Annotated in this window: 43 protein-coding genes and 4 pseudogenes (1 of these 47 running past the window's edge); 28 read left to right on the top strand and 19 right to left on the bottom strand. The window is 58.6% G+C overall.

Features of this window, described 5'->3' with window-relative positions; genetic code table 11:
• Positions 1–823: methylmalonyl-CoA mutase family protein (locus MTR72_RS34120; RefSeq protein ID WP_341511960.1), on the top strand; the 823-nt coding region annotated here is incomplete at its 5' end.
• A 480-nt stretch (positions 824–1,303) separates the two neighbouring features.
• Positions 1,304–1,702: pseudogene (locus tag MTR72_RS40585) on the top strand (NADPH-dependent FMN reductase); the annotation flags it as partial.
• A gap of 362 nt (positions 1,703–2,064) precedes the next feature.
• Here the strand turns inward: MTR72_RS40585 and MTR72_RS34115 are convergent.
• The gene (locus MTR72_RS34115) at positions 2,065–2,232 is read right to left on the bottom strand and encodes a hypothetical protein (RefSeq protein ID WP_280969086.1); all 168 of its coding nucleotides are present in this window, start codon (positions 2,230–2,232) and stop codon (positions 2,065–2,067) included.
• A gap of 835 nt (positions 2,233–3,067) precedes the next feature.
• On the opposite strand from MTR72_RS34115, the gene MTR72_RS34110 reads away from it, so the two are divergent.
• The 11 genes from MTR72_RS34110 to MTR72_RS34065 all read left to right on the top strand — a co-directional run bounded on the left by MTR72_RS34110 (position 3,068) and on the right by MTR72_RS34065 (position 13,027).
• Positions 3,068–3,271, top strand: coding sequence for a hypothetical protein (locus MTR72_RS34110; protein ID WP_280969087.1), 204 nt, complete (start codon positions 3,068–3,070; stop codon positions 3,269–3,271).
• 931 nt (positions 3,272–4,202) lie between these two features.
• The gene (locus MTR72_RS34105) at positions 4,203–5,072 is read left to right on the top strand and encodes a pirin family protein (RefSeq protein ID WP_341511959.1); all 870 of its coding nucleotides are present in this window, start codon (positions 4,203–4,205) and stop codon (positions 5,070–5,072) included.
• Between the two features lie 286 nt (positions 5,073–5,358).
• The gene (locus MTR72_RS40580; RefSeq protein WP_445819660.1) at positions 5,359–6,099 is read left to right on the top strand and encodes an NADPH-dependent FMN reductase; all 741 of its coding nucleotides are present in this window, start codon (positions 5,359–5,361) and stop codon (positions 6,097–6,099) included.
• A 61-nt stretch (positions 6,100–6,160) separates the two neighbouring features.
• Positions 6,161–6,598 carry a DoxX family protein gene (locus tag MTR72_RS34100; RefSeq protein WP_280969089.1) on the top strand — a complete coding sequence of 146 codons (438 nt, stop codon included), beginning with the start codon at positions 6,161–6,163 and terminating at the stop codon, positions 6,596–6,598.
• Positions 6,599–7,066: 468 nt separating this feature from the next.
• Positions 7,067–7,204 carry a hypothetical protein gene (locus tag MTR72_RS34095; protein WP_280969090.1) on the top strand — a complete coding sequence of 46 codons (138 nt, stop codon included), beginning with the start codon at positions 7,067–7,069 and terminating at the stop codon, positions 7,202–7,204.
• Positions 7,205–7,358: 154 nt separating this feature from the next.
• On the top strand, positions 7,359–8,291 hold the full coding sequence (locus MTR72_RS34090; protein WP_280969091.1) for an NADP-dependent oxidoreductase: 933 nt from the start codon (positions 7,359–7,361) through the stop codon (positions 8,289–8,291).
• Positions 8,292–9,289: 998 nt separating this feature from the next.
• Positions 9,290–9,931: a hydrolase gene (locus MTR72_RS34085; protein WP_280970896.1), complete on the top strand. Its 642-nt coding sequence runs from the start codon at positions 9,290–9,292 to the stop codon at positions 9,929–9,931.
• A 72-nt stretch (positions 9,932–10,003) separates the two neighbouring features.
• Positions 10,004–10,300 (top strand): putative quinol monooxygenase, encoded by a 297-nt coding sequence (locus MTR72_RS34080; RefSeq protein ID WP_341511958.1) that lies wholly within the window; start codon positions 10,004–10,006, stop codon positions 10,298–10,300.
• A gap of 169 nt (positions 10,301–10,469) precedes the next feature.
• Complete coding sequence (locus tag MTR72_RS34075; protein WP_341511957.1) at positions 10,470–10,895, top strand: hypothetical protein; 426 nt, start codon at positions 10,470–10,472, stop codon at positions 10,893–10,895.
• A 160-nt stretch (positions 10,896–11,055) separates the two neighbouring features.
• The gene (locus MTR72_RS34070; RefSeq protein ID WP_280969094.1) at positions 11,056–11,982 is read left to right on the top strand and encodes a pirin family protein; all 927 of its coding nucleotides are present in this window, start codon (positions 11,056–11,058) and stop codon (positions 11,980–11,982) included.
• Positions 11,983–12,079: 97 nt separating this feature from the next.
• Positions 12,080–13,027, top strand: coding sequence for a LysR family transcriptional regulator (locus MTR72_RS34065; RefSeq protein WP_280969095.1), 948 nt, complete (start codon positions 12,080–12,082; stop codon positions 13,025–13,027).
• A 39-nt stretch (positions 13,028–13,066) separates the two neighbouring features.
• Here the strand turns inward: MTR72_RS34065 and MTR72_RS34060 are convergent, their stop codons facing one another.
• From MTR72_RS34060 to MTR72_RS40575, 6 genes and pseudogenes are all read right to left on the bottom strand, one after another.
• Positions 13,067–14,572 carry an MFS transporter gene (locus tag MTR72_RS34060; RefSeq protein WP_280969096.1) on the bottom strand — a complete coding sequence of 502 codons (1,506 nt, stop codon included), beginning with the start codon at positions 14,570–14,572 and terminating at the stop codon, positions 13,067–13,069.
• Between the two features lie 101 nt (positions 14,573–14,673).
• Complete coding sequence (locus MTR72_RS34055; RefSeq protein WP_445819661.1) at positions 14,674–15,879, bottom strand: HlyD family secretion protein; 1,206 nt, start codon at positions 15,877–15,879, stop codon at positions 14,674–14,676.
• Positions 15,880–15,973: 94 nt separating this feature from the next.
• On the bottom strand, positions 15,974–16,108 hold the full coding sequence (locus MTR72_RS34050; protein WP_280969098.1) for a hypothetical protein: 135 nt from the start codon (positions 16,106–16,108) through the stop codon (positions 15,974–15,976).
• Positions 16,098–17,087, bottom strand: a complete 990-nt coding sequence (gene cydB, locus MTR72_RS34045) for a cytochrome d ubiquinol oxidase subunit II (RefSeq protein WP_280969099.1) — start codon at positions 17,085–17,087, stop codon at positions 16,098–16,100. Before cydB ends, MTR72_RS34050 begins: the two co-directional genes overlap by 11 nt.
• Positions 17,084–18,490, bottom strand: coding sequence for a cytochrome ubiquinol oxidase subunit I (locus MTR72_RS34040; RefSeq protein ID WP_341511955.1), 1,407 nt, complete (start codon positions 18,488–18,490; stop codon positions 17,084–17,086). Before MTR72_RS34040 ends, cydB begins: the two co-directional genes overlap by 4 nt.
• A gap of 482 nt (positions 18,491–18,972) precedes the next feature.
• Positions 18,973–19,147 (bottom strand): annotated as a pseudogene (locus MTR72_RS40575) (transposase zinc-binding domain-containing protein); the annotation flags it as partial.
• A 586-nt stretch (positions 19,148–19,733) separates the two neighbouring features.
• On the opposite strand from MTR72_RS40575, the gene MTR72_RS34030 reads away from it, so the two are divergent.
• From MTR72_RS34030 to MTR72_RS34010, 5 genes and pseudogenes are all read left to right on the top strand, one after another.
• Positions 19,734–20,882, top strand: a complete 1,149-nt coding sequence (locus MTR72_RS34030) for a PAS domain S-box protein (protein WP_341511954.1) — start codon at positions 19,734–19,736, stop codon at positions 20,880–20,882.
• A gap of 179 nt (positions 20,883–21,061) precedes the next feature.
• Positions 21,062–21,515: pseudogene (locus tag MTR72_RS34025) on the top strand (IS630 family transposase); the annotation flags it as partial.
• A 117-nt stretch (positions 21,516–21,632) separates the two neighbouring features.
• The gene (locus tag MTR72_RS34020; RefSeq protein WP_341511963.1) at positions 21,633–22,913 is read left to right on the top strand and encodes a PAS domain S-box protein; all 1,281 of its coding nucleotides are present in this window, start codon (positions 21,633–21,635) and stop codon (positions 22,911–22,913) included.
• 117 nt (positions 22,914–23,030) lie between these two features.
• A complete protein-coding gene (locus MTR72_RS34015; protein ID WP_280969103.1) occupies positions 23,031–24,152 on the top strand; it encodes a PAS domain S-box protein in 1,122 nt (373 codons plus the stop codon).
• Between the two features lie 297 nt (positions 24,153–24,449).
• On the top strand, positions 24,450–24,647 hold the full coding sequence (locus tag MTR72_RS34010) for a hypothetical protein (RefSeq protein ID WP_280969104.1): 198 nt from the start codon (positions 24,450–24,452) through the stop codon (positions 24,645–24,647).
• Here MTR72_RS34010 and MTR72_RS34005 read toward each other — a convergent pair.
• Positions 24,644–24,919 (bottom strand): hypothetical protein, encoded by a 276-nt coding sequence (locus MTR72_RS34005; protein WP_280969105.1) that lies wholly within the window; start codon positions 24,917–24,919, stop codon positions 24,644–24,646. The genes MTR72_RS34010 and MTR72_RS34005 overlap by 4 nt on opposite strands.
• A 212-nt stretch (positions 24,920–25,131) precedes the next feature.
• Between MTR72_RS34005 and MTR72_RS34000 the strand changes: the two genes are divergently transcribed.
• From MTR72_RS34000 to MTR72_RS33975, 6 genes are all read left to right on the top strand, one after another.
• Entirely contained in the window at positions 25,132–25,545 is a 414-nt protein-coding gene (locus MTR72_RS34000) for a hypothetical protein (RefSeq protein ID WP_280969106.1), read from the top strand.
• 7 nt (positions 25,546–25,552) lie between these two features.
• On the top strand, positions 25,553–26,380 hold the full coding sequence (locus tag MTR72_RS33995; protein ID WP_280969107.1) for a hypothetical protein: 828 nt from the start codon (positions 25,553–25,555) through the stop codon (positions 26,378–26,380).
• A 370-nt stretch (positions 26,381–26,750) separates the two neighbouring features.
• Positions 26,751–27,593, top strand: a complete 843-nt coding sequence (locus MTR72_RS33990; RefSeq protein ID WP_280969108.1) for an electron transfer flavoprotein subunit beta/FixA family protein — start codon at positions 26,751–26,753, stop codon at positions 27,591–27,593.
• An 848-nt stretch (positions 27,594–28,441) separates the two neighbouring features.
• Positions 28,442–28,726, top strand: a complete 285-nt coding sequence (locus tag MTR72_RS33985; protein WP_280969109.1) for a hypothetical protein — start codon at positions 28,442–28,444, stop codon at positions 28,724–28,726.
• Positions 28,723–29,928, top strand: coding sequence for a GFA family protein (locus MTR72_RS33980; protein ID WP_341511953.1), 1,206 nt, complete (start codon positions 28,723–28,725; stop codon positions 29,926–29,928). Before MTR72_RS33985 ends, MTR72_RS33980 begins: the two co-directional genes overlap by 4 nt.
• A gap of 6 nt (positions 29,929–29,934) precedes the next feature.
• On the top strand, positions 29,935–30,612 hold the full coding sequence (locus MTR72_RS33975; RefSeq protein ID WP_280969111.1) for a 2OG-Fe(II) oxygenase: 678 nt from the start codon (positions 29,935–29,937) through the stop codon (positions 30,610–30,612).
• An 808-nt stretch (positions 30,613–31,420) separates the two neighbouring features.
• On the opposite strand, the gene MTR72_RS33970 is transcribed toward MTR72_RS33975, so the two are convergent.
• From MTR72_RS33970 to MTR72_RS33940, 7 genes are all read right to left on the bottom strand, one after another.
• A complete protein-coding gene (locus tag MTR72_RS33970; protein ID WP_341511952.1) occupies positions 31,421–32,737 on the bottom strand; it encodes a preATP grasp domain-containing protein in 1,317 nt (438 codons plus the stop codon).
• A gap of 512 nt (positions 32,738–33,249) precedes the next feature.
• Complete coding sequence (locus MTR72_RS33965) at positions 33,250–33,513, bottom strand: hypothetical protein (RefSeq protein ID WP_341511951.1); 264 nt, start codon at positions 33,511–33,513, stop codon at positions 33,250–33,252.
• A 987-nt stretch (positions 33,514–34,500) separates the two neighbouring features.
• Entirely contained in the window at positions 34,501–35,625 is a 1,125-nt protein-coding gene (locus tag MTR72_RS33960) for a M20 family metallopeptidase (RefSeq protein ID WP_280969114.1), read from the bottom strand.
• 545 nt (positions 35,626–36,170) lie between these two features.
• Positions 36,171–36,692 (bottom strand): flavin reductase family protein, encoded by a 522-nt coding sequence (locus tag MTR72_RS33955; RefSeq protein WP_341511950.1) that lies wholly within the window; start codon positions 36,690–36,692, stop codon positions 36,171–36,173.
• 445 nt (positions 36,693–37,137) lie between these two features.
• Positions 37,138–37,323, bottom strand: a complete 186-nt coding sequence (locus tag MTR72_RS33950) for a hypothetical protein (protein ID WP_341511949.1) — start codon at positions 37,321–37,323, stop codon at positions 37,138–37,140.
• A gap of 258 nt (positions 37,324–37,581) precedes the next feature.
• On the bottom strand, positions 37,582–38,595 hold the full coding sequence (trpD, locus tag MTR72_RS33945) for an anthranilate phosphoribosyltransferase (protein WP_341511948.1): 1,014 nt from the start codon (positions 38,593–38,595) through the stop codon (positions 37,582–37,584).
• Between the two features lie 1,504 nt (positions 38,596–40,099).
• A complete protein-coding gene (locus MTR72_RS33940) occupies positions 40,100–40,387 on the bottom strand; it encodes a hypothetical protein (protein ID WP_341511947.1) in 288 nt (95 codons plus the stop codon).
• A gap of 1,954 nt (positions 40,388–42,341) precedes the next feature.
• Between MTR72_RS33940 and MTR72_RS40570 the strand changes: the two genes are divergently transcribed.
• The 3 genes from MTR72_RS40570 (at position 42,342) to MTR72_RS33930 (ending at position 49,015) form a co-directional block, all read left to right on the top strand.
• Entirely contained in the window at positions 42,342–42,761 is a 420-nt protein-coding gene (locus tag MTR72_RS40570; RefSeq protein WP_445819659.1) for a DUF7694 domain-containing protein, read from the top strand.
• Positions 42,762–43,432: 671 nt separating this feature from the next.
• On the top strand, positions 43,433–44,266 hold the full coding sequence (locus MTR72_RS33935; RefSeq protein WP_341511946.1) for a YopT-type cysteine protease domain-containing protein: 834 nt from the start codon (positions 43,433–43,435) through the stop codon (positions 44,264–44,266).
• A gap of 1,995 nt (positions 44,267–46,261) precedes the next feature.
• Positions 46,262–49,015 carry a Ulp1 family isopeptidase gene (locus MTR72_RS33930; RefSeq protein WP_341511945.1) on the top strand — a complete coding sequence of 918 codons (2,754 nt, stop codon included), beginning with the start codon at positions 46,262–46,264 and terminating at the stop codon, positions 49,013–49,015.
• Between the two features lie 174 nt (positions 49,016–49,189).
• Here MTR72_RS33930 and MTR72_RS33925 read toward each other — a convergent pair.
• The 3 genes and pseudogenes from MTR72_RS33925 to arfA all read right to left on the bottom strand — a co-directional run.
• A pseudogene (locus MTR72_RS33925) lies at positions 49,190–49,689 on the bottom strand (IS66 family transposase); the annotation flags it as partial.
• Between the two features lie 129 nt (positions 49,690–49,818).
• Complete coding sequence (locus MTR72_RS33920) at positions 49,819–51,282, bottom strand: acyl-CoA dehydrogenase family protein (RefSeq protein ID WP_341511944.1); 1,464 nt, start codon at positions 51,280–51,282, stop codon at positions 49,819–49,821.
• A 1,411-nt stretch (positions 51,283–52,693) separates the two neighbouring features.
• Positions 52,694–54,235: an arabinosylfuranosidase ArfA gene (gene arfA, locus MTR72_RS33915; protein WP_341511962.1), complete on the bottom strand. Its 1,542-nt coding sequence runs from the start codon at positions 54,233–54,235 to the stop codon at positions 52,694–52,696.
• Positions 54,236–54,335: 100 nt separating this feature from the next.
• Between arfA and MTR72_RS33910 the strand changes: the two genes are divergently transcribed.
• Positions 54,336–54,488 (top strand): hypothetical protein, encoded by a 153-nt coding sequence (locus tag MTR72_RS33910; RefSeq protein WP_280969130.1) that lies wholly within the window; start codon positions 54,336–54,338, stop codon positions 54,486–54,488.
• Between the two features lie 305 nt (positions 54,489–54,793).
• On the opposite strand, the gene groL is transcribed toward MTR72_RS33910, so the two are convergent.
• A protein-coding gene (groL, locus tag MTR72_RS33905; protein WP_341511943.1) for a chaperonin GroEL crosses the window boundary here: on the bottom strand, positions 54,794–55,948 show its 3' portion. 486 nt of this gene lie beyond the right edge of the window; the window shows 1,155 of its 1,641 coding nt (coding positions 487–1,641); its start codon lies beyond the right edge, outside the window; the stop codon is at positions 54,794–54,796.

Raw genomic sequence — 55,948 nt, 5'->3', positions numbered from 1 at the left:
GCGGATCGACGCCGGCAAGCAGGCGGTGATCGGCGTCAACAAGTACAAGCCGACCGACGAGGTCCCGATCGAGATCCTGAAGGTCGACAACACCAATGTCCGTCGCCTTCAGATCGACAAGCTGAGGCGGCTGAGGGCCGAGCGCAACCAGAAGGACGTCGATGCCGCGCTCGCTGCGCTGACGCGGTCGGCCAGCGAAGGCAACGGCAATCTGCTCGGGCTCGCGATCGACGCAGCTCGCGCGAAGGCGACCGTCGGCGAGATTTCCGACGCGATGGAAAAGGTGTTCGGCCGACACCGCGCCGAGATCAAATCCATCACCGGCGTCTACAAGCGGGAGGCGTCCAGCATGGGCAACCAGGTCGAGAAGGTTCAGGCGCTGATCGATGCGTTCGAGGAAGCCGAGGGCCGCCGACCACGCATCCTGGTCGCGAAGATTGGCCAGGACGGGCACGACCGGGGCCAGAAGGTGATTGCATCGGCCTTCGCCGATATCGGTTTCGACGTCGACATCGGACCGCTCTTTGCCACCGCCGACGAGGCCGCACGGCAGGCGGTCGAGAACGACGTCCACATCCTCGGCGTCTCCTCGCTCGCGGCTGCCCACCTCACCGCCGTGCCGGAATTGAAGGCCGCGCTGAAGCAGCAGGGCCGCGACGACATCATGATCATCGTCGGCGGGGTAGTGCCGCCGCAGGATTACGATGCGCTCTACGCGGCCGGCGCCGAGGCCATCTTCCCACCCGGCACGGTGATCGCGGACGCGGCCGAGGAGCTGATCCACAAGCTGAATGCTCGGCTCGGCCATAGCGAGGCAGCATAGATGTCGAGCCCATCTAAGGCACACGCAGTGCAATCGAAGGCCACCATGACGACCATCGATCGACTTCGTCACGAGATAGGTCAGATGCGCCTTCAGCTTGGACGGCACCGAAGGGAGACCTCTCGCCTCCGATGTGCGGGATTAGATGTAGCCGCCACGGAAGCGCTCATAGGTAGGATACAGACTAGAATTAGGGAGTTGTGCGCTCAACGCGATGAATTGAGAAAGGTCGAACCCAGCCCTACGAAGGGTAAAGTCGGTCCACGAAAGTGGTAAGACGTCTCGAGCGCGTACTCGAATAGCCGGAAGTGGTCCAGTACGTGCGCGCCGAGGGACTTCGCGGGCGGCTCTGGTCACCTCGAGAGCCCCAAAACGCGTTTCCAGTGAACAAGTGGGATGCGATGATAGGCCAGGTGGCGGAACCGATGTCGTCAGGGGGCACCCTCGGCATCGCGTCCATCGCCGACATCCCCCCTCTATGACGCCGACCTTGAAGCGCGCGATTGGATTCCCGAATCTGTTGAACCGCTCAAAGACGCGATCGCCCAAGCTGATGGGCTCCTGTTAGCGCCCCCGGAATACAACAACGATATTTCGAGCCTGCTCAAGAATGCTCGACGGGGGCTTCATGTCCAGCCTACGAGATGCCTTCCGCGGAAAGCCCGTCGCCCCGATAGGGCCTCGCCGGGAAGATTCGGAACTGTACTTGCCCAGGATGGCTGGCCTCCGCTCCTGCGCACGCTTTGCGTGACTCCCTGGTTCGCCGGCCGGCTCCTGGTACCAAACGCGCGTGTTCTGTTCGATGCACAACGGAATCTAGTCGATGATGCGATGCGGAACGTCTTCGGACCTTTTTTACCGGATTTGTTCAGTTCGTGAAAAGTCGGACAAGGGAAACGAAATAAACGCGCAATATGCGTTGCGGAAGGGCGCGCCTACTCGACCACGCGAAGTTGAGATGGCTCAAAGCGAACCGCGTTCGGAGGCGTTGAGTTGGCTTCGTACCAAGCGGCATGCGCTCGCGCCGGTGCTCTTACGGTTGCGGAGACCCGGAGTCCTAGGCACTCCGCCCACAGTTGCGACCGCAGACATGGTGTCGGCTCCGAGAGCGACCCGCGGGTACGTTCGAGGAACGAAACCCGGCACTGCGGGTTGGCTGAGCTACCACAGCATTTGGACCGTTTGAGCGCACGATCGGCCCCGGCAACAATACGGCTGCCGGGGCCGATCTGCATTCCAACCTATTCTTCGTTCGGCGCGGCGGCATCGCCGGGCTCGAGCAGGCTGAGCGCGGTCGCTATCTGCGCCAGCAGCCGTTCGATTTCCTCACTTTCGTTCGGTCCAGGATCCCTCTCTAGCCGCTCCATGAGAACCCGCTTGCGCGCAAGCGGCTTTGCCACCATCGACATCGCACCTCCCAGCGTTTGGAACCTACAAACGATTTGGTCCGCCGCCGAGCAACTTGCCAGCCCCGGGTGGGCGTGAGCGGACAAACTGGATCAGGCGGAGCGCTCACCGCGATCGGCCTGGCGGCTGCTTCGCTCTCGGAGCAGCTTGCCGGTCGTGCCGTTCACGAAGTGGAATGCCATGCAGGCCGGCAATGGAAGAATCTCTGTTCGATCGATGATCCAGAACGTCGGCTTGTGGGGAGTGTCCTATTTGGCGGGGGGGGGCCCCCGTAGCGGGCTCTCTGCCCATTTGCGAGCCGAAGGGTCCTGCAGCGGGTCGGCATCGCAGGTGCGACAGACAAGATGTTCGACCACGTCGCGCACCACCGTCATCGGCTTGCCGCACGTCGGGCACAGCTTCCCCTCGAAAACAGCCCACCCATCGGATTACCCTGCCGGCTGCAGCGTAGCTCCATCGGAGCAGCCGGTGCAACAGTGTCGCGGAAAATGGTCCGCGATCGCCGTCGCAGCGGGAGACCTCTGCGAGAGACATCACCACGGCTCGACTTGGACCTCGAACTGATGCCGCTCGGGACGCTGATCGAGCTCGGACCCACGGCGATCATCCAGTTAACCGGCCTCCGGATACGCCCTGTGTTCCTGATCGATCGCTTCCGAGCTGGCCTGAAACTGCACGTGCTCTCGTCGGCGGAAACGGGCCCTACGTTCAAGTGCAGGGTCCGGGGCGTGGTTCGGTTCGGAGGGAGGTCCTCGCCGACGATACCCCGCGGGTGCGCCTCCCGTCCACCTCGTTTGAGGTCTTGCAGGCGATTCGAGCTTCGAAGGCGACCGGTAGATGCTCCTTCTCAGGCTAATGTCAGTCATCATGCGCCGGCTCTCGCTTCTCGACGCTCGAGACCGCGATGGCGCTGCAATCGCGGAAAAGTCGGCGGCCATCACCAGCTTTCAAAACGAAATTGTAGCGAATGAGATCACCGGAGAACAAAACGCGGTGTTCGGATCAGACGAACATTGCGAGCGAAAATTCTCTGGTGGCTGAACCTTCCGGGGTCTAGATGAATCAACGTGCTACTCGTGGTTATCATCGACGAAATTGCTGTGAAGAGCGCCTACGTCACCGATGCGATCCACGACGATCGAAATTAGTTCGGCGCCGGCGGTCACATATGGCCAGCCGACCGTTCATTCAACAGTGAACGTGAGTGACGGGCCTGAACAAGCGCCCATCCCGCGGTTACAGAAGGCGTTGAAGGAAATCCCGACCGTCGACCGCATTAGCATCAATTCTGGGAAGATGTCGAATTCCGCAAGGCGGTCGAGAAAGACGGGCCAAGAAGCTGATCGCATGCCGAACTCTAGACTGAAGCATACCCAAGGTTTCCTGGGATCGATGCGCTCGGCGAGAAGGACCAAAACCGAGCGGCCGCTACCGACGTATCACATGATGGGAGCACATCACTTGCAGCAACCAAACAGAGCAATCCACAGGCCGTCTGTGCGGGCTCCATTGTTACTTTCAAGTGTGGCGGTTCTTGCCGCCGGACTGAGCATTGCCACTGTCCCGCCGGCGTCAGCCCGATCGATCTATGACGGCTCTTGGGATCTAGTATTCGTCACGCAAGCAGGCGCATGCGATCCCACTTACAACTTCACCGTCAATATAAACAACGGCATCGTTACGCATCCCAATCTCGTGAAGTTTAGAGGCTACGTGTCGGGTTCAGGAGCCGTTCGTGCTTCGGTGACCGTCCACGACAAGCACGCATCAGGCACGGGTAGGCTCGTGGGAACGTACGGCCGGGGAAGTTGGAGAGGCTATGCGGGGCGGGAACGATGTTCAGGCTATTGGACCGCACAAAAGAATTAGAGGAGAGCGGCGGCGCTGAAAATATCGTGAGGTCGGCCCACGTTTCAACCCAAAGGCCCTTGGAGTTCGTATGGCATAGGTCCGATCAGAAAGGAGAGATGAGATGGACAAGAAAATCCTCGGGCGCTATGGCAATAATCACGGCCACTGGGTGGGCGACGGCTTTCCGGTTCGCTCGCTCTTTTCCTATGACTCGCTCGGGCAACATATCAGTCCATTCCTGCTGCTCGACTATGCCGGGCCACACCATTTTGAGCCGACCACGCGGCGCCGCGGCGTTGGTCAGCACCCCCACAGGGGATTCGAAACCGTTACGGTCGTTTATGATGGTGAAGTCGAACATCGTGACTCGACCGGGAGCGGCGGAATCATCGGACCAGGTGACGTCCAATGGATGACGGCGGCCAGCGGTATCCTCCATGAGGAATACCACTCGCCTGGATATGCCAAGACCGGCGGCCCATTCCGGATGGTCCAACTCTGGGTCAATCTTCCTGCCAAAGATAAGATGGTGCCGGGCGGTTATCAGGCGATCCTGAATGCCGACATTCCGGTTGTCGAGCTGCCCGATGGCGCAGGTCACGGGCGCGTCATCGCGGGCCAGTTTCTAGGCGTGAAAGGACCAGCGCAAACGTTCACTCCCATCAATCTGTGGGATCTGCATTTGAAGCGTGATGCCGACCTAAAGCTCGCCTTGCCCGAAGGCCACACCGCGATGATCGTGGTGCTGACGGGACATATCAATGTCAACGGCACGCAGGAAGCCTCGGAGGCCGAGATGGTCTTGTTGGACCGTGAAGGCAGCGACGTCACGATCCGTACCGAAGGCGAGACGATGCTGCTTGTTCTGACCGGCGAACCCATTAACGAACCGATCGTTGGTTATGGGCCGTTCGTTATGAATACCGAGGCAGAAATCCGTCAGGCTATTGACGACGTTAATAGTGGTCGCTTCGGCAAGGCCGCGGCGTGAGAGCCGGGCCGCCTCCGCCCCCAAGGTTCATCGCGAGGCAAAATTGTTCTGTACACTCGAACCCCGTGTTCGCGAGATTTGGCCATCGGAGTTCACGTTTAGTCGCTATCACTCTCAAGCGTGAAGCGGCGCGCCTCCTCTACGCCCCGGTGCGCGCTCGGTTCGCTAAACTAGCGTCGTGATCGCCGGGCTCCGACCAGCAGTGGTCGGGGCCCCTTTTTCGAGGGCAGCGAGCGTTTCGCCATATGGCCCTTGAGGAGCCTGAATATGAAGCTTAGTGTGGGCCATGTGTTTGGTGCGACTCGATCGGGGCCGGCTGCCATGCAGACCGCCGACGACCACTAGAAGCCGAGCGGCAACGATGCCGGACCGCCATCCTTCGTCGGTGCATCAACAGCGGCAACGCTCGAAGATACGCCGAGGGCAAAAGCAGGCCGTGTACCGTCCTTGGTCTCGCACTATCCTTGCTCGGCAACGATCGGGCGACCCGATCGAACGACATACGGCGCGCACCCAGGGGGCCTTCGGTAGCGAAGAACGACAGATTGTCGAGCCTACAGCGGTCACGCTGGCCGTAAAAGAGCGACATCACGATCGAGGAACAGAGGTCCACATCGTTCGCCTCGCCGGCAGTTTGCGAAGCGCCCCGCACAATCGCGTCCTTCTTCGCGCCGCAGCGGTCCGGACTCCAGAACATTCAACTCTGGACATCAGGACTGTCGCGGGAATTCCTTTCTTCAACGAAGATGATGAAGTTTCGCTAGGCATTCCTCAGAAGGTAGCGGAACTCAGGGACACCATCGCGGCGGCCGACGGAGCGATTCTAGCTACGCCCGAACAGCGGCATCCCGCGTGCCGTCGAGTATACGCTCGAGTAGGGTTCTCGCCCGCCAGGAGACATTCCGCGGCACAGATTCATGGTTTGGAGCGCGTCGGGTCGTGTCGCGCGCAGGCGAGCTTGTTAACGACGGCGTTCGCGAGCATCTTCATTGCACACCTGCGGGATTTGTACCGCGGGCGTTGCTGACCGAACGTCGTACCCGTACGCAAGTCCCGTTTCGTTTTGTTCGTCTTTGGAGGCATATCCCATGAAGAGTTTCGGAAGAGAGGACCCCGCCTGGGTCGACAGAATACTAGACTGGCGCTGGACCTGGGTGATCGCCCGAAGCGCAATGGTCGGAATCTTCTTGGTCAGTGCTGTCATCAAGCTGCTTAACTTCCCTGCCGCGATCATTGAACAGGAAAGTCTTGGGCTTCATCCCGGCGCCTTCTGGGCTGGTCTCACCATTTTCGTTCAATTGACTGGGTCGCTGCTCGTCATTTCGGGCCGCTTCGTCTGGCTTGGCGCTGGGGCGCTCGGCGTCTTCACGGCCGTTGCTGCGGCCATGGCTCATGGATTCTGGACGATGCAAGGTCAAGAGCAGTTTGTCGCGATGAATATCTTTCTTGAACACATCGGTCTAATTGGCGGCCTCATCATGACTGCGCTTGTCGCCGAACATGCCAAACGAGAAGGCCGCTTCTGAGCTTTTCGCGTTATGCCGATGTTTCGATCAGATTCGCCACGGCAAACCAGTTGTTGATCCTATCTGGGCGCGTCGATCCGCGCGTAAGCGTTGCCTTCGGGGGCTGCCGATGCTTTGTTTGAAATTAGCAGAGTCTTCATCGCAAAAACAGAAGCGCTGGATCTCGCGGAATACCAGGGCGTGTATTCCCGCCGCCAGAGTTTGGAGAGTACTCTAGAAACCCTTCCAGTCGTTCGTAGAGGGGCTATGCCATCTCCGGGTGGGCAATTGCAGTGATGGTCTGCTGGGTCATTTGAAGGCGCTGGGGTTCAGTCCATTGAACACAGGGGGTCGACAAATATAACTTGCGACTAGGCGCCAGCCTCTTCAAGCTGGATGTGGTTACTCGTAGCGGCTCGAGAATATCCTTCTTCATCCCTGAGTTCGCCGGCTGGGGATGGTGTCGATACATATGGAGTAGGAGAAGCCGTGTCGGAACTTCTTGATTACACCGGGAAAGTCGCTTTGATCACCGGCGGAGGTTCCGGGACGGATCAGCGCGTCTGGCGCCACTATGCATGGAACGATTTCATGGAAAATTCCGCATCTTTTTTGCAGGAGGCGTAAGCCGGAATCGCTGCGATCCGTGGCGCCCCCAGCTGGTTATTGATGCTGATCAGAATGAGCTGCGCTTCTGTGAGATCGGCATGGTCTCCAATGTGGAAAGCACTCGGCGGAGCCTCTTCCGCCAGCCAAGTCGAAGACGAATTGGAGTGTGACTATGCGCGCATTTGCAATTGACCGCTTCGGCGGACCAGCCTCCATTCAGGAGCTGCCGGAGCCGTCAATCGGCCCGGCGGACGTGCTGGTGCGAATCAGAACAGCCGGCGTCAATCCTATCGACTGGAAGGTAGCAGAAGGCGCGAAGGCCGGGCTCGATATTCGATTTCCGTACGTCCTCGGGCAAGACGCCGCTGGGGTGGTCGAAAAAGTTGGATCCGAAGTCGCTCGATTTAAGGCGGGCGATGAAGTGTTCGGCGCGTTTTGGCTCTCTGGCAGTTATGCCGAGCTTGTTCGCGGCTCGCCGAAAGCTGCCTTAGCCCTCAAGCCGGCTAACGCAGATTTCGATAGTGCGGCGGCCCTTCCGACGGCGGCGTTGGCTGCATTAGCAAGCGTGAACGCCGTTGATGTTAAGCCAGGCCAGATCGTTCTTATCATCGGAGCGACAGGGAGCGTGGGGGGCTATGCGCTGCAAATTGCGGCCGACCGTGGCGCGTATATCATCGCCACCGCTCCCGAGGATGATGCTGATCGCCTAAAGCATCTTGGTGCGTTCGAAACGATTGATTATCATAAAGAAGATGTGTTCGACGCTGTAAATCGATCCCATCCCGAACGTCTGGATGCCATTATCGATGTGGTAAGTGACAGAGCCGCGCTTGCGCGCATGGCAGGACTTCTGCGTCCCGGCTCTCGACTGGCAACAACTGTCCATGCCGCCGATGTGAAGTCGATGGCGGATCACGGCATCAAGGCCGCAAACGTGGATGTGCTGGGAACCACAGAGGGCCTCGATGAAATTGCCCGCTTAATCGATGCACAAAAACTGAAAGTAATGATTGAGAAGGTGTTTCCCTTGGATCTGGCATCGGAAGCCGTGAGTATTAGTCAACGAGGACGTTTGCGCGGCAGGGTTCTGATCAAAATATCATGAGGTCATCTATTGGAACGTACTCGGCGGCACATCGATCGATGTCGTCAGCGAGCACGCGATCGCGAAAGACAAATCCACACGGTCCCATCATCGGAATTAGAAATATTTCTCGATCCGTTCCCCTTCGATTGGCTTGATTGCAACACTACGCCGTCCTGAGAAATGCGGAGTTTGTAGATGCCTTCCGTCGGCGCAAGGTCAAAGCAACATGGACGTCAACTCGCGGTTCATGCGTCAGCGTGGTATCCAATCTGAAGTGTTATCCGACGAGCTCCGGCGCCCGGCAGACGTCTTCTGGACGTTGGCGTTATGGGCTCTACGATCGGGCGTGCTGCTGTCGAGGCTACGCAGCAACGCGAGTCTTGAGTGCTCCGACCAGTAGGATAGTGACGTCGGTCAATCGTCTGCGTGAGCCGAGCGGCTAGGTCCAAGCTCCGGATGTGTTAAAGCAATCGGGCCGACCCTGAACCAGACCGTTTGCATAAGCCGAGAGCAGCTCTGTTTCTTGACAGGACCAGGCGGCCGAATAGTCGAGCTTTGTCGTTGGTGCCTGGATTTCCAAAAAGGGCCCGCTTAGGGCCAGCCGCTTGGGAACCCGCGATCCTTCAACCTGGCGTAAGCTTCTCTCGAACGGCGGTGGTTCGGAAATCCTCTGATCTCTCCTGGTCCGACGTGACTTCTCCTCTGGGGCCTCTATGGGACGAGCCAGTTCTAATGAATGGAGCTCTCCAACACTGGCCAAATGGACCTCTGTGGCAAACCCAGAGTTCGTTCCGAGAGAACAGTCTACGGCAGAAGCGCATGGCGCTAGTCGGAAGCGATCAGTAAAGTCAGAAACGCGCAGGCTACTCAGGTATGTAGGCACAACTCCTCAAACTCTGTCCGTTGATGGGAATACAAGGGAGCCAACCTGTAGAGCAGTGGTCTAAATTTTGGTACCGTACTCTCGCATGAATTGCGGGAAGTTGTTCACGATGAAACCGGAAAGGATAAATCTTATGGCAAGCGAACCAATTCGTGATCCGGCCAAGGACCGCCTTCTGACTCCGAAGAACTCGGCATTCGTCATAATCGACTACCAGCCCGTCCAGGTCAATTCGATCGCTTCAATGGACCGGCAACTCCTGCTCAACAACATTGTCGGTTGCGCCAAAGCCGCCGTTGCGTACGGGCTACCCATCGTCCACTCAACGGTTAACGTGAAGACTGGCCTCAACAAGCCGCCGGTCCCCCACATCCGGAAGGTCCTCAAGGAGGTTCCGACTGTCGATCGCACCTCGATCAATTCCTGGGAAGACGTCGAGTTTCGGAAGGCCATCGAGGCGACGGGTCGAAAGAAGCTCATCATGACGGCGCTCTGGACTGAGGCCTGCCTGACGTTTCCCGCGATCGACGCCTTGGCTGAAGGCTATGAGGTCTATGTGCCGGTTGATGCGGTTGGTGGCACGTCGTTGGCGGCGCACGAAGCGGCGCTTCGTCGGATCGAGCAAGCCGGAGCCAAATTGATCAGCGTCGTTCAACTGTTCTGTGAGCTGCAGCGTGACTGGTCCCGGAAGGAGACTGTTCCTGAGTTCATGAACCTATTTGTCGAAACCGGCGGCACCGCCGGCATCCAATTCTCCTACGATCGCGCCGAATAGATTCACGACTCTGCCGACGTCCCGTCTCAGCAGGCGGGACGTCGGTTGGACAAGTACCAACATGGAGCGGCAATGTCGGAGTTGTACCTAGTCGTTGGTCTCCAAGCGAAAAAGGGCAAGGAAGATCAACTGAAACAAGATCTGATTGCGGTCGTCGAACCATCTCGGAGAGACTTCGGGAATCTCCGCTACGAACTGTATGTGGATGACGCCGATCCCGGGCAATTCGTATTCGTTGAGCACTGGGTCTCCGCGGAAGCGCAGGAGGCGCACCACATTCAATCTGCGCATATCCAGCAGTTCCACCTAAGTGGTGCCGCCAACGTTGAAAAAACCACGTTTTTGCATCGTTTGTCACGAATAGCTTAGGCCTTTTGCATCGCTTTCGTAGCGGAGATGTGGAAGGAGGATGTTACCTCATCGAACACCATGTTCGGCGCAAGTGCCTGCTTGCGGTTCTCTGATCTGCCGAAGCTGATGAAGACGAGGATGGGCATCTAGGCAACGCAGGGCCCTCGCTCCGTCTCGGAGGCGCGCGATGAAATCGAACCGAAGTAAGCTGTTCTCTTTTGCTTTCGCCGTTTCTCAACGAACGACGCGTCGATCAGTAAGATCCGCGGCGTGTGTTGGAGGATTTCTGCTTGGAGGCCTAATCTTCATCAACCCGGCCGCTGGTCAACCGCCAATCCCACATCCTCCCATCGCTTTAGGTACAACAAGCTTCTTGGATGGCGAGGGGCATCCGGGATTCGTTCTTGAGACCATTGGAGACGGCTATCAAGCCTGGCGTCTCAACGATGCAACCGGTAGACAAGTATCTGACAGCAATCGACAGTCGGTCGGCAGTATTACCTTGCACCCGATATACGTCTCGAATTTCCAAATTCTTGGCGGAAATCTCGGCTTCGATGCGATCCTTCCCCTCAATCGCATCGTCCGCCCGAGCTTCAATGTTCTGTCGTAAAATGTTGCGACGCCGTCTTTGATACTGACAACAGGTCTCGGCCCATGCTGTTGCAGACATCTAATCTGCGGTGTTCTGGTCGAATACACGACTTGGTTGAGTAATTGTAGTTTGCTGCTCCAGTGTTGACGCTGCGCTCAGTAAAAATGGAGAGCTTGTGATGAGTTGGATGCCATCAAAAGATCCTGTCCTTGGCGACGCGTCGTCCTGTGACGCACTTGAGCTCGTGATAGTCCCGCGCATGCGTGATCTTGGCGGTTTCAACGTGCGACGAGCGCTGCCGCACGGCCGTCGTCAGATGGTGGGCCCATTCATCTTCTTCGACCACTTGGGGCCGGTTCAATTCATAGCTGGACAAGGAATGGACGTGCGACCCCATCCGCACATCGGGCTCGCAACTGTGTCCTATCTTTTCGATGGGCGAATTTTGCATCGCGATAGCGAGGGAAATATCCAGGAGATTCTACCCGGCGCTATGAACCTGATGACGGCCGGGCGGGGAATCGCGCATTCAGAGCGTACCCCTGACCTTGTTCGCACGAGCGACCACGGCATGTTCGGTCTTCAGACCTGGATCGCGCTGCCGCTGGAACATGAAGAGATCGCGCCAAGCTTTCAGCATTTCGACGCGACCGTTCTCCCGGTCGTGGAGGATCGAGGGTTAAGGGCACGTGTAATAGCCGGCTCGGCCTTCGGAAAGACTGCGCCAGTCACAATGCTGTCTGATTGGTTCTACGTGGAGGTAGTGCTGGACGCGGGCGCTTCGGCCCCGCTGGATCCAGATCATGAAGAACGCGCTATATATGTGGTCGACGGGGCGGTTGAGATTGCCGGCGACCGATTTGAGGGGCCGCGCCTGCTTATCTTCCGACCGGGGGACCGCATCAGCGTGAAGGCTGTCCATCCGTCGCGCATCATGCTCCTGGGCGGGACCGCCTTGGAGGGACCGCGCCACGTATGGTGGAATTTCGTTTCCTCGCGCAAGGAACGGATCGAACAAGCGAAACAGGACTGGAAGACCGGCAGGTTCGATCCTGTCCCTCAGGAAACTGAGTTCATCCCGCTGCCGGAAGGCAAGCTCGGTTAAGGTCATGCCGAACAGCTCCACCCTCGTGGATCCGGGTCGTCTATTCATGGCGAACTCGTGGGCTTGCAAACTTCCGTCCGTTCGTTATGGTCGAACAATGAGATGGCGGTTCGACGATATTGTAACTTTTATCCGTGTGATGGAGGCTGGCAGCATCACGGCTGCCGCTGCACGTCTAAACCTTTCTAAATCTGTGATCAGCAAGCGCATCAGCGACTTGGAAGCCGCTCTTGATGCGGAGCTTTTTCAGCGGTCGACCCGACAAGTGCGGCCAACCGAGAATGGACAAGCGTTCTACGAACGAATGGTGCCGCTGTTGCACGAGATCGATGCAACGGCCGAGAGCCTTTCGTCACGGCGGATGAAGTCCTTGCGCGGCCAGCTGCGGTTAACGACTCCGATGTCGTTCGGAACGATGTATCTGGGCCCAGTGATCGCGGAATTCGCCCGCCGGCACCCGGATCTCGAAGTTGCCATCGACTACGAAGATCGACATGTCGATTTGATCCGCGGGGGATATGATGTTGGCATCAGGATCGGACACCTGCGCGATTCAAACCTTAAAGCGCGCCGGCTGTGTGAGTGTCCACGAATTGTCTGCTGCAGTCCAGCCTATGCGCGTCAGCGAGGCATTCCTAAGAGCGTCGATGAACTTGTGGAGCATACGAGCATTGACTACGCTTATGTGCACGCGACGCGGTTTTGGCAATTCGAAAACCGCAAGAGGGGCGGAAAGCAGCTTTCCGTTTCAATACGCAGCCGAATTGTTGCAAACAATGGAGAGGCAGTTCGCGACATGGTGCTTGCGGGGCTGGGTATAGCTCCAATGCCGATGTTTCTGATCGCACGGCATTTGCGTGAGGGTACATTGCTTCCGATACTGCAAGATGCAGTCTTGCCTCCGTATACGATCGCCGCAATTTATCCGCCAACTCATCACGTATCCACAAAGGTTCGAACTTTTATCGATTATCTCGTGGAGTTTTTTGAGGCTCCGCTTCCGTGGGAACGGGATATGGAGCCTGTTGAGCTTCGTTCAGCCTGAGAGGGAGCGAGCGTCCCCGCGCTGCGTAAGCTGGTGGCCTTACCCCTTCACCGGGTTCACTGCGGGTGGGCTCGGTGACCGCAGCAGCACTATAACTACAAGGCTTCCGATTGTCGCGAGCCCGATAAAAGTAAACGCGTCGATATAGGAAAGGACGTTCGCCTGGATCTGCACTGCTCGAGCAAGCAGTTCCGTTGCTCTCGCATGAGCTTCCGCGGCACCGACGGATCGAGAAAGAACAGCTCTGGCGTACTCATCAAGGCGTTCGTCGGTGAGGTAGGTGCCACCCGTCACGTGAAGACCCAGAAAATTGGAGTGGATTTGTTCGCGGACGCGCAGGTATGTCGTCATAAGCGCAATCCCAAGCTCTCCGCCAAACAGTCGCAGCGTTTGCAGAAATACGCCGAACGTAAAGGCGTCTCCGACGTAGAGATGTCTGGTGGAGAACCAGATCAGCGCAGTAAAGCCCAGTGACTGCCCAATCGCCTGGACAATCTGCGACGCCAAAAAGTCGTCGGTGGCCCAATGCCTGGTAAGCGCGGTCGCCATGAAGCACGCGACGCCTATCAGGGTGAAGCCCAGCGCCAGCGGGATGCGGGCGTCGATATGTTGGAGCATCTTCGCAACGAGAGGCGCCATGATGAATTGCGGTAGTGCGATCCATAACAGGACGTCGCCAGTCTGGAGTGCCCGAAACCCTTGAACGGTCGTCAAATACTGAGGGATGATGAGCGACGTCGAAAGCACCACAAAGCGAAAGCTTATGATGAGCAAGCCGATGAGTGGCATGTTTCCAGCTATCATCCATCGCAAGTTGACAGATGGTCGCTCTGAAAAAATTTCATGAATGACGAACGCTGCGACGAGTACAACGCCTCCCAACAACAGGCCACAAATCAACCCGGAATTCAGCCAATCGAGACGATTGCCTTGATCGAGCGCCGCATACAGCATGCTAAGGCCGACGCTCGAAAGCAGCATGCCGAACCAATCAGCCGAGCGAAGATGTTCGCGATTGATCGGCTCGCGCGGGATGCCGTACCAGACGCACAGCATCATCAGGGGCGCCAGAAAGGCGTTCTGCCAGAAGATCCATTGCCACGACCAATGCTCGGTAAACCACCCCTCGAGAGACGCTGCAATGTTTTGCGAAAGCTCCGAATTCATCGCATAGGCAGATATGCCATAGACGGCGAATTGTGCAGGAAGGTTGCGAAGCACGAAACTCACAGTGAGCGGGATAAAGGTGCCGGAGGTCAATCCGCCGACCGCATAGAGTCCGATGAAGGTCGGTAGATCGGGCGAGAGTGGCAGGAGGATCGAAGCGAGCGTATAAAGCCCCGCTGAGACCAGCAGCACGCGCCGCGGGCCAAAGGTCGCCCCGAGCCAGATCGTGGGAGGGCCGATCAGCATCTGACCTACGGTGAAGGCAGTACTGATCCATGCTCCTTCATCGAAGCCGGCGTGGATCGCGCCACGGATGTCGGCAAGGCCGAAACTAGTGAGACGCCCTGCAAGGGTCGAAATAATCGCGCCGACAAGCACACCGGCGATCCCAATCAGCGGTCGGCTGCAGATGGGGGGCTTTGGAACCCCGATAAGCGCTGGAGACGGGGATGAACGCCCGATAGCGTCTGACGCGGTGCTCATGGCGCTAGTTCAGATATGGGGCTGCCTTTGATGTCCGAACTGGTATCGATGGTCGCAACAACTGACATTCCCGGACGGAGCAAAGGTACGACCGGATTGTCGAGGTCGAGAACGATCTTGACGGGGATTCGCTGCACGACCTTCGTGAAGTTCCCGGTGGCGTTGTCGGGAGGTAGCAGACTGAATTGGGAACCGGTTGCAGGCGACCAACTGGCGACATGGCCTTTAAGGACGGTGCTTGGAAAGGCGTCGACCGTAATACTGGCCGCCTGCCCAACCCGAACCCGCGTCATCTGTGTTTCCTTATAGTTTGCCAGAACCCAGATATTGGGCAGCGGTACGATGGAGATGACTTGGGTACCCACACCGACGTACTGTCCCTCCTTCACCAGTCGCTGTCCGCCCATGCCGGCGACGGGTGCGACGATATGGGTATAGCCGAGGTTGATCTTGGCCAGCTCAAGTGCCGCTTGCGCAGCTTTGAGCGCAGCCCGAGCCTGCCGCTCTTGTGTGCCAAGCACGTCGAGCTGTTGGCGCTGCTGGTCGAGTTGTGCGCGATTGAGATCGAGCGTAGCCGCTGCCCGCTTATAGCTGTTCATCGCTTGTTCGGCGGTTTGCTGCGAGACGACGTTTGTCCCGAGCAGTGCTTGATAACGCTCTGATTCCCGCTGATAGCGCCACACGTCCGACTCCGTCGCAGCGATCGTTGCGTGAGCTTGCCGAATCAAAGTTTGCTGCAGAAGCTTTTGGGTTTCGATGTTGGCTATGGCTGCAGTCGCCGCCTCAACATTGGCCGCGGCTTGATCCACTTGAGCGCGATAGTCCGTATCGTCGATCTCAAAGAGAGCGTCGCCAGCCTTGACGGTCTGAAAATCGGTCACATCGATGCGGCGGATATAACCACTCACCCTTGCAGCCAAAGGCGTCAGGTCCGCCTGCAGATAGGCGTCATCGGTCACCTGCCTTCTCGCGGACCCTGACCAGCTGTTCCACTCAATTGTGAATAGTAGGACGAGGCCTGCGGCCAGTGCCAAAACAAAGAGACGCAGCGCCAAACCGGGCCAGCGTCGATTCTCACCTGTACTTGGCGCGTCCGGTCCTTTCGAAGGCGATCGCGTCTCTGCGGTTGCCGACTGGGAGCTGGTGCCGACTGTATCAGAAGCATCGCCAGAACCTCTTCGCGCAGGCGTCCTGTCGCCCATCAGATCTTGAGATGACTGGCTTCGCAAATCACCGGACGTCATCGCAACCGGCTGCGAAGTCTGCACGGAAGGACCGTGCCCAGTGTCCCAGGTGTCAGCGGAGGAGGAATTCAAGGCCATAACTCACAAGCGCCATGCACGCCACGCCGGCGACATAGAGACCGATCGCCCACGCCACCTCAACCTTCGCCAATTGCTCCGACATGCCAAATTGTGCCTCATCGCTCATTGGCTGCAGCCAATGGCTTCCGCCGAAAGGTCCAGTAGACGTAGACGGCGTTTCCCAACACGGCTGGCAGCATGCAGGCGATGCCACCGAGCAAGAGGAGCTGGCTACCGGGCGGTGCCGAAGCGTCCCAGATAGTTATCGAGAACGGCACAATAAACGGCCAGACGATCAGCACAATGCCGACCAGAAATACGCCAATAAGCGCGCTTGCATAGAGGCGTGCACGACCAGGCGCGTTGCCGATCGCTCGCCAGCACAGGATCCACAGCGCACCGGCAACCACTCCGAGCCCGACAAACATTGGTCGGTGCTCAATCCATGCCTGGGCAGCAGGGCTCGCGCCCGTGACTAGCGCCGCAATGCATAGGCATGCCAGCAGCGCGAATATGCAAGATGCCCTGCGAAATGCGATCGCAGCTCTTTTTTGAAGGGAATCGTTAGTCCGCCAGTTGAGCCATGCCGCGCCTAGCATCGCATATCCCACGACTGTGGTAACAGCTGTCAGGAGTCCGAAACCTGAGAGAAACGAGAACGGCCCGCGGTCAGAAGCGGCGATATCCGCAGGGAGCCCATTTAAGGCCGATCCAACGATAAGACCTTGGCAGAATGCCGCGACGGTGGATCCGCAGCTGAATGCTGCATCCCAGATCTTTCGATAGCGAGTTGTCTGAAATCTAAACTCGAAGGATATGCCGCGAAAGCCGAGCGCTATCAGCATAATCAGGACCGGCAAATAGAGAGCCGGCAGCACAGTGCTGTATGCTATTGGGAACGCTGCGAGAAGGGTAACGCCAACTAGTATGAGCCATGTTTCATTCCCGTCCCAAATTGGCGCGATCGATTCCACCATCGCATCGCGTTGAGCTTCGTTGCGACTGGTGAGCAAGAGGATGCCGACGCCGAGATCGAACCCGTCGAGGAGGACGTACATCCCCAAAGCGAACACGATCACGAGGGCTCCGAGCACCGGGAGAATCATTGCAATTGTCCTTCCTGCATCGCAGCCGGCTCCGGAAGAGGAGCCATGATCGCTCGCTTCGGCGAGCCGCCGCTATAGGGTGATGTACGGGGACCATCGATGGGCCCTCGGGCAATCAGCCGGAGCGTCAAGGTAAGGAAAGCAGCGGAAAAGATGGCGTACACCACGCCGAAGAGCAGTGTAGTGGTGAAGACCGAGGACGCAGCCACCGGCGACACCGCGTCTGCCGTGCGAAGCTGTCCGAAGATCACCCAAGGCTGGCGACCGATCTCTGCAGTATACCATCCGGCCACTGTCGCCACGAAGCCTGCGGGTGACATGACTATGATAAACTTGTGGAACCAGCGACTCGTAAACAGGCGATCCTGCCAGCGGAGCCAGATACTGATGCATGCGGCGCCGAACATCAGTAGCCCAAGCAGAAACATCGTCCGGAACGCATAAAAGACGGCCGCCATGGGCGGTTGATCGGCCGGCGAGGTCTCTTTCAGTCCAGGGACGGTCCCGTGCAGGCTTCGTGTGACGAAGAGGCTTCCGAGATAGGGGATGCCGATTTGAATGTGATTGGTCTGCGCCTTCTGGTCGGGAGCTACGAACACCAGGTACGCGGCACTCGGCGTTGAATCCCAATAGCCTTCCATGGCCTGGAATTTGGAGGGTTGCAGAGGGATCATCCTTGCAGCCACTGTATCGCCCATGAAGAGCTGTGCGGCGATAAAAGTGCTGACCAACCCCATTCCGATCGAGAATGTACGTCGCGCAAAGTCGAGGTGTCGGCTCTTCATAAGATACCAGGCCCCCACACCGGCAACCAAGAACGATGCCGAGATGTAAGCCGCAAGCAGCATATGAGGCAGCCGGTAAAGGTAAGATGGGTTGAATATGACTTGCAGCCAATCGGTCACGACGAAGCGTCCATCGTGGATTGCGACACCGGCAGGGGTCTGCATCCATGAGTTGGCGGCAAGGATCCACGACGCCGAGATCGTCGTTCCGAGGGCGACTAGGAAGGTCGCGGCAAAGTGGAGCTTCGGACCGACGCGCCCCATGCCAAACAGCATGATGCCGAGAAAGCCCGCTTCCAGAAAAAAGGCGGAGAGAACTTCAAGACCGATCAGCGGTCCGATAACGGGCCCAGCCAATTTGGCGAAAGTTGCGAAGTTTGTTCCGAACTCAAACGAAAGGACAATACCCGTCACCACCCCGACGCCGAACCCCATAGCGAAAATCACGAGCCAGAATCTGTATATCCTCAGATAAAGCTCATCACTTGTTCTCAGCCACAAGAACTCAATCACCGTAAGAAACATCGCGAGCCCGATCGACATGGTCGGGAATATGATGTGAAATGTTACGGTGAGGCCGAACTGGATGCGTGACAGCAGTAGAGGGTCGGCTTCCATCTTTGACGCTCCTTAGTCGTGAAGTCCTTCGTTCCCCTTCGTTCTCTGCCACGCGAAGGTGCTGATACCAATGAAAACGAGGACGCCGATAATGCCGGGTACTGCCCCGAGCAAGTTGAGGCATATTCCGGCCCACGCCACGACGACGATTGGCAGAAGGATAGAAGGCCACAGTGGCGTCGTGGAGCCTTCGTCACCGCTCGTCGAACTGCCATCCATTCGCATACACTCCCAATTCAGATTAAGAGTCCCTCGATACTTCCAGTTGCATTCCGATGATCCGCGCTGATCTTGCGACGGTGTCTCCTTGGAATGGTTGGAGAATATCATGGGGGGAGAATATCGATGCGGAGGAAGCAAAAAGGCAGTCGCGAGTCAGGCGAACTCCGTGTTCGTTAGGTGGAAACAGTCGACCTAGGACGCTTGAATGTAGTTCGCATAGATGCGGCTTTACCGAAACGACGGCTGCCATGCCATCGTCAACTGTAGGCGATGTGCGTCGCGCCGCAGTCGTCGCATTGCTCGACGTGGCCACCGAGCACGGTTGTCCGACACGGGGTGATGGCGCCCACCACGCGCCGTCGACGCGGCCGAGGTGATCGGCATGCGCGTGTCCAAAGGCTCGCGGGGGCGGCGGAATACGTCCGCCACCCCCATAAGCGCTCACAAAGTCTCTGGCGCGAATGGCAGGAAGTCCCCTAGCGTTGGGGCCTTAAATCAGACCTGATGCATAGTGTTCGCGACGCAGGCCTCTGGTCCCTCCTCGGAGGTATCGTATCGAAAGCAGCATCCTCGGCTTCGGGATTAAGCTTGTGAATCAGCCTGCACGAGGCGTCACAGTGATTCCAGCGCTTTAATGGTCTCAACCTACAACAAACGGTCGCCAGTCAGGCACTGCGTGTACATCTGTGAAGGACGTTAAGCGTCTGGCCGCCACCGTGGCTGGCAACGAACGGAACCTCTGATCGCCAGCCTCTGGAGCGGGGCCGATCGGCGCCTGGGCTGCCAGCCAACCCCGACGGAGGCAACGCCCCGCCCTGCGTTGGTGCCAGCGCGACGTCTTTCGGTCGCGTGCGGAGCTGCAATCGGAGGGACCATTTTTCGGGCATTCCGCGCCAGATCGACTTGCAGGGAAGATGCATACGCCGATCACCGGCTCTTGAGTCGAGCATCGCTCGCGGCATAAGCTCCCGGCCGAAGTGGTTGTAGCCGAAGCTGGTTTCCAGATAGGGTTAGAACGCTGGTGGCATCCGGAGACGAAGACAAGAGATTCAAGCTCCTCGCCGAAAACAATCTTGACATGATCTGCCGGGTCGGTCCCGATTTGATCATGCAGTATGCCTCCCTGTCTTGCGAACGGATCCTGGGCTGGACCCAGGGTGAAATGTGCGGCAAAGGCCCGGACACATTCGTATTGGCTGAAGATCTCCCTATCGTCGCCGCCGCGCACGAAAAACTTATGATGGAAGGCTTCGATCGGTCGCCAACCACCATCCGCATGAGGAAGAAAGACGGCGGCTTCGCATGGATAGAGGTGAATGCCCGCCTAATGCGCGACACCGAAACGGGAGAGCCGGCGGATATCGTGCTGACCATGCGGGATGTCACGGCGCGCAAGCTCCGCGAAGAGGCATTGGAGGCGCAGCTTGCCGGCTACGCTGCAGGTCAATCCGGAGGGCGGAGCGAACAGGATTGGATCAATGCCCTGCGCGAAAGCGAAGAGCGCTTTTCCAAGGCGTTCCGATTGGCGCGGACGCCGATGGCGATCCTTACGCTCGATGGGCTTCGTATCCTTGATGTCAACGACGCCTTCATGACGGTGCGTGGCCATGCCACCGAAACAGCCGTGGGCCGTACGATCCGGGAACTTAACCTGATAGTTGGTCCTGGGCGTGTGGAAGCGGAAAAGATGCTGCGCCAAACTCGCGCGATACAAGATGTTGAGCTTCGGATCGCCCTCAAGGCCGGCGACCCGATGGACTGCTTGGTGTCAACCGAGGAAATGAGTTTCGACGGGCGGCCCTGCATCCTGATGGTCCTGCAGGATGTTACGGAGCAAAGGCGATCCGAGACGGATCTGGTGGCGGCCATTGAGGCGGTTGTGCGCGATGCCCAGTTTGGCCGCAACGTCGTCGAGAAGCTGGCGCAAATTCGTCGCTCTGATGAAGCGACTGCTCCTCCGGCCCAAATCGGCGATCTAACTAGACGGGAACTGGAGATCCTTGGGCGAATATCGCAAGGCCAGAGCGACGAGAAGATTGCACATGCTTTGGCGGTGTCTCGCAATACGGTCCGCAACCATGTGGCATCCATCTATGGTAAGATTGGCGTCCACCGGCGAAGCGAGGCGGTCGTCTGGGGCCGCGAACGTGGTCTGACCGGACGACCTTGAGATCTGCATTACCAGGCTTGGCGACGACCGGCTGCATCGGGGTCTTTCCGAAGCACCACTAACTACTAAGCGCTTCTGACCATTCTCAAGGTCACGATCAAGATTACACTCCGATCGTGATGGCTCGCTGGTCTACTCGGCCACGGGGAAGGCCGACTAATCTCCTCGACCGTCCCCCCTGGCGGGCCAGCTTGATCCCTTTCACCGACGAGACCTGGGACCAAAACCAGCAAGGCCCCACTTGCGCGGATGGGGCCGAAGGGCGAGAGCGCGGGGTTTTGCCCCGCACGGCCACTGGTGAACGCTGACTTTCTCGGCGCTCTGCTCCGCGATAGCCTCACGGCCCCTTGCGTTTTCGATGGGCTGATCGACGGCGAGTGCTTCCGAGCTTATGTGGAATAGCAGCTCGTTCCAGTTTTCAGGCCCGGCGACATCGTGATCATGGACAAGGGCGGCGGCGGCACTGGTAGGCCTTACTCACCAGACCTCCATCCGATCGAGCGGGCCTTCGCCAAGATCAAGCGCTGGATGCGCATCGCCCAAAGGCAAACTCTCGAAGACACTTGGCGTCACATCGGTGACTCTTGTCCCAACTATCAGCCCCGCCAATGTAGCAACTATCTCGCCAACGCCAGGTTACTCCCGTCATATCGTCAAACGCTCTGGTACATCGCGATCATCATCCGAGGGGCCGGCCTTAGCGGACTGATCGAGGATATCTATAAAACGACAACGCTTGGGTCCTTAAGGATGACCGACAAAGATCGGAATGAACTCGAGAGCCCTGCCGCCGACTTGGGCAGTACCATGCCAACGGAATCCATTAGTATTCCAGACGAGACACTGAAGAAGTGGCAGACGATCGCCGACACCATGGCCGAGATCGTCGGTGTTCCGGCCGGCCTTATCATGCGCGTTGTCGCGGACGACATCACTGTGCTGGTGTCCAGCCGCACGCCCGGCAATCCTTATCGCGTCGGTGACGCCGAACACTTTCTCGGTTCGGGTCTTTTCTGCGAGACGGTCATTACCCAAAGGTCGCACCTCGCCGTGCGCGATGCGCTGGCGGACCCCCGATGGCGAAACAATCCGGACACTCAATCGGGAATGTTGTCCTATCTCGGGTTTCCCATTCTCTGGCCAAACAACGAACCATTCGGAACGATCTGTGTTCTGGATAGCCAGGAAAACAACTATTCGGACGCTTATCGGCGACTGGTCGAACAACTCCGCGATCTCGTTCAGCTCCACTTGGCTCAGGTCTACGCGGACGTCGCGCGCCATCGGCGCAATCAGGAGGCGCTTCGGTTGAGCGAGGAGCGCTTCGCCACGGCCTTCCGTCTCGCGCCGGTGCCGATGGCGATCGCCGCGCTCGAAGGCTTTCTGCTTCTAGCCGTCAATGACGCCTTCTTGGCCGCCACTGGTTACGACGCCGACGAGGCAATCGGACGCGACGCAACGCAACTCTGGCTGTTCAACAGCTCGTCTGAACGCAACCAAATAACACAGAAGCTCGAAGGATCAGTCCTGGTTCGCAATTTGGAGATGCAGCTTCGAGCCAAAGACGGCCGACTGATCGACTGTCTCACCACCGCCGACACAATTACCCTCAACGGTCAGCGCTGCGTGCTATCCGTCTTTCAGGATATCACAGAGCGTAAGCGCACGGAAACCGACCTTATCGCCGCCATCGAGGCGGTCATGCGCGACACGTCCTGGTTCAACACCAGCGTGATGGAGAAGCTGGCGCAAATTCGGCGGTCTCCCGACGTCGCGGCTCGGCGGGCGGTCCTCTCGGAGCTAACGCCGCGAGAATTGGAGGTGTTGGGTCTTCTTTCTGAAGGCAAGGCCAACGAGACAATCAGCAAAATCTTGGGTTTGTCACGCAACACGGTGCGCAATCACTTGGCGACCATCTACGACAAGCTGGACGTACACCGCCGAAGCGAAGCGATCATTTGGGCACGCGAGCGCGGTGTTCTTCGCTATTCACCGCCGAAAAAACGCGGCAAACCGCGCCGGTCCCGCTGATCCCTTTCAGAAATACTAGTCGAGTTAGTACGGGCGATACTATCAGGCGCCCACGTGGACGCTGTATTGACCATTCGATAGGCTAGGCAGACCTCTCCTCTTCGTGGAATTCGTCCCATGCCTGTTGAACTGGTTCGCGACACCCTCAGGAGATCATCTCTCATGGTAGACCCGTTGAAGGTTTCTTCCCCGACCAAGTTGCGCCGCAGGCGCGACGCAGAACATTACGTCTCGATTATCGAATCTTGCGAAGACGCGATCATATCAACGGATCTTGAGGGCACGCTCGAAAGCTGGAACCCAGGAGCCGAGAAGCTCTTCGGCTATCGGCCGCACGAGGTCGTCGGCAGGTCGGTGACCTTGCTCATTCCGGCTGATCGGGAAGGCGAAGAGGATGTCATTCTCGATCGAATTCGGCGCGGCGAGCGCGTCGATCACTACGAGACCGTCCGTCAGCGCAAGGATGGTAGTCAGGTCCATGTCGCGCTCACGATTTCTCCGATCCGGGATGCCTCGGGAAGGATTGTGGGCGCTTCAAAGGTCGCTCGCGACATCACCGAGCGACGGCAGGCCCAATTGCAGCAATCTCTGCTGCTACGAGAGATGGATCACCGGATCAAGAACCTGTTCACAATTGCCGGCAGCCTTGTTACGCTCAGCGCGCATAGGGCGTCGACGCCGAGCGACCTCGCTGCTGCCGTCGGGAAGCGATTGGCCGCCTTAGCGCAAGCTCACGCCCTCACACTGTCGAATGATCATGCCGGTGGCGGCCACACGACACTCCATGTTCTTATCAACACAATTTTGTCGCCGTTCGATCGGGAGGACAAGGCTGAGCCATCCCGTTTCAGCGTCACTGGCGTGGACCTCTCTCTGAACAGCTCCGTCCTGACCAGCTTCGCTCTTATTCTGCACGAACTCGCCACGAATTCCGCAAAATACGGTGCGCTGGTGCGGCCGACGGGGCGCGTAGACGTTTCCTGTTACGGACAGAAAGGCCGATTCGTGCTGACCTGGGAGGAGCACGGTGGACCGATCGCCGAGCCGCCGCGTTGCGGGCAGGGATTCGGTAGCTATCTGTTGCAAGCTACGAGCCGTCAGCTCGACGGTCACATTGAACGCGAGTGGCGTCCGGATGGCGTTGCGATTCGTCTCTCCGTGCCTTGTGCGCTCCTTCGCACCAATAAAGAGCAACGCCCATCGCGATCAGATCGAGCCGCGCTCCTCGAAGCCCGATGACGATTGCCATCGTGGGGTGAACTGATCACGCTGATCTTGTTTCACCGAGCGAGCATGCCGAACGACGCGAGAGGCATCAGAAATGCGGACAACCAGGTCGGCAAGCCTGCCGGGCCGAAAAGCAGCATCTTCACTGAATGAGCTCCACTGCTGAATTTTGTGAGGTCTTCCGCAAAGCCAGGAAGTGAACCACTCCACCGACCGGACCAGCGAAGCGATGGGAGTCTGGAGCCAATTGCAGCTTCAGGGAAACAGCCGCCAACCTTCGAGTGAACCAAACCAGAATGAGGGTCGCCCATGCCGATTGAGCGTATGTACTCGCCGAAGTATTGGCGGATGCGAGCCGAGGAGTTTCGGACCAAAGCCGGCAATGCGGAGCATAGTCAAACGAAGGAAAGCCTGCTGAAGGTGGCGCAGAATTATGAAGAGTTGGCAAGACGCGCCGAAAAGATCCACACCGTTCGAGACGAAGTTACGGTGCGTACTCGCGCTTAGTTTGTGCGCTCCAGGCGGTCCGCACGGGGTTTAATTGCCCGCTTCATCCATGTTCCCGGCCACGGCTTGTTCTGTTCTGCCGCCAGAAAAAACAGGAAGTCTCTCAATTGCGCTTCGTCCGGAGCGGTCACGCCGCTCATCGAGTGAAGAATCCCGATGCGGATCGGTTCATCTGCCGACGCCGCGCGAACGCCGAGCGTCAAAAAATGCCAGCAGCAATGCAAGAGATGCACCGAGCATCCCGTGAAGCTCTCATCATTGAATCGCTCCATATCCAGCGTCCATCGAAGCGGCTTTGATTGACCAAAGGTGCATTGCTGGAGCCTAGCCTACCAAGCGCAATCCGCACGCGCCAAGCGAAAGCGTTTTGCTACCGTAGGCTCTACTCGCGTTCGGGCGTGTCAACTAGGAGAGCTCCTAGCTCGCGATCATCTTGTCGTGGCCCACTATTTCCCGCCGGGAGCAGGGGTGGGGAGGGGAAGCCATGGCGAATACGCGTCCGAAGAGGAAGCCGCGAAAGCCGAAGAGCGTAGCGGCGGGCGACGTTTTTGCAGGGACGACGTCCCGCACCATCAGCCGGGATGAAATCTATCACCGCCTTGAGTGGTACTTCGACAAGAGCCACGACCCGCACGGCCCTCACACTATTCCTTCCGCAACGCCGATAAGCGCCCTTCTGCACAACCTCGGCCTGGAAGATCTTTACGTCAATCTCTGTAAAGCTTCACAGATGTATGTGCCTGCGTGGAATAGCCAGCTTTTCCACGGGGTGGCGATTCCTTGGATATCCAAGGCCGGCATTGCCATCGGGATTAAGGACGTGAAAACGATGGGCGATCTGATCAACAGCTTCGTCCTGTCCTACAAGCACGCTGGTTGGCAGGTGACGGAGGGCTAGGGTCAACATGAGAATCGCGGGCGCTCCCATTCTCCTAATCATTGTGGCGATCACCGGCCTCTTTGCGGTCCACCCGACATGGGCTGGCCCCGACAAGCCGACACCGGCAGCACCCGATCCAGTTGAGGACGCGAAGCAAGTCGAAGCATTGCTCGATCAGCGAGATCAGAAGATGCTCGCGCAATTGCGCGCCAACCGTCAGAACGAAATTCTGTACTATAGAGGACGCAAACGGTCGGAAATCTTGAAGGCGCTTGGCCTTTCGTCGCCAGCGGCCCCCGCATCGAGGCCGGCCCCAAAGCCCGCAAACGACGCTGCCGCGCCGGCGCTCCCCATTGGGCCGTGCGCGGCGGGGGTCGACCCGCTCCTCATCCGGCGCAACCGTCTGGATACATTTCAGCTTCGAGGGGAGGCCGGTCCCCTCGCCAGTGCCAAGGGAGCGTCGTTCGGAGTCACTCAGGACGGTATCGGGCATACCACGTCCGCATCAGTGAACGCTCGGGTACAGGCCATACTCTACTATCAAGACCCGCTCACTCCTTGCGTAAACGGCAAGCTTGGCGACCCTTACACGCCGATCGATTTCAGCAAGCCTCAGTTCGGTTGGGTCATCGCGCCGTTCGTTGATGCTCAAGGCACCGAAACCTTTCCGCTTAAGAAATCCGATACCAGCAATCTTCAGGCGGGCGTCGACTTCCAGGCTTCGATCTACGGCGGGCCACTTTTCGATCATCAGTACCTGATCGCGACGCCATACTACCAAACTGATTTCTGCTGTCGAAAGGCGGGCTCACCTGGTTCGATGAGAGAGGACTTGCGCGCCATGACATACTGAGCGTCACCTGGCGGGCCATGCAATCGCGAACCGTCGGTTGCTCAACATCTAACAAGCGTGATGCCTATCCGTCGATCAAGCTTGGACTAATGAGCGGCAATGCTCATTGAACGTCAACCGGTCCGCCCCCCGCTGGTGATTAGCGGCGGTAATCTGTCGCAAGCTGTCCTGGCCTCGGTCACCTGACGTGCCCTGCGGAATAGCGCTGTCGCAGTCCCGACTATGTTAGCATTCGTACGTCGGGAAGCGGGCTAGAGGGGCACATTACCCGGTCTATGCCTCTGTGATGGCAAGCCGATTCCAAAATGGCGGGCGATGGTACAACACTTGCTGTGCTCTTCGCAGCTGTCGCAGCTTTTGGAGCAACACCGTGCACAATGTCGTCTGCATCAAACAGGTTCCGGACTCGGCGCAGATCCGCGTGCACCCGGTGACCAATACAATCATGCGTCAGGGAGTGCCGACCATCATCAACCCATATGACCTCTTCGCGCTCGAGGCCGCGCTGGAGCTGCGCGATCGGTTCGGCGGCGAAATTACCGTGCTTACAATGGGACCGCCATCGGCGGAAGATTCTTTGCGAAAGGCGCTGACTTATGGCGCCGATCGCGCCGTCCTACTCACCGATCGCTGCTTTGCGGGCTCCGACACCCTGGCCACAACGTATGCACTTGCAACAGCCATCCGAAAAATTGGTAAGGAATATGGCCCGACAAACCTCATTTTCACGGGAAAGCAGACGATCGACGGCGATACGGCGCAGGTTGGGCCCGGCATCGCAAAGCGGCTGGGCGTACTGCAGCTAACCTACGTTGCGAAAGTCAGATCCTTAGATCTCGCTGCCCATACAATTGAAGCGGAACGACGCTCCGAAGGTGGTGTCCAGGTGCTGCACACGAAGCTGCCCTGTCTCATCACCATGCTGGAGGCAACGAATCAGATTCGGCGCGGCGCGATGGCGGATGCCTTGCGTGCCGCGCGTGCCCAAATCGTGAAATGGAGCGCAAACGATGCCGGTATCGAAGACGTCTCCAAATGCGGCCTCAAGGGATCGCCGACCGTCGTCAAGCGAGTGTTCGCGCCCTCTGCGCGGGCTGAGAAGGCGGCGCTGGTCGAGGCCGCCGAGCAACCGGCGCAGGCGTTGATAGACGCTATTTTCAAGCATCAACCGAAGCTCGAAGCCGATCTTGCTGCACTTGTCCGTGACGCTTGATCTGGACAGACCTGATCGAAAACGGTCCAAGGATGTACCAACACCATGAGGCACCCGCGTCCAGTGAGCGCGCAAGATGTAGCTAGGCATCTCAGTCCGCGAACTGCGCATTCTGGTCCATGGCGTTCTTCGATTGCTCGCGATCAGCGGGGACTACATGTTCCGTAGACCGCGTTATGGCCTCGATCGATGCCCGGAGTTGGCCGCGATTGTCAGGCGCATCGACAAAGGGCTGCGCATGCGTCCAGATCCCACTATATGGTCGTGTTCGACGGCCTGAGGCGGCTGCTTCGCGTAGTTGTCACGAGCGAAGACGGATTACGTCAGCGACCGGGACCACCATGCTAACGCCCGAACGCCCAAAGCGCTGTCGCGCTGTTAAGCGCGCGAAGCCCACCTATGTGGCACCTTTGGACCACCCTCGCGATTCAACAGCCCTATACCCGTTGTGAGTGGCGGCTGGCTCTTCGCCGTCTGGTTTCTGACGGCCGTGCAAGCGCTGTCAGGTTCAATACAATTGCAATGAGGAGTCGGTCGCGAGCGTTTTGTCAATGTATTCAGAATCTGTGGTGTGAGTGCACGAGTTGGCACGGTGATTGCTGTAGACGTGCAAGAAGACAGCGTGGTGGCGCGTCGCGGACGCGAAACCTAGCGGCGGTCTCTTTGAGAAGTTGGTGCCGGCCAGCAGCCCGTATTTCGCGCAGCTTGCGGCCGAAGGCCCCGAGAGCCAGGTAGATGCGGATAGTCCTTGCAATGCTGTACGAAGCTCATAGCGGTCCATCAACTGGCAGGAGCAGCAACCGCGAGGGCCTGTGCGGCGTAATATCTCACCATGACTCTGCAAGCGAATGCTGGCCGTGCCGGGAATTCGCGGCATCGAAACTTTTCGTGGACCGGAATCCGTCTGGATCGCCGCCGCTCAGTTGATCTACGCGTTCCCTTCGATGCGCGTGAGCAGGACTGAGCATGCCGCTGTCTGCTACCGCGAAGGCGGCCACCAAGAATGTCGCCTGGATGGTGAACGCGAACACAAGCTCATCGAAACCAACGAACTCGCGGTAGCCAACAGTTGGCCCGGATACGAAGTTGCTCCGTCAAGAACCGTTCTCTCCTCATCGCCAGGGGTCAAATGACAGCTCAAGCGTCTCGATTTACACCCGATCAGCCTCCGCAGATATGCTGCGAGTATTTGACTGAGCAAGCGCGAGCCCTGTTCGGCCCGCACCCGTTCGCTGCGGAGATGTCCGAGGACCAGGTCGCTAGCCTGCTGCCTGAATATCTGGCGATGTCACAGGCGTTCCCGTACCTGCAGGCGGGGTCGCAAAGGGATCTCATATTCGATGCAATGAATCACAATCGAGATCTTGCGAGGGACATTGAACTGACCAGCGTGGTCGCAAACTTCATCTGTTGGGATGAGACAGGTGGTTATGGCCAAATTCTCCAGGGCGGCAAGGCGGCGCTACCCGATATTCTGGTGACTGAGAACTTCCACTCCAACCTGTTTAGAAGGGATGCGTCGAAGCTACTCGGCAGAGCAATACGGCCCAACTACAGCGCCACGACGAAGCGGTACCTGCATTCTCTCTATGCCGGATTGTCATCGAAAGATCCCTTAGTGCGTTGCGCCTACATGGTCGCTTTTGAGCTACATGCTGCGGACATGATCCAGTCGCTATGGACCACTCTGGTCAAAACCTTTAAGGCGCGGCCTGACGATCTTGAGTACTTCCGCAGCCATGTCGGCGGAGAAGATCCCGCGGAGAAGTATCACGGAGAAATGACAAGCCGGCTGATTGGCGAACTTGTCCCGGCTGACCGTAATCATCGCTTTTTGGATGAATTCGATCGAGCCTATCGGCTCAGCTTACAGTGGTGCCGCGATCTGCTCCGAATTGTCTCACTTGAGGGAGATGATCACTCGGAGATCGAACACCATGGCCGTTGTCACTGTGGTTCTGTCAAGTTCTACGTCCGAGCGCCGCGAGAGCTCTCTGCAGTTCGATGCAATTGCTCAATCTGCCAAATGTCTGGATTTCTGCACTTGCTCGTACCTGGCGATAAGCTCGGAATTGAGTGTGGCGAAGAATTCCTCACGGCGTATCAGTTCAACAAGAACATCGCTCGGCACACGTTTTGCCGGGTTTGTGGCGTAAAGCCATTCTATAGGCCGCGGTCGAACCCCTCCGGATTCAGCGTAAATATTCGATGCCTGGATAACAGAACCATCGAACGCATAAGAATAAGCGAGTTCGATGGCGAGCATTGGGACCAAGCATTCCGCTCGATGCACCAGGACCTTCAGTCCTGCGTCGAAGATAAAACCCTGGAGTGAACTCGAATGGCGCGCGCAATGAATCATAAATCCCGTTTGCTTTCAGAAGAAGCTTTGACAAAATACCGCATAGAGCTGTTGGTGAAGGGGACGGTCGTGATCGGCCCCCAGATATTGTTCACCCAAGATGACTTGGCCAAGATCGATCAGCTGCAGGGTGAGATTCCCGAAGAAGAAGTGAGGGAGGGAGATGCCGGCGACTCGCACAATGTTTTTGTCAGACGCGTGAGGGTAGACCCGCCCGGCCACGCTCCTAGCGACGCCAGTGGTGCAGCTCCAGGGCAGATCATGGAACTACTTGAAAGGAAAGACCGCAGCTTCGCGCTAAAAAAGATTTTGGGAGCCACGTCAGATTACGTGATTCGCCGATGCCAGATGCATCGGATGCCTCCTGGTTCCTTTGTTGGCATTCATCTGGATGCTGCGAGCGACCCGGATTTCGAGTACGCGGTGATTGTGCAGCTGGCGAGGGACTTCGAGGGGGGTGAGTTCGTAGTATATCCAAGTGTGTACGAACACCAGGTATTCCGACCGCCATTTGGCGCCGTGCTTGTCACCACATGTAAGCTCCGGCATGAGGTGAAGCCTGTGCTGTCCGGCGAGCGCCGATCGCTGGTCTACTTCTGTTCAAAACGCAGCGGCGCGAACCGCCGGATCGTCGAAAGCTCTACCGCTGGGCTATGAGGTGGGATGGCTGAATTCGCTTTCGAATGAATTTGGTAAGGGGTGAGCTCTCAGGAGAGAGCGGTAGCGTGGCCATCTTGTGCTCAGACGATCCCTCGCAAAGGCTGCCACAACGCCGGTCGGACGTTACGGCTAGCCTTGATGCCTGTAAAAGCGACCACGCGTAATCGAAGCTCGGGTTGCTCAGAGTAGTTGCGGCCAGTCATCGTCGCTGCGTCGAAGCGGTTAGGCGTGTCGGCGCGCGCGATGGTGGACTCGCGCTGCGCGCAGGAAGCCCTGTGTTGTCGTCGGGTTCTCGACAGCTACCAGACCTAGAAAACAGCCGAATGCTCGGGGCGATTTGGGACGGCATGTGCGCGCACTGGGGCTTTGCAGGATCCATCAGAAGAGAAGACTCTGTGCCCACCGCGCCGGTTGCCTATCACTATGACTCCGCCGGGTCTCGCACAGTACCGTTGCAGAAGAGCTCGCAGCACGTCTGGGCGTCCGCCTGCAACCAGCCCGCATGGCCCGGCAACAGAACGGCCATGATTGCGGACTCTATGTGGTAGGCGCGACGCGAGCGCTGATTGGACGATTGGCGCAGGGCGAGCGGCCAGACAATGAGCCGCTGCACCTCGAGCACCTCATCGCCGATCGGCCAGCACTTCAAGAGCGACTTAAGGGTGGTCGCGATTGGGGCTGACAGAGCTCGAGCGAGACGAAGCAGACATTCACGTCGCGTAGGGTCCCGGTTTCAGCGCAGATCGAAAGCAGGGGCAAGTTCGGATCGATTGAGCGGTTGAAGACATGGTCGCTGGTGTCTCAATCAAACCATTCGCAGGAGCCGGTGCTGCAGATCGCGGGCCGCGGGCCTATCGCGCGCAATCACAAGGCACTCCACCGTGCCAGCCTCTTCGTCGGCGGCAAGCGGGATCACGCCCTCCTTGCGTGTGCGGTCGAACAGAAATCCTTCCTTGACGAAACGATCATGCGCTGTTTGGAGGGATCGTGATCGAACATTTCTAGCGGATAAAATAACGTTGCAACCGGAATAGTCGAAGCCAAGCAGCCGGACTGCAATGCTGTGTAACACCGAGCCGCCACCCCAGCGGCCGTTCGCTTCATTAAACAGCAACCGTCCGTCATCCGTGAAAATGGCGTCAATGTTGATCATTCCGCGATATCCCAGGTTTCGCGCAAGCGCCACAAATCGGTAGGCATGCGCCTGAGCAGTCAACCATTGCTCGTTCCCCAGGTCGCTTGGAAGCTCAAGTCCTGTCCAGATCAGAGCTCTTTCGAATCGATCCGTGCTTTTACGCAGACGTATGTTTCCACTGTTCATGAAAACGATTGAACCATCATCCTTGATTTCATACTCGAGATAGAACAAAGACTGGGCCAGGTGGTACGACTCCACGACCAGCGTCTTACACGATGCCGTTGTCATCTCAGACCAAAGCGCGTCAGGATCAAACGACGGCCATGGAATTCGCCGGGTATCTCTTGCCCCAGGTAGTGGATCGCTTTCATTGCCGGTCAGGATGACATTTCCGACTCCACCGGCTCCATTGTCCAGCTTTACAATGACGCTGCCGGTCTCGGTTCTGAGGGAAGTGACCGCTCTGAATAGTTCGTTTGAGTCCGTCGTGACGGATCCATTGGGCAGCGGAAGTGCGACGCTTGTCGCCAATTGACGGAAGTGGCTCTTGCGGTTCAACAGATCAGGCCCTCGCTGCAGAGCGAAGTCGTCGCCGGTCTGCGGTATGCCCAGCATGGCCGCCAGGCGTGCGACGCCTTCGGTAGAGTAGCAGGGATACAATCGCCAGGTTGATTTCTGACGAATATGTCTGTTGATTCGCTCAACAATAGTCTTGGACAGAAGTGTGCAATCATCAAGGACCGGCGATTGGCGGCCGCCTTCAGGTACAAGCAGACAAAGACTCGATGCGTCGAAATCGAGGGTCGCGCCAATGAAGGATAGCAGATCCGCCGGGATGACTACCGGGGAGACTATCAGGTCACCCTCATGAGCAAACCACGCTGAACGGTATGCCGAGTTGGCGGCCAGCGAAAGTTGAGCTGGTGTCAGATCGGCGCCCGACATTTGAGCCGTACCGGCATTCATGATCAGGATCCGCGGCATCCGCGACCTCCGGGCATTTGGGCGCGATCAGACAGGGATCGTGATGCCAACAATGGTGAACTTGCTGCGCCGTGGTGAGGCACTGAGCGAAGCTTGATTTGGCGCCGTCCTGCTCCGAGAGAGGATAGGTCGGTTCTTTCGCATCGAGCATTGCAGCCCCAGATAATTCGGCCTGCTAAAGCTGAGGATCTCGATCCGGTTTCCCCTCTGGACGCCGAGCTGACTCTTGAAGGCGCGAGCGATCCGCCAGTCTGTCGGTTGAGGCTGACGTAGCTGAGAGTCTGCACTTCGAAATGGATCGCAGTGTTGTCGGGAGCATAGGGAGCGTTTCGCTCGATCAGTCTGCAGAGATCCAACGCGTTATTCATGCGCGTCAGGCTCGCACAGTACGTTTGCCGCGATGCGCTTCCGCCGCAACCCGGAATTTGGCGAGGCCCCGAACACATGCTTCGGTTGGCCCTTGTACAGGCGATGATCACACGGCCTTGGCCGGACCCGGTTCTTGGTGGATGTCATGGGTTGCGAACAATGGATATTGCTTGAGGGATCTCGGCCGATTGATCACTCATTCTGTTCTGCTGGGCGGCGGTCGTGTGCATCTGTCCGTAGTGATAGACACACCACGAAGACAGTTTCTTGCCGCGTCTTTGATATACGGGCTCGCCGCACATATAGGCCTCTCTGGCATCTCCATCTTTGAAGCCGATGATGCAACGGCATTGGCCTTCAATATGGTCGATCAACAAGACTTTCTTGATGCCGTCGGGCTCTTTCAACTTGCTGCTCCATAATGCCAAGCAATATCTTCCGATGCCGCGCTGGTCACGCGGAGCGACAATTGCAGCTCAGGCTCTTTGAAAACCTGCGCAGGCCCGCCGTCTGTCGCACCTTTGCGCGATGGAAATGCCTTGCCACCACGGGAAAGCAGTTTGAACAGAGCGGAAAGCCGGTTCGGCGAACTGATTTTGGCGCGGTGTCGCGCCAGTGGAGGGGCCTGGTTCAGATTCGGGAAGCAGCGTCCCCCCGTAGGGGGTTCGGATGGAGGTCTACGTCGGTCAATTCTGACCTCATCGGCTCTCTGGTGCCCCGGCCCAGAACAGCCACATAGTCTCGGTTCCGGAATGGCGAACCATTCAAAGCTACGTGCGAGCCATAGCGCCGCAATCGGGACTCGCTGCAGAGCCCTTCCGACCGATCCGCCACCGGGGATGAGGATCATGACCGACCATCGGGACGGGGATCTGACCAGCTGAGACATTCGCAATCCTTCACAATCCCGGCGGCAGACCGAGATAGGTGCCCACCTCAAGATCGTACAACTTAACGTTACGTCCGATTCAAGCCCTTTTAGGCAGCCGTGTGAACGTGGCCAAGCTCTCAAATCGGGCCGCCGGCCGGTCTGGTGTCGCACGCATTCAGCGCTGCGATTTGCGTCAAGAAAGTTCGTCTCCCTTTGAGATCAGGGTCGCTGCCGATGAGCCCATTGTCGGAAACGCTCGCCCTTTTGCGACCAATTGCTCGCTACCTTTGCAGCCGATTGCCCGCCTGACCTCCGCTGCGCCGTCATTGATTAGCTCAGTCACTTCTATCCGACGCTGACCCTGCAATGCCAAATGCGGCATCCGACCGATAGTTTTCGATGAGGTCGGCCTGATGGGGGCGCAGCCTGTAGCCCTTGGGGGAGGGCGAGGAACGATCCTGCGAAGTGCCGGCGGCCGTCATCCAACGCACGTCGCGGTCGCTGACTTCGCCTGGTGCCGGGATTATCGCAGCGTCTGATAGAGGCGGTACAGCAGCCGCGCGCGAGGTTCAATCGACGAGATGTAGAGTTGCTCATAATGCGTATGCGCGCCCTTGCCGTCGACGCCAAGGCCGTCAAGGGTCGCGGTATGCGGCGCGGTGAAATTGCTATCGGAGCCGCCGCCGCTGAACGCGTCGAGCAGCTCGAAGCCAAGCTCGGCGGCCAGCTCTTTGGCGTGTGCGTAAAGCGCAGCACCGGCGCTGGTCTTCTCATATGGCGGACGGTTCAATTCGCCTGATACCTTCACGCTGACGCCCTCGGTGCGCGAGCTGATGCCGAGAATCTTCGGCACCAGCTCGTCGGCATGGGCCATGGTCGGGACGCGCATGTCGACTTGCGCATAGGCCAGTTCCGCGACGACGTTGGGCCTGGTGCCGCCGCGGACGACGCCGACATTGACGGTGATACCGCGCGTGAGATCGTTCATCGCTTCCAGCGTCTGGATCACATGGCCGAGTTCCCGGATTGCGCTGCGGCCGTCCTCGGGGCCCGTGCCGGCATGCGCGGGCGCGCCCTTGATGAATACGTCGAAGCGCGCAACGCCCTTGCGCCCCGTGATGACCTTGCCGCCGTCGCGCGCCGGCTCGGTCACCAGCACGTATTTGGCCTTGCGGCCCTCGGCCTCGATCAGCGCGCGCGAGGTTGGGCTGCCGATCTCTTCGTCCGAGACGTAGAGGTGGGTAATGCCGAGCGGCGGGCGTGCGTCATCGGCGCAGATTTGCCGGAATGCGTGATAGGCGAGGTAGGCACCGCCCTTCATGTCGTAGATGCCGGGGCCGAACGCATTGTTGCCGTCGATCTTGAATGGTAGCCGTTCGATAGATCCCATCGGATGAACGGTGTCGAGATGGCTTAACACCAGAATGCCCGGTACGCCCTGCCCCCAAGAAGAGCGGGTGACCAAATGATCGCCGCAGCCGTCACGCCCCGCAACGCGCTCGACGCTGGCCGGCAGGTCGCGATAGCCTGCGGCGACGACATCAGCCAGTTTGTTGATCTGATCCGGCCGCTCCGTCGGAGATTCGATCAGGACCCAGCGGCGAATGCCCTTGAGAATCGGGGCGATTTCGAACGCGTTGCTGGACATAGTTGTCTGACGCCTTTGAATTCGATTGTCATCGCTTCTGCAAGATGATGACATCACCATCTACTCACATCAGAATCGAGCCCGAAGATCTAGAGAGGCGCCATCCGTTGTGACCCCGGGGCGTGCCTCTGGACCAGATCCTGCTGCGGCAACGATGCTACGCGCCTGTCGATCACAACTGAGCTACCAAAGCTGGTAGTTTTCGACGAGATTATGCAGCCGAGGCCGTACTGGAGTTGGACGTTCTGGTGAGCTGTAATTGTTCTGATCAGGACCTTCCTGCGATTTCGGCAAAAAACGCATTGTCCTGACCAGGTAACCCGCACGCGTCTCGACGCGGGAGGTCGCAGGCCGGCGCCAGCATAGCAGGACAGGCGAAGCGCCGAAATCGCCGGAGCTGATGAGGCCTTTCAATACGAGCTCTAATCTGTGAAACCAGTCGCAGCCCGGGCGATTGTTCGATGACCGTCGCTGGAAGCGACCAGCGATTGAGGCCATCCACCGTTCTGCTCTCCCGACGGCATCTGCGCAAAAACCGCACTCAGTCAAGCAGTAAGGTTCGAAGCGCGCCCCGGAAGTTGATCAACGGATTTCCATGGCTTTCTCGGGTCGCGATAATTCGTCCGATCAAGATGGTATGTGTGCCAAAGCACCTTGTGGTCATACAAAACGCATTCGAGCGCGCAAAATGCGTCCGGCAATAGCGGTACATTGAGGACGCCCTGATTCCAGGGCGCGGTATCGAAGCGGTGAACGCCTTTCGCCCCCTCCCGACCGCCAAAACGCAGGGCAAGGTCCTCCTGGTCACTGCGGAGAACACTGACTCCAAAGCTGCCGTTGGCAAGGATCTCATTATGTGCCTCGGAGCGGGCATTGATGCCAACGAACAGGCACGGCGGCTCCAAGCAGATTGACGTCACAGAACTCACCGTCAGTCCACGTCGTCCGGCTGCCGTCCCGGTCGTCACGATGGCGACACCGCTCGCCAGGCTGCGCATGGCATGGCGGAACTCTGCCGGTTGGATAGACGGCATATCCCGAATCGCAGGAGAGAACCGGTGGCTCATGATCTGCCTCTGGAGTTGAACCCCACTTCTAGTGTCTCCACACCCAGAGACGACTTTGATCCCTATTGGGCCTGTAATGGGGTACCCGGTGTGGGAATTGCGTGCCTGGTAGGCTCAGATGAGACCGGGTATGACTTCGATGTCCTCTGGATCAGCTACAGTCAGGACCGGACGGACGTGCAATGTCTCGGCGCGTTGCGCCGGATCGGCGATCGCAGCGGCAGAATTGAGAACTGCCGCCGCCACGTGTTTCAACAGGGCCCTCATCAAACAGCAGACCGCGCTGATCAGCCCGGCGACGCGCCAGTGCACATGGAGCCGTCGTCGCGATCCGACCAGCTGGGCTGGAACCTCGCTGGGCCTCCGTGCGGACGGGATGATGCCGATTGCGGTACCGCCCGCGCGCCTGCCAGAGTCTCTCCGCATGTAGACGGCATCGGCGCACCTAATGCGATCTTAGGAGAACACGCTTTTTTGCCTCGAGAAGATGCTCATCGAGCGTCTCGTGCAGCGCACCCCGCAGCTCCGGCGGGATCGATCTATCTGTATCGATCAATTCCCGAAACTTTCGAATGACGTGTTCTATCGTTGCAATGGTCCCGAGTGTTTCAATCTTCTGCCAGGACATCATCGATTGTCTCCTTTGGCGCGCAGCGCACGTTTGGTCGCGGGTCCTCACCTCGACAACCCGGGCTGCAACAGCCTCTAGCCGACCAAAAGTGGACTCTCGGGCCGCGTGCTCAGCGCGAATTGCTTTCGTCAGGGCGAGCGCAGGCGGCGCACGCTCCTTGAAATTCCGCAGAAGTGACGCGCATTCGTGGCTGCAGTATTTTCGCGCTCGTGAGCAGCAGACTTGGTCGCAATACCGGAACATCGGCTAGCTCGGCTGTCAGGCGTTCGAAACCGCGATCAGACGCTTCAGTCGAGCGGCTGCGGCGCCGCGATCAAGTGATTCTTGTCCAAGTGCTACGCCTTCCTGCAGTGTCGAGGCCCGCCCGGCCACGACCAACGCCGCCGCCGCGTTCAAAAGCGCGGCGTCGCGAAATCGACCCGGTACGCCATGAAGCACATTTTGCAGCGCGACGACATTAGCCTCCGCATCGCTGCTCTCCAGCGCGTCGTTGCGGCAGCGGGGGAGCCCGGCTTCTTCCGGCGTCACTTCGAAGGTGCGGACTATTCCCGCCTCAAGCGCAGCAACAAACGTTGGGCCGGTGAGGGTTATTTCCTCGAGCCCGTCCGAGCCATGAACAACCCATACCGACTCGGCACCGAGGTTCTTCAAGACGTACGCCAGAGGCTGCACCCATTCGGGAGAGAATACCGCAACGATCTGCCGCTTGAGCCCGGCCGGGTTGCACAGAGCCTCGATAAGATTAAAGATCGTATGGGTTCCAACTGCGCTCCGGATCTGCCCGATGCGCTGCATCGCCGGATAATGGGCGGACGCAAACATGAAGCCGATGCCGGCTTCCTGCACGCAACGTGCGATGGCCTCAGGCTTGAGATCGACCTTCACACCAAGGCGCGTCAACACGTCTGCGGCGCTTGAACCCGAAGACGCAGCGCGGTTGGCATGCTTGGCCACAGGAATGCCAGCTCCGGCGACGATGAAGGAAGCACACGTCGACACGTTGACCGAATACGTAAGGGTCTCGCTCGTGCCAGCGAAACCGACGGGGTCGCATGCGACCTCGACCCGCGGCATTCTATTCCGCATCGCCGAGGCGGCGCCTGTGACTTCTGCGACCGTCTCGCCCCGGACCCGCATTCCCATCAACAAGGCACCGATTTGCGAGGGAGTTGCGTAACCCGACATCATGCTGTCGAAGGCTGACGCAGTTTCCTCACGCGTCAGAGTGGCGCCCGTGGCAACTTTGCCGATGATCGATCTAAGCACTTCCATCGAACTTTACGCGTTCCTTGTCCAAACCTCGAGCTCTTCCGTTCAGCGAGACATCGTTGAAGAGACGACCCGGCACCGATTGCCTTGATGCACCGGCCCCGCCCCACGCGGCATGGCCTCATTGGCGCTTGAGGCGGCAGTCGGTTCATTGTGGGCACACTTGGCGAGGCTACAACCTGACGCTACGTGAGGGTCAAGCTCTCCATTTCTGGCCGCCACATCTTCACTTCGAGTTGCTGCTTTTGTGGCCCGTGTCTCGCGCGGAGATCACGTAGCGACATTGCTGACTGAGGCTCGCTTGCTTGGATCTGAGGCAGGCAGTGATAGCGGTGCGATCTGGTATGTGGCCGCTACAAAGGCGGAACACGTCCTCCATGCAAGCCTCTTTCTCTTCTGCGGTCGGCGTTTGATCGCGCGCGTTGACCGGCCCGGGGATTACAGCTGTCATTGCGACGACAAGAGCGATGGCGCAGTGGTAGAGTTTGAGGCGCGAAATCAACTGAGTTCGTTGATTTTGAGTCATGATATCCCTTCAAGTCCGTGTGGCTGCGTTACTGTTCTTCCTGCGCGAAGCGCAACATGACCTGTAAACCGGGAAACAGACCGGAACTGATTAAGCCCGCATGCTCGTTCTTCCGCTTTTCCGGTCCGTACGTGCTGGTCATCTGTCCGGAACGACAGAAACGACACCTGCCGTAGTGGCGGAGCACCACGAAGAGTGGAAGCACTGGCGGCTGAGCTGGCCCAGCAAGTGATCATTCTGGAGCTTCCGGTGATTCGGTGCATGCCTCGATGTCGCGAGGCACTGCTTGGGCGTGACATGTGCTTAGGTACCCTGGCTCAGCCTACCCGCCAGCCGACTAATGACGCCGTAGCCGGCGCGGCGCCGGGTTGAAGGGGCCGGGCTAGCTATCGCGAGGCACGGAGAGCAGGCAAAAGCGCAGGTGCGCTCAAGCCACTGTTGATGATGCATTCGATCGTTCAGAGCGAACCATGATGGCGCGCGCCGAGACTAGTTTGGTGTAATCGCGCCCGTGTCCAGCGTTATGTGAAGACGTTGGGTGGGGTATCTGGGATGGAGCCTCCGTCTGGCGTTCCGCTGAGGCTACGGTGATGGAAGCGCCTGCCGTGCAGAGCTCGAAACGCGCGATTTCGTCCAGCCGCGACAGGAATAGCTCCGACGCAGCGCGGACAAGGATGCACCTGGAGGATCTTAGCGTCCTGATCGAGTCGCGCCAGGTGAGTTTAGATGTTTGAAACATTCGCAATTCTCATGACGTGTCCGGAACGGTCTGGATTGTCGGACGTGGTTCCCGCTTGTCGAGGATCGTACAATCTAACGCTACGTGCGGTTCAAGCCCCTTCGTGCGTCTGATCGTCTGAGGATGTCGGGGCTGTGCATTCTTCGTACGAGCCTCGGCTGCAACGCGCACTGTGGTGTTTCAGAATAGCGGCGGTGCATGGCGACAGTCCGCCTCGGCAAGCTAGGCAACGAGCGTCGCTGTTACGTGATTATACGGAGCGCCGGTGTCGCATTTCTTTGATCTGCGAATTGCATGCTCTCGGCATGAATCCGAAAAGTAAACTCTACCAGCCCGACCACTGGCGAGGCCGTGCGGAAGCAACGCGAAAGAAAGCGGAAGCGCTCGCTGACGGAAAAGCCAAAGACAGGCTGCTCAAAATTGCCGTGGAATACGACAAGCTGGCTCGGCGTGCCCACGTGTGGCAGATGCACAAAGACGAGGACGATACGTGGCACGAGGAAGAGCTGTAAAGCGTCGCTGCGGATCATCAAAAGGCTCCAGCCGGTTGATCGCTATCCGACCCAATGGCCACGCAAATGTCGCTCAGCAAGCAATTCAGTGCCTGGAAGGGACGCTGAGGGGCACCGTAGGGCGGGGCATCCTGACGGTCCTGTGCCGCGCTCCAGATCGCGACATATATGGCGGAGCAGTCCGCCTGCCCAACGCTCCTTCAGGTCTACTTGTTTAGTCAGCTTCTCGAAAGCTAATTCTCATATCACGAAAATGCGCAACCCTAGACCTCAATTTGCAGTCAATGCGTCGCGCTTAGCGCGGAGGCCCGGATGCCCATCCGCGCGGGGACGTGTTGAGCTGTTACAGGTCAATGTTTGGCACTTCGTCGCGGCTGCAATGGCATATCAGCTTCGCCAACCTCGAGATATCTGCGTCATGCCTCAATATTTCCTTTGCGTTCGTCGGAGGGGCGGATTTCCTGGTAGCCGCGCGAAGTGTGCGCTGGAACCAAGTCTGTGAACGAGGACTCCACGTCCGATTGATGGTGCGCGTACGGTGCGGCCGCGGCATGCGAGAGGCGTCGGAAAGCCCCTCGCGCGTTTGCCATCCGCAAGATTATTTCAGAAGAGCTGCGATGATCCAGTAGATACCGGCCCAAAGCAGCGCATTTATGAGGAGCGCGGCCAGCGGCCAAAGGTTCCACCTCCTTTGCGCCTTCCGGGAGCGGCAATCAGCGCCGTAATGCTTGATCGTTGGGCGCTTTGGTGCGCGCCAATGCGTCATTTCGGTCCACGGAAAAATGCCGGGCTTTGCATGCCTCGTACCACTCATAAGTTCGCAGTCCTCTTTCACAAGGAGAGTATTAGAATCGTTGTCTGTTGCGCGGCGAGCCTCCGGCCGATGGTATGCTCGTGTATCGTCGGTACAGTTAAGGTCGCTTTCCGTCACCGCAGCAATCTACATGCCACGACGCAGAAGTATCGGCACCGCTTTGATGCAAACAAAAGCGCGTCTGTCGGGCGATGGCGACACAGCGTCGCTGCCAGAGGTCGGATTCGCGACGTCCATGTCTGAAAGACGACACCCGCATTAGCAACAGAAGGCTGAGCGTATCGCGAGCGCCATACCGTGAGCAATGCGTTCGGACTTGCATCGTAGTGTCGCGTGAAGATCGGCCGACGATCGCCCTGAATGAGATCGGCTAATCATTGTTTCTGACCGTTAGCTTACGAGGAGAGGCCGAGATGGCAGGCGATCCGCTGGATGTCATCGGTTCGATGACAGTTCATGCCAAGCGTCCACGGCTCTGGGTGCAGGCCGGCTCGACGCACCCCCGTACATTTCAATCGTGTTCACATAGATGGGCGCATTGCCACTGTTCAGTCTCGACGAGAAAGCCGTTAATGATCAGGTACGATCTCACCAAGCAGTAATATCGTCGGTTCAGCTGGAGCATCACTGGCTTTGCGAGTCATCATGGAATGTAGATGTCAAAGCCCACTATAGAGAGAATGCCATGATGACGACCAATTCATTGAAGAGGAGGTGCCGCCAGTTTCTTGTGCTCAAGCGCCGTGAGATGAATGCGCACTAACGCTTGCTTGAAGCGCGGGAGAGCGATGGCAGACATAAGTGTTGCTGATGCGCGCTCTATTCGGCGATCTGCGACCAATACTGGCTGGCATCGATGAGTAAATGCTTCGCATGAGAGGGGCTCGATGACAGAGTTGTATTATGAGCGGGAAGGTGCGGTCGGCGGACTGATTCGCCATCGCCCAGATCGTGCTACCGCTCGTACCCACGCAATCAGTGGCCCCTGAGAGGGATCGGCCCACGATGCGATCGTTAGAAGACTATAGCAGGAGAACGAGTGATGATGGACATCTGCGGCTTTCTCAGATGGTGCTCTGAAGCGCGGTACAGTAGCGCTTTGCGAGACAACGTAATCTGCGTCGGTTTCAAGGCCCTCCGAAAAGCAAAGGAGCGGGCGTGCGAGCGCAGTTGATAGAGAAGCTGGAGGCCGGCCGCGTGCAACACGGCCGGTTCGCTACGGTTCCGGGATCAGGCCCTTGCGGCGTGTTCTTTGTGCAGGGGCCTTGCGGGTGTGAACTAAAGATAAGTGGATTTGTCCGTCCTGGCTGGGAGCATGTTGCGGTCTCGACGCCGCGGCGCTGTCCGAACTGGGAAGAGATGTGCTTTGTAAAAGACCTGTTCTGGGATGAAGAGGAGTGCGTCATGCAGCTGCATCCGCCATATTCGCAGTATGTGAATAACAGCCGATATTGCCTTCACCTGTGGAGACCCACTCATCGGGACATCCCGATGCCGCCGCCGAGCTTTGTAGGCATCGTTGGACTAGGACCCTCAGACGCAGCAATGTTGTTCGCGCGGATGAGCGCAGCACCATGATGAGCTGAGTTAGGAATATCCAAGCGGAAGGTGACGCCGAGCGGCTGCAGAAGCACCGATTCGGCGCCGCCGAACTGAGACGTCAAAAGCGTGTATATGTCAGGATCGATCGCCCGTAGCCGTGCGCGGGGGCTGAGCCAAATTACCTACTATCAACTAGGAGCAGCTAACAGTGCACTGATCCCGGTAAAGATCGCGGAGCCGTGCTGAACGCGGTTCGGCGGCCACAACAGCATCTCGCCGGGCCGACGATCCTCACAAGGGATCACTGGGCGAGCCGACGACGCGAATTGCGCACTCTTTGGAGCGAGAAGTGTGTGCCGACCGGCGGCATAACGCGATTGTTGTGAGATCGAGGCCAACGCGACGGTCGAATTCAGTTTGACGAAGGCGCTGTCGCCCCATCACCCTGACTGCATCCGGGATTGCACAAGGTCGGCCTGCCGTCGCTGTGCGACAGTCATGAGCTCGTCGGCCACTACCCCGCATCTGGAGCGGGGCTCGTGAGCAGTGATGGTCGAGACACAAACTAGGCGCGGGGGCGGTAGCTTCGGCAAGCTTATCTGGTTGTCAGCTCGTCGTCAGCTTGCCGCAATATCATTCGCAAGCAGAGCGTAAGCAGCCCGCGCTCGCTCTGAGGAAACGTACGCTGAAGAATCAGGCGAACCGGCATGTATAATCGAGTTAGTGGCCGATCCACACGCCCTAATCAAGCTGACGAACCGAGTCGGTCCGCGGACAGTTACGAATTTGCTCAAACATTGACGGATCTCGCTCAGCGGGAGAGCCCGCCATCTGGGGAATTGTCCGACAAAATGGGGCTCTGCTGCAGCAAGCCACAGACCTCAGATGCAATCATTTATAGTCCAAGCACCTCGGACCCCAGCACGTCCTCTCTGTCCTCCAGCTCAAATCCATCCTCTCCAGCGAGGCCTATCCGTCCTTTGTTCGAATACAGGACTGCTGAATTGTCCGAGGCCAATGTCAACGGAATCTGCGTTGGATTGGCAGCGGAGTGGCTCCTCAATCTCCCGAGCAGCCCTTCATCCCGGATGAGGGCGCTGCGCCCGGGGACTCAAAATCACAGCGCAGCGGCAATGCGGCAGCAGCGGTATGAAGACCTCAAGAGTCTGTTGCGAAGGAATAGGGCGGAAGGTTCTCACAACCTTCAGGCAAAAAGTACGATGTTACGCGAAGCCGGCCTAGAGCCGTTCGCCCAAGAGACGCGATATAGGTTTGGTACATCTTCGCGCATTGACCAGATCGTGAATGAGGTCGCCGACAATGGGTCGATCTACTTGGTCAGCTTGCGTTTCGCCGCAGGTGGCGCCCACACAATCGCAACGTCGACATCGAATGGAATGACGACCCTCTTTGATCCTAATTATGGGGAATTTACTGTTCGGTCAGATCAGATGGGTGAGTTGTTCAAAAGTCTCGCCGACCGCTACAGGAACCCGAACCGACATGATATATCGGCTATCGTCACACAAAGGATAACGTGAGTGTTTGGGAGGTTACAACATACTTGGCCGACCCCGCGAGTGGATCCTTTCGCGATCGATGCCGGACATCCGCATCGCGTCCGGCAGTGCAACCACGGCAGGGAACATGGATTGTGGCGCCCTGAACGCGCGCCCGACGTGAAGCAGAGCTCACCGCGGCGGTTCGGACGTTGGAGGGCCATGCTCGACGGAAGCTCTCTGGAAGTAATGCAGCGAGGGGAGAATACTCAGAGAGAGGCTGGACGGACTCAGGTTGGTGAGCTCGTGCCTGGCGCGTCAAAGCCTGAATGGGCTGTGCTTGCACTCAAGCAGGACCGCTGGCCCGTTAGACTTTCCTGAAAGTTGGCTAAGCTCCTGTTGGTTTCGACGCCTTTGGCCCTTGCGCTCAGGGCTAAGGGCGGGCATCACGCATCCAACACATCGGCACAGGGAATCGTAGCCGGCCGCTTCTCTAACTGACCTGGCCAGCCAAACAGCTGCTGTCAACGACAATGCGTGCCGTCGCACCAGCGCACGACCGAGTCGACGCTCGCCACGAGGCTCGGCAACAATCCGTGCCTTGTCCTCGTCACTGCGCTTTCGCTGAGGTCCGGCTCTGGTTGAACATCTCAACACCGGAACCGAAAGCGATAACACTATGCACTGTGTTCGTTCCAAGCCTAACGGTCAAACTTTTGGGGCGAGCGGACTACAAGGTCCTTCAACAATTTTCGAATTTACGGCCTGGAGCCCCTCTCCGCGGAGCTGGCTATTAGTTTGATCTCGAAGATCCGATGGCCTACATAAGATCCCAGTGTCACACCGGAAGCAGCGCGGGCGCGACTCGGCGCTGGTCAGGACGGTGAATCAGACGCTGTCGCTGCCACGCCCGCACTGGTTGAAGTTAGCAGAAACGTGACTCGGCGCCCAAAAGCCCCACGCATACACGGGGTAAGCGCTGTCCCTACCACGCGCCGCTAACTTCGACGTCACTGTAGAAGGGCTAGCTTTCTGAAAGCTGACGAGCCCGACGCGATTCACAAAACGAAAGCGGCCGGTGTGGGTCGATGCCCTCCTGACTGGAAGCCACCCATCTGTCCAGCGGACGTCCGACCTAAGAGTATGGTCAAGCATAGACATAAGCCGATCTCTTCAAAGAGGTCGTGAAACTCGCATATTCCAGGTGCCGCGAGAAGGTGTCAGCAGAAGCCCATCGATATTTGCAAGGCCCGGCTCTGCGACATGATTCACGAAAGACGATCCTTTACCTTCGCGACTTCGACGACAGCCGGGCACATCCGATCAAGCTCGAAAGTGATCGGACACCAGGCCAGCGAACGGCCTTTCACTGTTACCCAATGCCCTCGGTCGCATCCTCCGGAAGATGTCGGCGGAGTGTCGGGCGATGTCGAATACCTCGATGTCACAGGGTGACCCGTCTTTTCCCGAGCACAAATATGTGCGCTTGTGCGGGCCATAGATTTGATCGCCACCTCATCGGCGGACAGTGATGCCGGTCTCTTCAGAGCGCCGTAGCGAGCGAACGGCTTGCGGGTAATTCGACGAAATAACCTGTCGAGATTAGATCCTAAGACATGAAGCTTGGACCGCTAGTTTGATCTCTGCGGTGCTTATGAGCCGTCGAGCGGCCTTTGATCGCCAATACTTCAGCAATCACTGCAGCGTACGTCGCTGATGGCCGCTGAACCGACCGGGTGCATACGCGTCCAGCCGGGAGAGAAGATCGACCGCGGACAAGTGCGGAGCCCGCCGGTATGCCGTTTTTCAAGCAGAGCAATGACGAGTCGTCGGCTCCCATGCCGCCGGAAGGCTTCATCGGCCGAGAGCAAGGCGGGCCCTGAAACCCATGAAGCCCCGCGACGATTGAGAGCCGCCGGGCAGTTTCGTTTTGCCGATGTGGCGATGCATTGCTTCACGAGCGACAGCCTCGTCAGCTTCTGGAAAGCCCATCCATAATAGGATCAGCTCAATTGATTTCTTGGACGTGAGGCTAGCATGGACCCGCACAATTTCGATCCATTCAATGTCCCAGCTTGGACTCGGGCGCAGCAGGCTGTTCCGGACGAGCACCAGGGGGGCCATGACGCGCCAGGGGTCTTTGAGCAGCACTTGACCGAGGCGCGCCCAACCAACCCGAGTCCTGTCTCCGGTGGCGGCCACAACTACCATCCCCATCTCTCTACGGAACAGCGGGACATTATCGACAAGGCGATTGCCCAATATGTGGCTCAGAAGAGCCCGACGCGAAAGACAGTTAAGCGCTACACTCAGGCGCTTCGTCGACTTGGAAATCATCTTGGCGCTCATCGCCAAGCGATTGATCTGGGGGGGCATGAGACCCTGGTCCGTTACGTCAAGACTTACTTCCCGAAGGACGAAGACATGAAGAAGGGGTTGAGTGTCCTTCGTGCGTATCATGATCCGTGCTTTGTGGCTTCTGGCGGGCGGCCGCGCACGATGCCCTCAGCGGAAGACGCGCCGCTCTCGGAGCGGCTTAGTGCCAGTGGCATGACACCGGGCAGCGCCGCTCGTCATGATCGTAGTCTTCGCAGATTTTCTAACGCGCTTAATCGTGCGGGCTACTCAATTTCCGGGCTAGACCACGCTGCGCGCATTGAATTCGCTCAGAAGTGGTTCCCGAAGGACGAGCATCTATTGTTCGCCTTAAACAAGGTTGGCGAGGCTGAGGGCGTTTCCGGAGCGGGTGCGTCTCGGAAGCCCAGCCGTCGTGCTGCCCGGTCGCCCACATTGCATCTTTACCCCGATGACGCTCGCATCATAGATGACCTGGAAAGGGCAGAGCTGAGCATGCTTGAACCCGAGGACAGCCGGAGAAAAGTTGTTCAAAATCTGGCCCAGAACCAACGAAGATTCGGGGGATGGCTTCAAAGGGAGGGGCGAGGGAGCATAGTGAGCCGACTCACCGGCACCAGTGAACAGCAAAAGTCTTTGAACGACGATCACACGGACTTTAAAAAAGCCAGTCGAAACGCCGACATGGGCTTCGATCGTCTTCGGAGCTACCTATTGCTCGTCGAGGCGAACGCTGCGCTGGGCGTCTCCCCTGATCGGGCGGGCGGAGAGCCGCGGCGTGGCGAGTCGAACTCAACGTGGTCGCCGCACCTGCCGTCCGATTTCGAGTGGCCGACGCCGGAAGCGGTGCCAGATGGGTCGTCCGCGATCTACCGAGGTCTCGACTCTTTGGTTGATCTGCCGCACTCCTTGCAGGAGGTGAGAGACGATGCTCAGTCCGCGCCGGTGGGTGGGGCTGCCGCCGGACCGCCGCTCTTCACCGGACCATCTAACACGCCAGCTCAGTCGTCAGACATCTACCGCGGTCTCAATTCTTTCGTTGATCTCCCATACACACCGCAGCAGATGCAAGACGATGCTCAGTCAGCGCCGGTGAGTGGGGCTGCCGCCAGACCGCCGCTCTGCACCGGACCATCGAACGCGCCAGCTCAGTCGGCAGACACCTTCCGCGGTCTTCAGTCCTTCGTTGATCTGCCGTACACACCGCCGCAGATGCGAGACGATGCCCAGTCAGCGCCTTTGGGTGGGGCTGCCGCCAGACCGCGGCTCTTCACGGAGCCACCAGACGCGCAAGCTCAGTCGTCGGACATCTACCGCGGGCTCAACTCTTTGGTTGATTTGCCGTACACGCCGCAGCAGATGCGAGACGATGCTCAGTCAGCGCCCTTGGGTGGGGCTGCCGCCACACCGCCCCTCTTCACCGAACCACCACACACGCCAGCTCAGTCGTCGGACATCTACCGTGGGCTCAACTCTTTCGTTGATTTGCCGTACACACCACAGCAGATGCAAGATGATGCTGAGTCAGCGCCGGTGCTCAACTCCGGCGGTAAACCCGAATTCTTCGTCGGGCGGTCGGGCGTGCTTCAGGAACTTGAGGACATCGGATACCGAGCCGGCGAGGATTGGCAGGATGGCTCCAGACCGGTACCGGATTTCCTGCTCTGTGTCCTGGATAACATCGAGGGCCGGCCGACCCAGTTCAGCGGCCCAATGAAGGTCTCCACGAACGGTGAGACCTACTCGATCACATTGGGGTCCCGAGGAGGCCGCGACGCGCAATCCATCCATGATCCTCGCCCGCCCCCTGTCCCGGGTGCTCAGATCGGCCCCTCGGCTAACGTTGCCTCTTCCGGCCACCGCAGCGGACCCGTGCTGGGCCCCACGCAGTGGCTGGGTGACGAGCATATCCAGCGGGACTATGAGCTCCTGGCGGATGAGTTGCAGCAGAACAATCCGGATCTCGCCGCCCGGACGCGGTTCGTGGATCCCCTGATTGCCCAAATGTTGCGATCCCCCTCCAAGGAGGTCGCTGAACGAGCATTAGGGTGGGTTCGCTATGATACAGCCGACTTCTTATTCCTGCCGGTGAGCGATGCCAGCAATACGGATAGACACCGGCGCGGCAGCCACTGGTCGCTGCTGCTGGTTGATCGCCGCGATCGGGGCCAGCCGGTCGCCTATCACTATGACTCCACCCAGGGATACAATGACAGGCCCGCAGCGGAACTCGCAGGACGGCTCGACGCTAACCTGCAACGGGGCCCGATAAGACAGCAGCAGAACGGTTATGACTGCGGCGTCTTTGTCGTGGACGGCACCCGGGAACTGGTTAGGCGATTGGCAGCAAGACGGCCGGACCTGAACCTCAATAATCTTGTCATCAGTCGGGAGGCACTGCGGGACCGACTAGGCCCTGGTGTCCGCTTCAACTGAACAGGGTGCGCGATCGACTCAAATGCGCTTCTTGCCGATCGAAGATCCGCAATCGGTGTGTTCGCAGAGCATCATAGTGTCTCACGTGAGGAGGTGAGTACGCATACGACGAAGACCGCCTCATTGACGCATGTGCGCAGGCACAACGAGCTTTACGATCAGCTGTGTGAAACGTCAGGCGGCCTGCTGACCGGCGGGCTTATCCGCCTGGCGCAGGAGCTTCCATTCCCCCGCAGCAGTTCGTGCAGGCGTGTCGCGGGAAGGTCGGCGATCCGGGCCAGGACCTCGGCGAGCCGGGCCTTGGGCTCGACGTCGTTGAGGCGACAGGTCCTGATCATCGTCAGCATGATGGCGGCACGGTCGGCCCCCCGCTGGCTGCCGGCGAAGGTCCAGTTGCGCTTCCAAAGGCGATGCCTCTCAATACGCGCTCAGCGCAATTTTGGTCAAGCAGATCCTGCCACGGCGAAGTCGTCCAGCGCCTGAGCATGTAATTCATAGGTTTCAGCACCTCGGAGGAGGGCGAGAGGGGGCGCGCCCCGCAACAACAAGGCGTGCATGTGCTCAAGAAGCGGCTTGCTGTTTTCGTGGCGCACGGCGGGTCGCTCGTCGGCGTCCCGGCCGTTGATGGTGCGCTCGATATCGAACAACGCATCGAGGTGTCTCACCGGAGCGAGATTAGGTTAGGCCCTCATAGCAGCCTGCCGGAATTAGACGTGGCAGTGCATCAGGGATGCTTCGCCTTTCCGCAGTTGCATCGTCGCGCGCGGGACCACCAGGTGGAAAGACGTCCGGCATCCGCCAGGTCAGACATACTGCACCAGTCTCAGGTAATCATCTGTGAGGACAGGTGAGCGAATAGAACAAGCCGCGTCTTCAAGGAAGGTGGTCAGAGTCCGACTAGCCCGATTGCGGACTTCGACAGATTGCCGGGCCGGCGCGCGAGTACGGAGAGTTGCAAGTTCGGAACTGACCAAGTCAGCCGCTGCTGCGGCGCAATCTGAGGCAGAGAAGCAACCAGCAAACATGACAGCTTTTGCCAGTCCCAATGTGGTGAGCCAACCCGCATAGATCAGCACGGCACCGTCTGTCTCATTGAGCCCAGAGAGCTCCTCAATTGCAGCAGCATGGACTGATGCCGCTCCAACTGACCGAAAGAGATCGGCTATTTCGTCACGCGTGGCTTTAGAGAGGAGGCAGCGGCCGAGATGTGATAGGAGCGCCTCAGTCGGACCTTCGAAGATGCGAAGGATGCGAGCGTCTCGATAGATTTTGGCTAAAGGCGCTCCCTCATCGTAACCACGGCCACCTAACAGCTGGACGCATTGATCAGCGACAAGGCCGCACCACTCCGAGGACAAAACCTTCGTTGCCGACGCAAGGTGGACGTTTGGCGTGCCCTGCGCTGAAACAAGTCGGCAGGATGCGGCCAGCATCGCCTTCACGACTTCCCGCCGCAGCACCATCTGCCCAAATAACTGCTCGATGTAGCTGTTCTCGATCATACGCAGTTTACCGAGCCGACGATGGCTTGCATAAGAGGCTGCGACCTGGATAGCGCGCTCAAGGGCTCCAAGACCCATAGCAGCCACACCGACACGGCCGCGGTTCATACTAGATGCCGCCGCCCCCCAGCCGTCTTGATCGCGAGAGAGCACGTAAGAACGCGGCACCTCGACATCGTGGAACTCCAGGGTATTCTGAATGATGCCACGTAGACCGAGTGTGCGATGCTCGTGCGTGACCTTGAGGCCTGGAGCTTGCCTGTCAACGAGTACACCAACGAGCCGACCTTTCGCATCGGGTCCAGACGCGCGCGCAAAGCAAACGATCCAGCGAGCCCAGTCAGCGAGGCCGATCCAGATCTTGCGGCCAGAGATACGAACTTTATCTTCGCGCATGAGAGCCGAAGCCTCTATATGCCTCGGGGCCGAGCCAGCTCCGGGCTCCGTCAAAGCGAAAGCGCAGAGATCGCCGCGTGTTGCACCCCAAATGATATGCTTTTGTTCGGGGATGTGCGGTGCCGCTTGGATGCAGGGCAAGGCCAGGAAGTTATGGATGACGAGGGTAGAGGCAGCGGAGACATCGAAGGATGCAGTGGCGGAGATGAGGTTGATGGCCTCCTGCAAGGGAAGAGCTAATCCGCCGTGCTCTCCTGGTGTGGTGAGCCCGAACAGTCCATGCCTTGCCAATATGCTGTGTAGGGTTGGAGGGAATGCTCGGCGGTCATCCGCGTCAGCGAAATTCAGCTGACTGAGGTCAGCGATCAAACTGGAGTATCGTGCAGCTGCACGGCCTTCGGCTGTGCGTTCCTGCGCCTCCCTGAATTGGGCGTAAACCTGAGTATACATAGCCATAAGGCCCACAATGAACCCGGTCGCGCTTCGTGCCAATTCATCCCCGTGGCTATCTCGGTTACACATTGGTATAGTGTGGATGCAAGCGCAGTATAAGCACGTTCTCCGGGACTTGGATTTATTGCGGCCGCCGCGCGGGCTCTCATCAAGATGCGTCTTTCGATATGACCTATCGGAGGCGCACGGTCGTTTCAATGACCTCCCATTCTCCTCAAGACTCACTCAGCGTTGTCGATTGGTGTTTCGTCCCAAAGAGAGCCGACCGGGGAGAGATCCGTCATGCACCAATCGGCAGCATAGCGAGGCGAACTTGAACTATGGCATTTCAATCATGTCGTCCGTGGCTGTTCGGCATAGTGCGGACATACACGCAGCACCAACGAACCGAATGATCTTGTGCTCGCGTCTGCAAGCGGATCGCTCGCATCGTGTTCACGGCCGCCTAACTTGATCTCTCGCGACGGGCACGCGGGAGATCGAACGGTGATGTCGGACAATGGTCAAGGAAGGAACGCTTTCGAATGTGAACCGAAAGCCGCGGTTCGATCGCTGGGCTGGCTCCCTGGTGCACGCCCCCGATCGTCATTTGTGCGGTTCAGCTGGTCCTTGCTCGCGCGTTCGTCGAACGCAAAACCGAAGCCGGTGCGTAATCGGTCCGGCAGTCGTCCGGTACTCAGGATTTGATACCAGCGTGGCCGCCGCAACATCGTCGTGAACCGGCGAAGATCTCTTCGTGTACCTCGCAGCGCGACGGTGCTGACGGACAATGTTTCCGATTGCACCATCGCCGCGCTTTAGGCCGCGAACGAGCCCCAATGCGCCGGCGAGTCGCTCGACGGTCAGCCCGAACAATGCCCAGAACAGCCCGCTTTTAGCCCATAGCGCTCGCGCTCTTCGACGGAGAATGGAGGCAGGAACAGGTCATCGACGGCCAGAGCGGTGTCGACGAGAGTGGCGTGGATAGGACCTCGCTGACGCGGTAGGGCGAGCCACTCTCGAACGGATCGATTGCTTGGCGGGCGACCGACGATGATGGTATGATGTCGTGCAGGCGCAGAATGCGGCGGCCTGAAATTTTGTCGTACCCCGTGCAGGTAATCTGGGCCGGGCGCGGCGGTGGACGCGCTGATCGCGGCAGGGGGCTATCACCCATCACTGCCGTTGGCCACGATCATCGGTCCTGGTACGATCGGCAGCGCGCACAGCTTAGCGATGTGCTCACGCTCTCGGCCTAATAGCGTTCGCGGAAATCATGCTCAAGCAAGAACCTAAACCGCGATCACGATTGATTCTTTGGCGCTGTCTTCGCGAGCCCTTCATCTTCTCAATGTGGCGCCAGGTAGATCACATTCCATGACGCCGGCTTGAGCGTCGCCCGCAACCTCCCGCGGTCAAAGGCCACGCTTTGCAAGGGCGCCGGCTTGACCTTGTCCGGCGTATCCTCGGTATTTGCCGCCATCGGATCATCGTGCCGGAGCTCGAGCCGCTCGTGAACTGTCAGGGGACCAAAGCTTCTGGCCTCGACGCTCACCTCCATCTCCTGCCTCAGATCACGATTGAGCAGAAAGAGCGACAAGCCGCCGCCTTGTTCGGCGACTGCCGCTATCTTGAGATACGGCACGTCAGGCACTGGAAAGGTCTCGGCCGGTCTACCGTCAGGATTGTTGTACGACGCATAGTAGGCCTCCGACTCGACTTGCGCGCGCAAAATCCTGCCGCGGCCAAAGCGGCTCATATACGCAAAAGGAAAGAAGATGGTTTGGCGCCACGCACCTCCGCCTGTCTTGGTCATGATCGGCGCTATGACGTTCACGAGTTGCGCCAGACAGGCAACTCTCACCCGATCGGCGTGATTCAGCAGGGAAATGCAGGCGCCGCCGAAGGCGAGCGCGTCTTCCATCGTATAGATTTCCTCGAGAATGGGTGGTGCCACTGGCCAGCGGTCTACCACCGGGGCAACCTCGTTGCGCGTTCGATACCAGACGTTCCATTCGTCGAAGCTCAGCATAAGACGCTTTTTGGAGCGCCGCTTGGCCGCAACCGCATCAGCTAGGACGATGACCTCATCGATGAAGCTGTCCATCAGGTCGGTGCTCGCGAGAAACGATGCGGTGTCCTGACTGTAGTTCTCCAGATAAGTATGGATTGAAATGTAGTCGACGTAATCGAAGGTGTGTTCGAGGACCGTTTCTTCCCATTGGCCAAAACTAGGCATCTTGCGCGACGATGAACCGCATACCGCAAGCTCGATGGTAGGGTCCACCCGCCGCATCATCTTGGCCGCCTCTCTTGCAACTACCCCGTAAGCGGCGGCGCTCTTTTGCTCTATCTGCCACGGCCCATCCATCTCATTGCCGAGGCACCACAGCTTGATCCCATGAGGCCTCCGCCAGCCGTGCTTGCGGCGGAGCTCCGACCACGCAGTTCCTCCGGGATGGTTGCAGTATTCGACCAGATTGCGAGCGGCGTCGCCGCCGCGGGTCCCCAGATTGACGGCCATCATGGGCGCGACATCGGCGGCCCTGCACCAGTCCATGAATTCATTGGTACCGAAGCTGTTCGGCTCGGTGCTGAACCAGGCCAAGTCGAGGCGCGCCGGCCTTGTCTCCAGTGGCCCAACGCCGTCCTCCCAATTGTAACCGGAGACGAAATTGCCGCCAGGATATCGAACGAGGGTCGGGCCGAGCTCCTTCACCAGCGCCAGCACGTCCTTCCGAAAACCTCTTTCGTCTGCGCTCGGATGGCCGGGCTCGTAAATGCCACCATAGATGCATCGGCCCAGATGTTCGATGAAAGCACCAAACAGACGAGGGTCCGTGTGACCAATGATGAAGTCGCGGTCGATCAGAACTTTGGCTTTCCTCATGTTCTTCTCGGGTGGCTTGCGGTTGATGACAGTTACGAGGTGGCTGCTGCTCTGCGAAAGGGAACGAATCAAGATTCGTGCCGACACTGGAGAGAACTCCATGAAGCCGATCCGCATCTACTGTGGGATTTGCGGAGTGCGAGCATTCCGCGGCAGCGACGTCGTGGAGATACCGGAAAGGGCCTGCAAAGAAGTGGTTTCGACGATCCGCATCGATCAGGGCAGCGAGTTGGTCTCGCGCAATCTTGACTGAGGGCTACAGCGCGGCGTCACGCTGGGGTTGGCAGCCCAAACACTCGGCAGAGGCAGCTTCGTGAGACTCAAATAGCGACAGGCCCACTTCCATCGCAGTGCTGGACCGGTTTTACCTTGGCCGAGGCCGTGTCGCCGAACGAAAAGTCACAAGCAAATTAGGTCTCATCTCTACCGCCGTTCATAGAGGCCGATGGGTTGGGCCTCTGGCGCGGCTTCCAAGGGCTACGTTGCCAGCTCCCCGACGCAAAAAACCCTGGCATTCCTGCCAGGGTTTCGCATGTCATCGACACTGTGGGAGGTGGATCAGAAGTCCATACCGCCCATGCCGGCGCCCGGAGGCATTGCTGGACCAGCCGCCGCCTTCTTCGGCAGCTCGGCAACCATCGCTTCCGTCGTGATCAGCAGCGCCGCCACCGAGGAGGCGTTCTGGACCGCGATGCGCACGACCTTGGTCGGGTCAATGATGCCTTTGGAGACAAGGTTGCTGTACTCGCCTGTCTGCGCATCGAAGCCATAAGAGTACTGGTCGTTGTCGAGGACTTTGCCCACCACGATCGAACCGTCTTCACCGGCGTTGATCGCGATCTGGCGGGCCGGCCAGGACAGCGCCTTGCGCACGATCTCGACGCCGGTCTTCTGGTCGTCGTTCTTGGTGCGCAGGCCCTTGAGCTGCTCGGAGGCACGGAGCAGGGCGACGCCGCCGCCCGGCAGGATGCCTTCCTCGACTGCCGCGCGGGTCGCGTGCATCGCATCATCAACGCGATCCTTGCGCTCCTTCACCTCGACCTCGGTCGCGCCGCCGACGCGGATCACCGCGACGCCGCCCGCGAGCTTGGCAAGACGCTCCTGCAGCTTCTCACGGTCGTAGTCCGAGGTGGTCTCCTCAATCTGCGCCTTGATCTGGGCCACGCGAGCGTCGATGTCGGCCTTCTTGCCGGCGCCGTTGACGATCGTGGTGTTCTCCTTGTCGATCATCACCTTCTTGGCGCGACCGAGCATGTTGAGGGTGATGTTCTCGAGCTTGATGCCGAGGTCTTCCGAGATCGCCTGGCCGCCGGTCAGGATCGCGATATCCTGCAGCATGGCCTTGCGGCGATCGCCGAAGCCCGGAGCCTTGACGGCCGCGACCTTCAGGCCGCCGCGCAGGCGGTTCACGACGAGGGTGGCGAGCGCCTCGCCCTCGACGTCCTCGGCGACGATGACCAGCGGCTTGCCACTCTGCACCACGGCCTCGAGCAGCGGCAGCAGCTCGTTCAGCGAGGAGAGCTTCTTCTCGTTGATGAGGATGTAGGCGTCGTCCATCTCAACGCGCATCTTGTCGGCGTTGGTGACGAAGTAGGGCGAGATGTAGCCGCGGTCGAACTGCATGCCCTCGACGACGTCGAGCTCGGTCTCGAGCGACTTGGCCTCTTCGACCGTGATCACGCCTTCGTTGCCGACCTTCTTCATGGCATCGGC

Source organism: Bradyrhizobium sp. ISRA442 (genome assembly GCF_038085055.1).
In the GTDB taxonomy this organism is placed as follows: domain Bacteria; phylum Pseudomonadota; class Alphaproteobacteria; order Rhizobiales; family Xanthobacteraceae; genus Bradyrhizobium.
This window is presented reverse-complemented; position numbering and strand designations above follow the sequence as displayed.

Bases quoted from the DNA above. Each gene is read 5' to 3' on its own strand.
- MTR72_RS34080 (WP_341511958.1), top strand. From the start codon at position 10,004: ATGTCGGAGTTGTACCTAGTCGTTGGTCTCCAAGCGAAAAAGGGCAAG.
- MTR72_RS34105 (WP_341511959.1), top strand. From the start codon at position 4,203: ATGGACAAGAAAATCCTCGGGCGCTATGGCAATAATCACGGCCACTGG.
- MTR72_RS33995 (WP_280969107.1), top strand. From the start codon at position 25,553: ATGAGAATCGCGGGCGCTCCCATTCTCCTAATCATTGTGGCGATCACC.
- MTR72_RS34000 (WP_280969106.1), top strand. From the start codon at position 25,132: ATGGCGAATACGCGTCCGAAGAGGAAGCCGCGAAAGCCGAAGAGCGTA.
- MTR72_RS34090 (WP_280969091.1), top strand. From the start codon at position 7,359: ATGCGCGCATTTGCAATTGACCGCTTCGGCGGACCAGCCTCCATTCAG.
- MTR72_RS34085 (WP_280970896.1), top strand. From the start codon at position 9,290: ATGGCAAGCGAACCAATTCGTGATCCGGCCAAGGACCGCCTTCTGACT.
- MTR72_RS34010 (WP_280969104.1), top strand. From the start codon at position 24,450: ATGCCGATTGAGCGTATGTACTCGCCGAAGTATTGGCGGATGCGAGCC.
- MTR72_RS34075 (WP_341511957.1), top strand. From the start codon at position 10,470: ATGAAATCGAACCGAAGTAAGCTGTTCTCTTTTGCTTTCGCCGTTTCT.
- arfA (WP_341511962.1), bottom strand. From the start codon at position 54,235: ATGAGGAAAGCCAAAGTTCTGATCGACCGCGACTTCATCATTGGTCAC.
- MTR72_RS40580 (WP_445819660.1), top strand. From the start codon at position 5,359: ATGTGTTTGGTGCGACTCGATCGGGGCCGGCTGCCATGCAGACCGCCG.
- MTR72_RS33940 (WP_341511947.1), bottom strand. From the start codon at position 40,387: ATGATCCGCAGCGACGCTTTACAGCTCTTCCTCGTGCCACGTATCGTC.
- MTR72_RS33955 (WP_341511950.1), bottom strand. From the start codon at position 36,692: ATGAGCCACCGGTTCTCTCCTGCGATTCGGGATATGCCGTCTATCCAA.
- MTR72_RS33980 (WP_341511953.1), top strand. From the start codon at position 28,723: ATGACAGCTCAAGCGTCTCGATTTACACCCGATCAGCCTCCGCAGATA.
- MTR72_RS34110 (WP_280969087.1), top strand. From the start codon at position 3,068: ATGCTCCTTCTCAGGCTAATGTCAGTCATCATGCGCCGGCTCTCGCTT.
- MTR72_RS34015 (WP_280969103.1), top strand. From the start codon at position 23,031: ATGCCTGTTGAACTGGTTCGCGACACCCTCAGGAGATCATCTCTCATG.
- MTR72_RS33950 (WP_341511949.1), bottom strand. From the start codon at position 37,323: ATGATGTCCTGGCAGAAGATTGAAACACTCGGGACCATTGCAACGATA.
- MTR72_RS33985 (WP_280969109.1), top strand. From the start codon at position 28,442: ATGCTGGCCGTGCCGGGAATTCGCGGCATCGAAACTTTTCGTGGACCG.
- MTR72_RS34050 (WP_280969098.1), bottom strand. From the start codon at position 16,108: ATGAGCGATGAGGCACAATTTGGCATGTCGGAGCAATTGGCGAAGGTT.
- MTR72_RS34065 (WP_280969095.1), top strand. From the start codon at position 12,080: ATGAGATGGCGGTTCGACGATATTGTAACTTTTATCCGTGTGATGGAG.
- MTR72_RS34020 (WP_341511963.1), top strand. From the start codon at position 21,633: ATGACCGACAAAGATCGGAATGAACTCGAGAGCCCTGCCGCCGACTTG.
- MTR72_RS33975 (WP_280969111.1), top strand. From the start codon at position 29,935: ATGGCGCGCGCAATGAATCATAAATCCCGTTTGCTTTCAGAAGAAGCT.
- cydB (WP_280969099.1), bottom strand. From the start codon at position 17,087: ATGATTCTCCCGGTGCTCGGAGCCCTCGTGATCGTGTTCGCTTTGGGG.
- MTR72_RS34070 (WP_280969094.1), top strand. From the start codon at position 11,056: ATGAGTTGGATGCCATCAAAAGATCCTGTCCTTGGCGACGCGTCGTCC.
- MTR72_RS33935 (WP_341511946.1), top strand. From the start codon at position 43,433: ATGTATAATCGAGTTAGTGGCCGATCCACACGCCCTAATCAAGCTGAC.
- MTR72_RS34055 (WP_445819661.1), bottom strand. From the start codon at position 15,879: ATGGGCGACAGGACGCCTGCGCGAAGAGGTTCTGGCGATGCTTCTGAT.
- MTR72_RS34040 (WP_341511955.1), bottom strand. From the start codon at position 18,490: ATGGAAGCCGACCCTCTACTGCTGTCACGCATCCAGTTCGGCCTCACC.
- MTR72_RS33960 (WP_280969114.1), bottom strand. From the start codon at position 35,625: ATGTCCAGCAACGCGTTCGAAATCGCCCCGATTCTCAAGGGCATTCGC.
- MTR72_RS33910 (WP_280969130.1), top strand. From the start codon at position 54,336: ATGAAGCCGATCCGCATCTACTGTGGGATTTGCGGAGTGCGAGCATTC.
- MTR72_RS34100 (WP_280969089.1), top strand. From the start codon at position 6,161: ATGAAGAGTTTCGGAAGAGAGGACCCCGCCTGGGTCGACAGAATACTA.
- MTR72_RS34005 (WP_280969105.1), bottom strand. From the start codon at position 24,919: ATGGAGCGATTCAATGATGAGAGCTTCACGGGATGCTCGGTGCATCTC.
- MTR72_RS33970 (WP_341511952.1), bottom strand. From the start codon at position 32,737: ATGCCGCGGATCCTGATCATGAATGCCGGTACGGCTCAAATGTCGGGC.
- trpD (WP_341511948.1), bottom strand. From the start codon at position 38,595: ATGGAAGTGCTTAGATCGATCATCGGCAAAGTTGCCACGGGCGCCACT.
- MTR72_RS33930 (WP_341511945.1), top strand. From the start codon at position 46,262: ATGGACCCGCACAATTTCGATCCATTCAATGTCCCAGCTTGGACTCGG.
- MTR72_RS34115 (WP_280969086.1), bottom strand. From the start codon at position 2,232: ATGTCGATGGTGGCAAAGCCGCTTGCGCGCAAGCGGGTTCTCATGGAG.